General features: G+C 38.9%; 58 protein-coding genes and 1 other annotated feature (2 of these 59 cut by a window edge). Of the genes, 5 read left to right on the top strand and 53 right to left on the bottom strand.

Translation table 11 applies throughout. The annotated features are described in order from the left end of the window. Positions 1 to 1,992, top strand: the 3' portion of a protein-coding gene (locus V4T18_RS06965) for a S8 family serine peptidase (protein ID WP_332648038.1). 1,758 nt of this gene lie to the left of the window's left edge; 1,992 of the gene's 3,750 nt are visible here — the last part of the coding sequence; its start codon lies beyond the left edge, outside the window; its stop codon occupies positions 1,990 to 1,992. Positions 1,993 to 2,291: 299 nt separating this feature from the next. Here V4T18_RS06965 and pyrE read toward each other — a convergent pair whose 3' ends face one another. The 45 genes from pyrE to V4T18_RS06740 form a co-directional block, all read right to left on the bottom strand. After that, positions 2,292 to 2,927, bottom strand: coding sequence for an orotate phosphoribosyltransferase (pyrE, locus tag V4T18_RS06960; protein ID WP_332648036.1), 636 nt, complete (start codon positions 2,925 to 2,927; stop codon positions 2,292 to 2,294). Beyond that, complete coding sequence (pyrF, locus tag V4T18_RS06955; RefSeq protein ID WP_332648034.1) at positions 2,924 to 3,637, bottom strand: orotidine-5'-phosphate decarboxylase; 714 nt, start codon at positions 3,635 to 3,637, stop codon at positions 2,924 to 2,926. Before pyrF ends, pyrE begins: the two co-directional genes overlap by 4 nt. Position 3,638: 1 nt before the next feature. After that, positions 3,639 to 4,550 carry a dihydroorotate dehydrogenase gene (locus V4T18_RS06950; RefSeq protein WP_332648032.1) on the bottom strand — a complete coding sequence of 304 codons (912 nt, stop codon included), beginning with the start codon at positions 4,548 to 4,550 and terminating at the stop codon, positions 3,639 to 3,641. Next, positions 4,547 to 5,320 (bottom strand): dihydroorotate dehydrogenase electron transfer subunit, encoded by a 774-nt coding sequence (locus tag V4T18_RS06945; protein ID WP_332648030.1) that lies wholly within the window; start codon positions 5,318 to 5,320, stop codon positions 4,547 to 4,549. The genes V4T18_RS06950 and V4T18_RS06945 overlap by 4 nt, the downstream gene beginning before the upstream one ends. 1 nt (position 5,321) lies before the next feature. Beyond that, entirely contained in the window at positions 5,322 to 8,519 is a 3,198-nt protein-coding gene (carB, locus tag V4T18_RS06940) for a carbamoyl-phosphate synthase large subunit (protein WP_332648027.1), read from the bottom strand. Then, positions 8,512 to 9,612, bottom strand: coding sequence for a carbamoyl phosphate synthase small subunit (locus V4T18_RS06935; protein ID WP_332648025.1), 1,101 nt, complete (start codon positions 9,610 to 9,612; stop codon positions 8,512 to 8,514). Before V4T18_RS06935 ends, carB begins: the two co-directional genes overlap by 8 nt. Then, positions 9,612 to 10,886: a dihydroorotase gene (locus tag V4T18_RS06930; RefSeq protein ID WP_332648022.1), complete on the bottom strand. Its 1,275-nt coding sequence runs from the start codon at positions 10,884 to 10,886 to the stop codon at positions 9,612 to 9,614. Before V4T18_RS06930 ends, V4T18_RS06935 begins: the two co-directional genes overlap by 1 nt. 1 nt (position 10,887) lies before the next feature. Beyond that, on the bottom strand, positions 10,888 to 11,766 hold the full coding sequence (locus tag V4T18_RS06925) for an aspartate carbamoyltransferase catalytic subunit (RefSeq protein ID WP_332648019.1): 879 nt from the start codon (positions 11,764 to 11,766) through the stop codon (positions 10,888 to 10,890). 221 nt (positions 11,767 to 11,987) lie between these two features. After that, positions 11,988 to 13,328, bottom strand: coding sequence for a solute carrier family 23 protein (locus V4T18_RS06920; RefSeq protein ID WP_332648016.1), 1,341 nt, complete (start codon positions 13,326 to 13,328; stop codon positions 11,988 to 11,990). Between the two features lie 23 nt (positions 13,329 to 13,351). Continuing rightward, positions 13,352 to 13,894: a bifunctional pyr operon transcriptional regulator/uracil phosphoribosyltransferase PyrR gene (gene pyrR, locus V4T18_RS06915; RefSeq protein WP_332648013.1), complete on the bottom strand. Its 543-nt coding sequence runs from the start codon at positions 13,892 to 13,894 to the stop codon at positions 13,352 to 13,354. A gap of 678 nt (positions 13,895 to 14,572) precedes the next feature. Then, entirely contained in the window at positions 14,573 to 15,475 is a 903-nt protein-coding gene (locus V4T18_RS06910) for an RluA family pseudouridine synthase (protein ID WP_332648011.1), read from the bottom strand. After that, on the bottom strand, positions 15,472 to 15,951 hold the full coding sequence (lspA, locus tag V4T18_RS06905) for a signal peptidase II (RefSeq protein ID WP_332648009.1): 480 nt from the start codon (positions 15,949 to 15,951) through the stop codon (positions 15,472 to 15,474). Before lspA ends, V4T18_RS06910 begins: the two co-directional genes overlap by 4 nt. A 119-nt stretch (positions 15,952 to 16,070) precedes the next feature. Further along, positions 16,071 to 18,830, bottom strand: coding sequence for an isoleucine--tRNA ligase (gene ileS, locus V4T18_RS06900; RefSeq protein ID WP_332648006.1), 2,760 nt, complete (start codon positions 18,828 to 18,830; stop codon positions 16,071 to 16,073). A gap of 58 nt (positions 18,831 to 18,888) precedes the next feature. Further along, positions 18,889 to 19,114: a binding site (T-box leader), on the bottom strand. Between the two features lie 64 nt (positions 19,115 to 19,178). After that, complete coding sequence (locus tag V4T18_RS06895) at positions 19,179 to 19,718, bottom strand: DivIVA domain-containing protein (RefSeq protein ID WP_332648005.1); 540 nt, start codon at positions 19,716 to 19,718, stop codon at positions 19,179 to 19,181. 96 nt (positions 19,719 to 19,814) lie between these two features. Beyond that, on the bottom strand, positions 19,815 to 20,600 hold the full coding sequence (locus V4T18_RS06890) for a YlmH family RNA-binding protein (RefSeq protein WP_332648003.1): 786 nt from the start codon (positions 20,598 to 20,600) through the stop codon (positions 19,815 to 19,817). Positions 20,601 to 20,679: 79 nt separating this feature from the next. After that, entirely contained in the window at positions 20,680 to 20,940 is a 261-nt protein-coding gene (locus V4T18_RS06885) for a YggT family protein (protein ID WP_332648000.1), read from the bottom strand. 19 nt (positions 20,941 to 20,959) lie between these two features. Then, positions 20,960 to 21,445 carry a cell division protein SepF gene (locus tag V4T18_RS06880; protein WP_332647997.1) on the bottom strand — a complete coding sequence of 162 codons (486 nt, stop codon included), beginning with the start codon at positions 21,443 to 21,445 and terminating at the stop codon, positions 20,960 to 20,962. Positions 21,446 to 21,462: 17 nt separating this feature from the next. After that, positions 21,463 to 22,134, bottom strand: coding sequence for a YggS family pyridoxal phosphate-dependent enzyme (locus V4T18_RS06875; RefSeq protein ID WP_332647996.1), 672 nt, complete (start codon positions 22,132 to 22,134; stop codon positions 21,463 to 21,465). A gap of 75 nt (positions 22,135 to 22,209) precedes the next feature. Next, positions 22,210 to 22,449: a YlmC/YmxH family sporulation protein gene (locus V4T18_RS06870; RefSeq protein ID WP_332647994.1), complete on the bottom strand. Its 240-nt coding sequence runs from the start codon at positions 22,447 to 22,449 to the stop codon at positions 22,210 to 22,212. A 59-nt stretch (positions 22,450 to 22,508) separates the two neighbouring features. Then, complete coding sequence (sigG, locus tag V4T18_RS06865) at positions 22,509 to 23,288, bottom strand: RNA polymerase sporulation sigma factor SigG (protein WP_332647992.1); 780 nt, start codon at positions 23,286 to 23,288, stop codon at positions 22,509 to 22,511. Positions 23,289 to 23,375: 87 nt separating this feature from the next. After that, the gene (gene sigE / locus V4T18_RS06860) at positions 23,376 to 24,083 is read right to left on the bottom strand and encodes an RNA polymerase sporulation sigma factor SigE (protein ID WP_332647990.1); all 708 of its coding nucleotides are present in this window, start codon (positions 24,081 to 24,083) and stop codon (positions 23,376 to 23,378) included. Between the two features lie 17 nt (positions 24,084 to 24,100). After that, the gene (locus V4T18_RS06855) at positions 24,101 to 24,925 is read right to left on the bottom strand and encodes a sigma-E processing peptidase SpoIIGA (RefSeq protein WP_332647987.1); all 825 of its coding nucleotides are present in this window, start codon (positions 24,923 to 24,925) and stop codon (positions 24,101 to 24,103) included. A 233-nt stretch (positions 24,926 to 25,158) separates the two neighbouring features. After that, positions 25,159 to 26,304 carry a cell division protein FtsZ gene (gene ftsZ / locus V4T18_RS06850; RefSeq protein ID WP_332647985.1) on the bottom strand — a complete coding sequence of 382 codons (1,146 nt, stop codon included), beginning with the start codon at positions 26,302 to 26,304 and terminating at the stop codon, positions 25,159 to 25,161. Between the two features lie 30 nt (positions 26,305 to 26,334). Continuing rightward, positions 26,335 to 27,618, bottom strand: a complete 1,284-nt coding sequence (ftsA, locus tag V4T18_RS06845) for a cell division protein FtsA (RefSeq protein WP_332647982.1) — start codon at positions 27,616 to 27,618, stop codon at positions 26,335 to 26,337. Positions 27,619 to 27,707: 89 nt separating this feature from the next. Beyond that, the gene (locus V4T18_RS06840; RefSeq protein ID WP_332647980.1) at positions 27,708 to 28,085 is read right to left on the bottom strand and encodes a small basic family protein; all 378 of its coding nucleotides are present in this window, start codon (positions 28,083 to 28,085) and stop codon (positions 27,708 to 27,710) included. Positions 28,086 to 28,088: 3 nt separating this feature from the next. Then, positions 28,089 to 28,808, bottom strand: coding sequence for a DUF881 domain-containing protein (locus tag V4T18_RS06835; RefSeq protein WP_332647978.1), 720 nt, complete (start codon positions 28,806 to 28,808; stop codon positions 28,089 to 28,091). A 12-nt stretch (positions 28,809 to 28,820) separates the two neighbouring features. Beyond that, complete coding sequence (locus V4T18_RS06830) at positions 28,821 to 29,552, bottom strand: DUF881 domain-containing protein (RefSeq protein ID WP_332647976.1); 732 nt, start codon at positions 29,550 to 29,552, stop codon at positions 28,821 to 28,823. Beyond that, a complete protein-coding gene (locus V4T18_RS06825; RefSeq protein ID WP_332647974.1) occupies positions 29,542 to 30,354 on the bottom strand; it encodes a cell division protein FtsQ/DivIB in 813 nt (270 codons plus the stop codon). The genes V4T18_RS06830 and V4T18_RS06825 overlap by 11 nt, the downstream gene beginning before the upstream one ends. Beyond that, positions 30,338 to 31,459, bottom strand: a complete 1,122-nt coding sequence (locus V4T18_RS06820) for an FtsW/RodA/SpoVE family cell cycle protein (protein WP_332648138.1) — start codon at positions 31,457 to 31,459, stop codon at positions 30,338 to 30,340. The genes V4T18_RS06825 and V4T18_RS06820 overlap by 17 nt, the downstream gene beginning before the upstream one ends. 15 nt (positions 31,460 to 31,474) lie before the next feature. Continuing rightward, entirely contained in the window at positions 31,475 to 32,827 is a 1,353-nt protein-coding gene (gene murD, locus V4T18_RS06815; RefSeq protein ID WP_332647972.1) for a UDP-N-acetylmuramoyl-L-alanine--D-glutamate ligase, read from the bottom strand. Beyond that, entirely contained in the window at positions 32,827 to 33,798 is a 972-nt protein-coding gene (gene mraY / locus V4T18_RS06810; protein ID WP_332647970.1) for a phospho-N-acetylmuramoyl-pentapeptide-transferase, read from the bottom strand. Before mraY ends, murD begins: the two co-directional genes overlap by 1 nt. A gap of 80 nt (positions 33,799 to 33,878) precedes the next feature. Further along, the gene (locus V4T18_RS06805) at positions 33,879 to 35,795 is read right to left on the bottom strand and encodes a stage V sporulation protein D (protein WP_332647968.1); all 1,917 of its coding nucleotides are present in this window, start codon (positions 35,793 to 35,795) and stop codon (positions 33,879 to 33,881) included. Positions 35,796 to 35,856: 61 nt separating this feature from the next. After that, complete coding sequence (locus V4T18_RS06800; protein WP_442916911.1) at positions 35,857 to 38,004, bottom strand: penicillin-binding protein; 2,148 nt, start codon at positions 38,002 to 38,004, stop codon at positions 35,857 to 35,859. A 65-nt stretch (positions 38,005 to 38,069) separates the two neighbouring features. After that, positions 38,070 to 38,444, bottom strand: coding sequence for a cell division protein FtsL (ftsL, locus tag V4T18_RS06795; RefSeq protein ID WP_332647963.1), 375 nt, complete (start codon positions 38,442 to 38,444; stop codon positions 38,070 to 38,072). Beyond that, positions 38,445 to 39,395 (bottom strand): 16S rRNA (cytosine(1402)-N(4))-methyltransferase RsmH, encoded by a 951-nt coding sequence (gene rsmH / locus V4T18_RS06790; protein ID WP_332647960.1) that lies wholly within the window; start codon positions 39,393 to 39,395, stop codon positions 38,445 to 38,447. Positions 39,396 to 39,419: 24 nt separating this feature from the next. Beyond that, on the bottom strand, positions 39,420 to 39,851 hold the full coding sequence (gene mraZ, locus V4T18_RS06785) for a division/cell wall cluster transcriptional repressor MraZ (protein WP_332648135.1): 432 nt from the start codon (positions 39,849 to 39,851) through the stop codon (positions 39,420 to 39,422). 177 nt (positions 39,852 to 40,028) lie between these two features. Beyond that, positions 40,029 to 41,645: a bacillithiol biosynthesis cysteine-adding enzyme BshC gene (bshC, locus tag V4T18_RS06780; protein WP_332647959.1), complete on the bottom strand. Its 1,617-nt coding sequence runs from the start codon at positions 41,643 to 41,645 to the stop codon at positions 40,029 to 40,031. 141 nt (positions 41,646 to 41,786) lie between these two features. Further along, entirely contained in the window at positions 41,787 to 42,182 is a 396-nt protein-coding gene (locus tag V4T18_RS06775; protein ID WP_332647956.1) for a DUF3397 domain-containing protein, read from the bottom strand. Then, positions 42,179 to 43,075 (bottom strand): 2-dehydropantoate 2-reductase, encoded by an 897-nt coding sequence (locus tag V4T18_RS06770; protein WP_332647953.1) that lies wholly within the window; start codon positions 43,073 to 43,075, stop codon positions 42,179 to 42,181. The genes V4T18_RS06775 and V4T18_RS06770 overlap by 4 nt, the downstream gene beginning before the upstream one ends. Before the next feature lie 153 nt (positions 43,076 to 43,228). Further along, positions 43,229 to 44,770: an acyl-CoA carboxylase subunit beta gene (locus V4T18_RS06765; RefSeq protein ID WP_332647951.1), complete on the bottom strand. Its 1,542-nt coding sequence runs from the start codon at positions 44,768 to 44,770 to the stop codon at positions 43,229 to 43,231. A 10-nt stretch (positions 44,771 to 44,780) separates the two neighbouring features. Beyond that, a complete protein-coding gene (locus tag V4T18_RS06760; protein WP_332647948.1) occupies positions 44,781 to 44,993 on the bottom strand; it encodes a biotin/lipoyl-binding carrier protein in 213 nt (70 codons plus the stop codon). Positions 44,994 to 45,119: 126 nt separating this feature from the next. Further along, positions 45,120 to 45,512, bottom strand: a complete 393-nt coding sequence (locus V4T18_RS06755; protein WP_332647945.1) for a transcriptional regulator — start codon at positions 45,510 to 45,512, stop codon at positions 45,120 to 45,122. A gap of 106 nt (positions 45,513 to 45,618) precedes the next feature. Continuing rightward, on the bottom strand, positions 45,619 to 46,386 hold the full coding sequence (locus V4T18_RS06750; RefSeq protein WP_332647942.1) for an enoyl-CoA hydratase/isomerase family protein: 768 nt from the start codon (positions 46,384 to 46,386) through the stop codon (positions 45,619 to 45,621). Between the two features lie 203 nt (positions 46,387 to 46,589). Continuing rightward, on the bottom strand, positions 46,590 to 46,763 hold the full coding sequence (gene rpmF, locus V4T18_RS06745) for a 50S ribosomal protein L32 (RefSeq protein WP_066543222.1): 174 nt from the start codon (positions 46,761 to 46,763) through the stop codon (positions 46,590 to 46,592). Between the two features lie 24 nt (positions 46,764 to 46,787). Beyond that, positions 46,788 to 47,321: a YceD family protein gene (locus tag V4T18_RS06740; RefSeq protein ID WP_332647937.1), complete on the bottom strand. Its 534-nt coding sequence runs from the start codon at positions 47,319 to 47,321 to the stop codon at positions 46,788 to 46,790. A gap of 221 nt (positions 47,322 to 47,542) precedes the next feature. Between V4T18_RS06740 and V4T18_RS06735 the strand changes: the two genes are divergently transcribed. After that, a complete protein-coding gene (locus tag V4T18_RS06735) occupies positions 47,543 to 48,742 on the top strand; it encodes a nucleotidyltransferase (RefSeq protein WP_332647935.1) in 1,200 nt (399 codons plus the stop codon). On the opposite strand, the gene V4T18_RS06730 is transcribed toward V4T18_RS06735, so the two are convergent. Then, positions 48,739 to 49,797: a SepM family pheromone-processing serine protease gene (locus tag V4T18_RS06730; protein WP_332647933.1), complete on the bottom strand. Its 1,059-nt coding sequence runs from the start codon at positions 49,795 to 49,797 to the stop codon at positions 48,739 to 48,741. The two genes, V4T18_RS06735 and V4T18_RS06730, sit on opposite strands and share 4 nt — an antisense overlap. Before the next feature lie 203 nt (positions 49,798 to 50,000). Here V4T18_RS06730 and V4T18_RS06725 point away from each other — a divergent pair, with 203 nt between their 5' ends. Beyond that, positions 50,001 to 50,777, top strand: a complete 777-nt coding sequence (locus V4T18_RS06725; protein ID WP_332647931.1) for a hypothetical protein — start codon at positions 50,001 to 50,003, stop codon at positions 50,775 to 50,777. Between the two features lie 99 nt (positions 50,778 to 50,876). Here V4T18_RS06725 and coaD read toward each other — a convergent pair whose 3' ends face one another. The 3 genes from coaD to V4T18_RS06710 are packed head-to-tail and all read right to left on the bottom strand — an operon-like array spanning position 50,877 to position 53,384. Beyond that, complete coding sequence (gene coaD, locus V4T18_RS06720) at positions 50,877 to 51,368, bottom strand: pantetheine-phosphate adenylyltransferase (RefSeq protein WP_332647929.1); 492 nt, start codon at positions 51,366 to 51,368, stop codon at positions 50,877 to 50,879. A 2-nt stretch (positions 51,369 to 51,370) separates the two neighbouring features. After that, positions 51,371 to 51,937: a 16S rRNA (guanine(966)-N(2))-methyltransferase RsmD gene (rsmD, locus tag V4T18_RS06715; RefSeq protein WP_332647928.1), complete on the bottom strand. Its 567-nt coding sequence runs from the start codon at positions 51,935 to 51,937 to the stop codon at positions 51,371 to 51,373. Positions 51,938 to 51,959: 22 nt separating this feature from the next. Then, on the bottom strand, positions 51,960 to 53,384 hold the full coding sequence (locus V4T18_RS06710) for an RNA polymerase II (RefSeq protein ID WP_332647927.1): 1,425 nt from the start codon (positions 53,382 to 53,384) through the stop codon (positions 51,960 to 51,962). A gap of 56 nt (positions 53,385 to 53,440) precedes the next feature. Here V4T18_RS06710 and V4T18_RS06705 point away from each other — a divergent pair, with 56 nt between their 5' ends. After that, positions 53,441 to 53,830, top strand: coding sequence for a DUF7147 family protein (locus V4T18_RS06705; protein WP_332647924.1), 390 nt, complete (start codon positions 53,441 to 53,443; stop codon positions 53,828 to 53,830). On the opposite strand, the gene V4T18_RS06700 is transcribed toward V4T18_RS06705, so the two are convergent. Beyond that, positions 53,831 to 54,103, bottom strand: a complete 273-nt coding sequence (locus V4T18_RS06700; RefSeq protein WP_332647921.1) for a YlbG family protein — start codon at positions 54,101 to 54,103, stop codon at positions 53,831 to 53,833. Positions 54,104 to 54,318: 215 nt separating this feature from the next. On the opposite strand from V4T18_RS06700, the gene V4T18_RS06695 reads away from it, so the two are divergent. Next, positions 54,319 to 55,227 (top strand): glycerophosphodiester phosphodiesterase, encoded by a 909-nt coding sequence (locus V4T18_RS06695; protein WP_332647918.1) that lies wholly within the window; start codon positions 54,319 to 54,321, stop codon positions 55,225 to 55,227. Positions 55,228 to 55,297: 70 nt separating this feature from the next. Here the strand turns inward: V4T18_RS06695 and V4T18_RS06690 are convergent, their stop codons facing one another. The 3 genes from V4T18_RS06690 to V4T18_RS06680 form a co-directional block, all read right to left on the bottom strand. After that, on the bottom strand, positions 55,298 to 55,750 hold the full coding sequence (locus tag V4T18_RS06690; RefSeq protein WP_332647915.1) for a YlbF family regulator: 453 nt from the start codon (positions 55,748 to 55,750) through the stop codon (positions 55,298 to 55,300). Positions 55,751 to 55,852: 102 nt separating this feature from the next. Next, positions 55,853 to 57,322 (bottom strand): UDP-N-acetylmuramoyl-L-alanyl-D-glutamate--2,6-diaminopimelate ligase, encoded by a 1,470-nt coding sequence (locus tag V4T18_RS06685; protein ID WP_332647912.1) that lies wholly within the window; start codon positions 57,320 to 57,322, stop codon positions 55,853 to 55,855. Between the two features lie 114 nt (positions 57,323 to 57,436). Then, positions 57,437 to 57,671, bottom strand: the 3' end of a protein-coding gene (locus V4T18_RS06680; protein WP_332647911.1) for a CAP domain-containing protein. Its footprint extends 845 nt past the window's final position; only the last 235 of its 1,080 coding nucleotides appear in the window; its start codon lies off the right edge, out of view; its stop codon occupies positions 57,437 to 57,439.

The following is a 57,671-nucleotide window of genomic DNA, read 5'->3' as shown; positions in this document are numbered from 1 at the left end:
ATGGCAGCTCCGCATGTTGCAGGTGGTACAACACTAGTGCTAGAACGTATTGATCAAGAATTTAATTTATCAGGCTCTGATCGTGTTCAACTAGCGAAAAATCTATTAATGAATACGTCTGCGCCAGTGGAATTAGCCCCTGGTGAATACGTTTCCCCTCGCCGTCAAGGTTCGGGCTTAATGCAATTGGCCAATGCACTTTCAACAGATGTTGTTGTAACAAACGAAAATACAAATGAGCCCAAAGTAGCCTTAAAAGAAATTAAAAACAATACGTTCACTTTTACGTTAAATGCGAAAAACTATTCAGATGAAGAAAAAACTTTCAACGTTCATACACAAATTCAAATGGATGCTCCTGTAAACGCTGGCGATGGACTATTTGTGAACCTACCTAATACGTATGGTCAAATCGTATTAACTGATGAAGATATTGACGTAACAGCACCAGAAACTGTTACAATTCCTGCAAATGGAACTGCACCTATCACAGTTTCGGTTGACACTACGGACATAGCTAGCTTCTTTAGTTCGATTTATACAAATGGCTTCTTCGTGGACGGATTTGTCACATTAACAGATCCAAATGAAGAAGTTACTGGTAATGTACCGTTAACTGTTCCTTTCTTTGGATTTAATGGTGAGTGGGATGATGCACCAATTTTCGACTACTTTGCATGGGATAGTAAAACGTTTTGGGGCTATACTGCACTAGCCGATGAGCAAGGCAGCTTTATTACAGGTGGCGGCAATTTCGATTCTGCTCGCTTTGGCTTCTCTCCAAACGGGGATGGCGTTCGTGATAAGGCGATTCCTGTCTTCTCTCTATTCCGAAATGCAAAGGAATTTAAAGTACAGGTTCTTGATAAAGACGGTAAAGTGTTACGTACACTTCGTACAGCGAACGAATTACGTAAGCATTATACAAATACAACGGCAAACCCTTATACGTATAATTTAAATTACGGCTGGGATGGGAAAATCAATAATAAGCTGGCAGCTGATGGGGATTATGTACTTCAGGTAAGCGGTGTAATTGATTACGAGGGTGCTGAATGGCAGACTCTTCAATATCCAGTAAAAGTTGATACAAAGGCGCCAAGTGCAGATGTCGGATTTGATGTAGCCACAAATGTAGTATCTATTGCTGATTTTACAGACTCTACAGGTGGGACAGGCGTAGAATATTGGCAAGTATTTGTCAATGGTAAGGCGATTTCAGACAAACTAACGGTTCAAACAGCTTCATATATTATTACTGCACCATTAACACCGAAAGACGAGATTACAGTGCAGGTAGTCGATGCTGCACGTAACATAGCCGAGTATCCGTTCAACGTTACTGGTACACCTGAAAAGAATCATCCAGTAATCTATATTGATAGTCCGGAATTCTTTGACGGCTTTAATACTAGTCTAGTAGACGTAGTTGGACGTGTAGAAGACGAATCGAAAATCACTTCTGTTACAGTAAATGAGCAAGAGGCTACATTCGACGGCTTGAACTTCTCTCACACATTAACTCTAAAAGATGGCGTTCAAGATATCCGCGTAAAAGCAATAGATGAATTCAAAAATGAAATGCAAATTGCTCGTAAAGTAATTGTCGATACAACCGCTCCAACTCTGTCGATTAAAAATAATTATGTGAAAAATACAAAAGAGCAAACAGCAACGGTTAATATTACAGTTAAGGATAACTTTGATGAGGTTCGTGTTACAGTAAATGGAGATGAAAGATTCTACAAAGAGCTTTCAGAGCCATATGCAATGAAGGGCTATACAAAGGATCTTGCATTAGAGCTTGCCCTTGTAGATGGAGATAATGAATTTACGATCGAAGTGGAAGATATTGTTGGCAATAAAACAACAAAAACAATTACGATTAAAAAGACAGCTTCAAATAATGGTAAGCCTGACAAACCAGGAAATGGGAATGGAAACAAACCTGGGCATGGAAACGGCAACGGCAAGAAGCCAGTTAAGCCATAAGTAAGCTATGAAAATACAATAGCAGGTGGAGAAAAACTCATTTTCTCCACCTGCTTTTTTGCGTCAAGCAAACACTTATCAATTTTGTAAATTCCCTGCTTTACGTAAAAGAAGCCCGGCTAGTGCCGGGCCTCTTTCCGTTGTGCTCCTGCGGTTGAGATTGTTTCACAACCTCAAGCCTCGTCGCATGGAAAACTTAAAGCTCTCCAGCTTTAAGTTTTCCAGTGTGGCTGTCACTTTGCTTTCGCCACAGCTCTACCTATATAAGTAGCATTTCATTCACTTTAAAATAAATTCAATTATTTTTGTAAATTCCCTGCTTTAAGGTCCGCGTGCCACTCCTTCAAGAATGGGATTTGGTCTGCTTGGATAGTGCCTGATTCGTTTGCTGCTTCTACTAAGTAGTCGAAGTTTGTTAGAGATACGTATTTTACGCCGATTTCGTCGAATGCTTTTTCAGCTTTTGGTAAGTTGTATGTATATACACAAACTACCCCAACTACCTCACAGCCAGCTGCGCGTAATGCTTCTACTGCTGTAATAGCAGAGCCGCCTGTTGATACGATATCTTCAACGACTACCACTTTTTGTCCAGCTGCATATTTACCTTCGATTTGATTGCCACGACCGTGCTCTTTTGCTTTTGAGCGCACATATACCATTGGTAGCTCTAAAATATCAGAAACCCATGCTGCATGCGGGATACCTGCTGTAGCTGTACCTGCAACTATTTCAGTCTCTGGGAAAAATTCTTTAATATTTTGCGCTAAACCGTTCGCAAGTTGTTTACGAATAACAGGATCTGAAATTGTTAAACGTGTATCACAGTAAATAGGTGATTTAATACCTGAAGCCCAAGTAAATAATTCTGTTGGGTTTAATTCTACTGCACCTACTTTTAGCATAGCGTGTGCGATTTCGTTTTGTAATGTCATATTATTTTTTCCTCCCATAATTCACAAACATTTTTATAAGCTGCTACTGGATTAGCTGCACCTGTAATTGCTCTACCGACAACAATTAGTGACGATCCATCCTGGCGCGCTCCGTCTGGTGTTGCAATGCGTTTTTGATCATGTGCTTCGCCACCAGCCATGCGAATACCAGGCGTTACACGAAGAAAATCCTCGCCACAAACCTCTGCAATTGCACGAGCCTCATGTACAGAACAAACAACACCATTTAAACCGGCAGCTTTCGTTAACTGTGCATAATGAAGTACAGATTCATTTAAAGATAGGGCAATCTTTTGCTCATTTTGCATTTGCTCTTCCGTTGTCGATGTTAATTGTGTTACTGCAATTAATGCGGCTCTATTTTTACCAACAGGCGTACCTGCTTCAAGACCTTCAAGCGCACCTTCCATCATATTCTTGCCACCTGCTGCATGAACATTAACTAAATCTACACCTAATCGTGCTAAACCCTTCATTGCAGACTTTACCGTATTCGGAATATCATGAAGCTTTAAATCTAAGAAAATATCATGGCCCTGTTCTTTTACTTTACGTACAATATCTGGACCTTCCTGCATATAAAGCTCCATCCCAATTTTCACGAAAAGCTGCTCGTTAAATTGGTTTAAAAAGTTAAACACTTCTTTCTCCCCTGGAAAGTCTAGTGCAATAATAGGTTTGTTGTTCATATTAACGGTGACTCCTTCCAATTATTTCTGTAATATGCTTTACACCTAGCTCTTCTAACTTCGCTGGTAAATCATCAATAATCGTCGGACATACAAAGTGATCGACAAAGTTTGCTGTACCGACTGCAACTGCAGATGCACCTGCCGACATAAAATCGATAACGTCCTGAGCATTCGTTATGCCTCCCATACCAATTATCGGAATATTGACAGCTTTGTATACTTCATATACCATACGGATAGCTACTGGCTTCACTGCTGGACCAGAAAGACCTCCTGTACCATTAGCAATTACAGGCTTTCCTGTTTTTTCATGAAGGCGCATACCAATTAATGTATTAATCATTGTAATACCGTCTGCCCCGCCTGCTTCAACCGCTTTTGCAATGTCCACGATATTCGTTACATTCGGAGATAATTTTACGTATACTGGTACGCTAGATACAGCCTTAACCGCTTCCACTAATTCACGAGCAGTTTCTGGATCCGTTCCGAACTGAATACCACCACATTTTACGTTTGGACATGAAATATTTAATTCTAATGCATGAACGTTCGGTGCTTTTGAAATTCTCTCGGCCACTTCTACATAATCCGCAACTTCTGTACCAGCAACATTCGCAATAATCGGTACATCGTAGTCCTCTAAGAAAGGAAGCTCCTCTGACATTACTTTATCAATCCCTGGATTTTGTAAGCCGATTGCATTTAACATCCCGGCTGCAGTTTCTGCTACTCGAGGTGTCGGGTTACCACGGCGTGTTTCTACCGTAGTAGCCTTAATCATAATGGCACCTAGCTTTGATAAATCATATAGCTGTGCATATTCACGGCCGAAGCCAAAGCAGCCTGACGCTGGCATAATCGGATTTTTTAAATCTAATCCTGGTAATTTAACGTTAATTCGGCTCATAGTGCCACAACTCCTTTCGGGAATACTGGCCCATCTGAGCACACTTTGACATAATCTTTTTCAGTCGCATCCGTTGTGTTACATACACAAGCGAAGCAAGCCCCAATACCACAAGCCATACGCTCTTCAAATGATAAGTAGCCTGGCTTATTTGGGAATTGTGCTTCAAGTGCCTTTAACATCGGAAGCGGTCCACAAGAATAGAACACATCAAACTCCGGCTGCATTTCATCTAGTAAGTTTGTTACAAAGCCCTTCGTTCCTTTTGTTCCATCCGCTGTGACATAATGTGTATCACCTAAATGGCTAAACTGTTCCTCATAAAAACAAACATTTTCTGATTGGAAGCCTAATACATGAATCGTACGTACACCACGTGCATTTAATTGCTTTGATAATTCATATAGGGGTGGTACACCGATACCCCCTCCTACAAGAAGTGCTGTACCGCCTTTTTGTACTGCATCAACAGGGAAGCCGTTACCAATTGGACCTAAAATATCGATCGCATCGCCTACTTGCTTTAACGATAGAATTTCTGTTCCACGACCTTCTGCACGATAGATCATCGTAAATTCATTTGTTTCTTTATTGATATTTGCAATACTAATTGGACGTCGTAATAGCGGCTCAAACATATCAGCGACACGTACGTGCACGAACTGTCCAGGAGTCATTTCCTGGACAAGTTCGCCTTGTACTGTAAGCTCAAAAATGTTATGCGCGATTTTCGATTGCCCAACGACTGTCATTCGTTCTTGGCGAATCATATTAATGTACTACCTCCGCTTTTGGCATTTCCTCAGCTGTGAATGTCATTGACTCAATTACACGTAGCATCGCCTCTGCAGTATCTAAAGATGTTAAACATGGCACACCATTTTCTACAGACTCGCGACGAATACGGAAGCCATCACGTGCTGGTTGCTTGCCTTTTGTTAAAGTGTTTACTACAAGCTGTGCTTCACCATTTTGGATTACATCAATTAACGTTTTACCTTTAGCACCGATTTTCTCTACAACATCTGTACGTACGCCGTTCTCTTCAAATACTTTTGCAGTACCTTCTGTTGCCATAATACGGTAGCCTACTGTTGAGAAGCGTTTTGCTAAGCTAATCGCTTCTTCTTTATCTTTATCCGATACTGTGAATAGCACTGTACCGTGTGTTTTAATTTCCATACCTGCTGCTACTAAGCCTTTGTATAGTGCTTTTTCTAATGTAGAATCTTTCCCCATCACTTCACCTGTTGATTTCATTTCAGGTCCTAATGTAATGTCTACACGGCGTAATTTTGCGAATGAGAACACTGGCACTTTTACGAATACACCTTGCTGCTCTTTCGCTAAGCCTGTTGGGTAGCCTTGTTCTACGATAGACTGACCAAGAATGGCTTTTGTTGCAATATTCGCCATTGGAATATTTGTAATTTTTGATAGGAATGGTACTGTACGAGATGAACGTGGGTTAACCTCAATTACGAAAATTTCGCCTTGGCTCATTACATACTGAATGTTCATCAGACCTACGATACCTAAACCTTTTGCTAAACGTGTTGTGTAATCTACTAACGTTTCTTTTTGTGCTTCTGTTAATTTTTGTGGTGGGTATACCGAAATTGAGTCACCAGAGTGAACACCTGCACGCTCAATATGCTCCATAATACCTGGGATTAATACATTTTCACCATCACAGATTGCATCCACTTCGATTTCCTGACCTGTTAAGTAACGGTCAACTAGTACTGGGTGATCTGGAGAGGCTTCTACTGCATGCTCCATATAATGTGCTAATTCATCTAAGTTATAAACGATTTCCATTGCGCGACCACCAAGAACGTAAGATGGACGAACTAAGACTGGGAACCCTAATTTTTTACCAATTTCTAATGCTTCTTCCGTAGATGTTGCCGTTTCACCAGCAGGCTGTGGAATTCCTAGCTCTTGTAGTGCCGCTTCGAATTTATCACGGTTTTCTGCACGGTCGATATCCTCAAGTGATGTACCTAAAATTTTCACGCCATTTGCAGCAAGCTTATCTGCTAGATTGATGGCTGTTTGACCACCGAATTGTACAACAACACCAATTGGTTGCTCTAGGTCGATAATATGCATTACGTCCTCGATTGTTAATGGCTCAAAGTATAATTTATCTGAAATCGAGAAGTCAGTCGAAACTGTTTCAGGATTTGAGTTAATTATAATCGCTTCATAGCCTGCCTCTTGGATTGCCCATACAGAGTGAACAGTTGCATAGTCAAACTCTACCCCTTGACCGATACGAATCGGACCAGAGCCTAGTACAACCACTGATGGCTTGTCAGATTTAATCGATTCATTTTCTTCTTCATATGTGCCGTAGAAGTACGGTGTTTGAGATTCAAACTCAGCCGCACATGTATCAACCATTTTGTATACTGGGATAATGCCGTTGTCTTTACGGAATTCGTATACTGCTTCTGGCGTTGTTTCCCAAAGCTCTGCGATTTTACGATCTGCAAAGCCTAAACGTTTTGCTGTACGTAACACGTCTTTGTCGTTTTTATTTTCTGCAAGTGTCGCTTCCATATCGACAATTTTCTTTAATTTGTGTAAGAAGAATAAGTCGATTGCTGACCACTCGTGAATTTGCTCGATTGTTACACCGCGTCGTAATGCTTCACCGATGAAGAATAAACGCTCGTCACCCGCTTTACGAATACGTTTTTCAATCCAAGAATCTGTTAACTCTTCTGGGTGTTTCATTTCAATATGGTAGTGACCTGTTTCAAGTGAACGAACTGCTTTTAACATCGCTTCTTCGAACGTACGGCCAAGTGCCATTACCTCACCCGTTGCCTTCATTTGTGTACCTAGGTTACGTTTCGCTGATTCGAATTTATCGAATGGCCAGCGTGGAATTTTCGCTACGATATAGTCAAGTGCTGGCTCGAAGCAAGCAAAAGTAGAACCTGTTACAGGGTTTTTAATTTCATCTAGTGTTAAACCAACTGCGATTTTTGCCGCTAATTTTGCAATTGGGTAACCCGTTGCTTTTGAAGCAAGCGCTGATGAGCGTGATACACGTGGGTTTACCTCAATTACATAGTACTGGAAGCTGTATGGGTCAAGTGCTAATTGTACGTTACAGCCACCTTCAATTTTTAATGCACGGATAATATCAAGTGAGATATTACGTAGCATTTGGTTTTCACGGTCAGAAAGAGTTTGTGTTGGTGCAACTACGATTGAGTCACCTGTGTGAATACCTACTGGGTCGAAGTTTTCCATGTTACAAACTACGATTGCATTGTCTGCAGCATCACGCATTACTTCATATTCAATTTCCTTGTAGCCAGCGATTGATTTTTCAAGTAAACATTGCGTTACTGGTGAATATTTCAAACCTGATGTTACGATTTCTTCTAAGTCTTGGTCGTTATAACAGATACCGCCACCTGTTCCACCAAGTGTGAATGCTGGACGTACGATTACTGGGTAACCGATGCGTGCTACTAATGCTTTTGCTTCTTCCATGTTGTGGATGATGTCTGACTCAGGTACTGGAGCACCTAATTCGTACATTAAATTACGGAATAAATCACGGTCTTCCGCTTTATGAATCGCATCTAATTTTGTACCAAGGATTTCGATGCCTAGCTCGTCTAAAATACCTGATTCATCCAGTTCGATTGCCATGTTTAAGCCTGTTTGACCACCAAGTGTTGGTAGGATTGCATCTGGGCGTTCTTTGCGTAAAATACGTGATACGAATTCTAAGCTAATTGGCTCGATATAGACTTTGTCAGCGATTTCTGTATCTGTCATAATTGTCGCTGGGTTTGAGTTAATTAAGATTACGCGGTAGCCTTCCTCTTTTAATGAAAGACACGCTTGTGTACCTGCATAGTCAAACTCTGCTGCTTGACCGATAACGATTGGACCTGATCCGATTACTAAAATTGTGTTTATATCTGTACGTTTAGGCATGTTGTTTCTCCTTTGCTGCTTCATTTTCCATCATTTCAATAAACTCATCAAATAAGTGATTTGAATCTTCTGGACCTGGTGAAGCCTCTGGGTGATATTGAACCGTGAAGATTGGATATTTCTTATGACGAACCCCTTCACAAGTACCGTCGTTTAATGCGACATGAGTTAATTCTAAATCTGTATCTTTTAATGAATCGATATCAATTGCATAACCGTGGTTTTGAGATGTTAAATCTGTACGGCCAGTGCGTAAATCCTTTACTGGGTGGTTACCTCCGCGGTGACCGAACGGCAATTTAAATGATTTTGCCCCACATGCTAATGAGAAAATTTGGTGCCCTAAGCAAATACCGAACATTGGCACTTTTCCGATTAAGTTTTTAACCGTTTCGATACCTTCTGTTACGTCCATTGGGTTACCCGGGCCGTTTGAAAGCATAATGCCATCTGGTTGCCACGCTAAAATTTGCTGAGCTGATGTATTGTAAGGTGCTACGATTACATCACAGTCACGTTTATTTAATTCGCGTAGAATACCGTGCTTCATACCGAAATCAATTAGGACAACACGTTTGCCACGACCTGGTGATGGGTAAGCAGCTTTTGGCGATACTTCCTTCACATGATGTGTAATTAGAGGTGTTGCTTGTAATTGTGCTACGATTTCCTCTACATTTACCTCTGCATCCGCTTCAGTTAAAATTGCTCGAACCGCACCCTTTGCACGGATAATACGTGTTAATTTACGTGTATCAATCCCTTCAATACCTGGGATATCCTGTGATTTTAAGTAATCATTTAATGTCATATCACTACGCCAGTTTGATGGATGCTCAGCTAATTCACGTACAACGAATCCACGAATAGCCGGCTGAATAGATTCAAAATCGTCACGGTTAATACCGTAGTTACCGATTAATGGGTATGTTAATGTTACAATTTGACCGTAAAATGATGGATCAGATAATGTTTCTTGGTAGCCTGTCATCCCTGTTGTGAAGACAACTTCCCCTTGAGATGCTTTGTCACTACCGAATGCTGTACCAGAAAATACTGTACCATCTTCTAAAATTAATAAACGTTTTTTCATTATTGCGCCTCCTGATATACGATATTGCCTTCAAAAATTGTTACTACTGGCCAACCTTGAGCCTTCCAGCCATTGAATGGTGTGTTACGACCTTTTGACACAAATCCTTCTGCATCAACTGTCATTTCTTTTTCAAGATCGATAATTGTGAAATCTGCTGAAGCACCTACTTCAATTTTACCGTATGGTAGGTCGAAAATTTCTGCTGGCTTTGTACTCATCCATTGAACTAATTGCTCTAATGTCCATTTTCCTGTTTTTACGAATCTTGTATACAGTAATGGGAACGCTGTTTCAAAACCAACAATACCAAATGGTGCCCCTACCATACCGCAGCATTTTTCTTCCACCGTATGTGGAGCATGGTCTGTTGCAATACAGTCGATTGTGCCATCTAGTAGGGCTGCATGTAATGAATCCTTATCATCTGCAGCACGTAATGGTGGGTTCATTTTCCAGTTTGCATCATCTGAAGGGATATCCATTTCTTCTAGTAATAAATGGTGTGGACATACTTCAGCTGTTACACGAATCCCCGCTGCCTTTGCATCTCGTACTGCACGAACAGATTCTTTCGTCGATACGTGACAAACGTGATAGCGAGCACCTGCTGCTTCGGCTAATAATACGTCACGGGCAATTTGAACGGATTCACAAATGGAAGGAATACCTGGCAAACCTAGTTCTTTATTGCGCTTTCCTTCATGCATAACCCCTTCATAAATTAGCGAGTTATCTTCACAGTGCGCTACCACGATCGCATTAATTCGAGCTGCTTCCTTCATCTGTTCATACATTGTAGAGGCTAATTGAATGCCTACACCGTCATCAGAGAAAGCTACAGCACCGTGTTGCTTTAATTCTTCAACATTTGTACGTACTTCACCAGAAATATCCTTTGTTAACGAGCCATATGGTAATACGCGAACGACCGCACTTTCTTCAATTAATCCATTAATCAGTTTCATATTTTGGACTGAATCGGGTACAGGCTTTGTATTAGGCATTGCACAAATTGTTGTGAACCCGCCCTTTGCTGCTGAAGCTGTTCCAGTCGCAATTGTTTCCTTATGCTCAAAGCCAGGCTCACGTAGATGTACATGGACATCTACAAAACCAGGCGATAAGAAATTCCCGTTACCGTCAATCACCTCGGCGCCCGCTGGCATCTCTCCACCGATTGCTGATACTTTACCATTTTCAACTGTAATGGATGATAAGACTAATTCACCTTGTTCATTTAATAATTGTACATTTTGAATATAAGTAGTCATGTTATTGTCGTCCCTTCAAAATTGTTTCTAGAATTGCCATACGTGCATATACACCATTTCTTACTTGCTGGAAAATACGCGAACGCTCGCATTCAACTAATTCGTCTGAAATTTCTACATCACGGTTTATTGGAGCCGGATGCATAATAATGGCACCTGGCTTCATACGTTTTTCACGCTCTGGTGTTAACCCAAACTCATCGTGATAGCTTTCTTTGGAGAAATTTTTACTTACGGCATGTCGTTCATGTTGAATACGAAGCAGCATTACAACATCGCTATCTTCTAGTACATCATCCCATGAATGCACCGCTTCAAAATCGCCTGCCCATTCCTCCGGGCATAGGAAGCGGACATTTGCCCCCAACCTTGTCAGCGCTACTGCATTCGATTTTGCTACTCGACTATGTGAAATATCACCTACAATGGTAATATTCAAGCCTTCAAAATTGCCAAATTCTTTTTTTATTGTGTAAAGATCAAGTAAACTTTGCGAAGGATGCTGTCCAGCTCCATCCCCTGCATTAATAACAGCACAATCAATACCATGGAGTAACTCGTTGTAGTATTCATCTTCTTTTGCACGGATGACAACAGCATCGATACCAATCATTTCAAGTGTTTTAACAGTGTCATACATCGTTTCACCTTTTAATGCACTTGAAAATCCTGCATCAAACGGAATGACCGTACACCCAACACGACGCTCAGCCATTTCAAAGCTTGTTTTAGTTCGAGTACTTGGCTCAAAGAATAGATTTGCTACATTATAAGGACGATCTAGTTGTGGTTGTTCACCATTTTCAAACGCCTGTGCTCGGTCTAAAATGTGCAAAATTTCTTCATTTGTTAAGTGTTCCATTGATAATAAATTTTTCATATCACTCGCGCCTCCGATTTGATTCGCTACTTATCTTTAAGTATAAATCTATTTCAACCTTACTCATTTGACAGATTGATGACATATTCATAAAAAAAGCCTCACTATACTGAATAGTGAGGCTTTTAAGGGTGCGACAAGCTAAAGCATCATAAAACTATGTGCTAAGAGCCTATCTTTCCCCTTACTGCCTCTCTGGACAATCTTTAAAAGGTACTCTATTATTCATTTTCGTAAATATCGCCAACATTTTTATCGCGACCTGGTAGAATCAGGTTTAAAAGCACACCGATTATCGCAGCTAATGCCATACCCTCGATTTTGAACGCCTCGGTGAACTCGAATGCTGCGCCGCCAATTCCGATGACTAAAATAACAGAAGAAATAACTAAGTTACGATTGTTACCAAAATCAATATTGTTTTCTACTAACATTCGAAGACCACTTGAAGCAATGATCCCGAATAGTAGAATGGAAATTCCACCAAGTACAGCTGTAGGAATCGTTTGGATAAGTGCCATTGCTTTTCCTACGAACGAGAAGATAATCGCGATCACTGCAGCACCCATAATAACGTAAACGGAATACACACGTGTGATGGCTAAGACACCTATGTTCTCACCGTATGTTGTCTTTGGAGGACCACCGATAAAGGCACTAATAAATGTCCCTAAACCGTCTGCAAAAATTGAACGATGTAAGCCTGGGTCTTTAATATAGTTACGACCAACTACTTTTCCTAACACTAATTGGTGACCGATATGTTCGGAAATCGTTACTAGTACGATTGGTACCATTGCTAGTAAAATTGTTGAAGTAATTTTGAATTCATAATCAATACCTGGAATCAGGAACTCCGGCATTGCAAACCAAGATGCTTCCTTTATTGCTGTGAAATCTACTATTCCAATGAAGCATGAGTAAGTGTAACCGATGATTAATCCAAGTAGGATTGGCATCGCACTTAAAATATTTTTAAAATACACTGTGAAAATAATGGCCGAGAACAAAGTCACTAGTGCTGCCGAAAAATGCTTGAAGCTATATTCACTTACAGTAATCGTTTGTTGTGTTGCTTCATCAAACTTTTCTACAGGTATATTCATCGCCATATCAACAGCCGTTCCTGCTAACCCTAGACCGATAACCATAATAACCGGTGCTACTACAATTGGTGGTAGTAGCTTCATTAACCATCTATAGCCTGTTTTCCAAATTATTAATGAGACAATCCCGTATGTTACCCCGACTGCCATTGCACCGATCATGGCATTCCCGGGGTTGACACTCATGTTATCACCGTCTAAACCGCCCGCCGCTACTAATATTGGCGCAATAAATGCAAAGGATGATCCAAGATACGCTGGCACTTTAAATTGAGTAATTAATAAAAATACGATTGTTGCAATCCCACTTGTTAATAGGGCGATTGCTGGACTTAAACCAACTAGCTTCGGCACTAATATAGTTGCACCAAACATGGCAAACATATGCTGGAAGCTTAGTGTAACGAGCTGTAAACTAGAAGGCTTGTCATTTATATCTAATACTGCTTTTGACATTGTCAATTTCCTCACTATTCTTCCTAATCTTCTTTATGGATTGTTACTAAATCCTTGCCATCTACTTCTTCTAAATTCACAACGATTCTTTCATGTCCTGATGTTGGGATGTTTTTCCCAACATAATCTGCTCGAATTGGCAGCTCTCTGTGGCCTCGATCAATTAAGACTGCAAGTTGAATCTGTGAAGGTCTTCCTAGGTCCATTACCGCATCTAATGCAGCACGGACTGTACGTCCTGTGTAAAGTACATCGTCTACTAAAACGATTTTTTGGTTGTCTACTTGATCATCGATATCCACCTGCTGTACTTGTGCTTCATCATTGACTTGCTTGGTTGATAAATCATCTCGGTAAAGCGTAATATCAAGCTCACCTGTCCGAATCGGTTTCCCTTCGATTTGTTCGATTCTTTCTGCTAAGCGCCTAGCTAAATATGCCCCTCGCGTTTTGATGCCTACTAAAATACACTCATCTATCCCTTTATTACGTTCAATTATTTCGTGAGCAATTCGTGTTAATGCACGATTCATTGAAGGTCCATCTAATAGCTCTGTACTGTTCATAATATTTTGCCTCCTTCCTTCTATGTTTCCACCTTTTCTAAATAAAAAACCTCCCAAGCGATTGCCTAGGAGGTTGTCAAATACATGTTTAAATAACGCGACCGAAAATATTGCATCACAAAATTTTCTACGCTTCACAAGTACCTTCTCAGCCTCTCTGGACTGCCATTAAAGGTGAATATTCATTTTTCATAGCGTTAACTGATTCGCTCTCGTCGAATCTTTTGTTTAACTTTAGTTAGTATAGTCTCCAAAACACGATAAGTCAAGGTACTATAAGAAAGTTGACCAATTAAGAATTATCTGTCTATAAAACCTTCACCATTTTTTTAGCTCTTTACCATAACTTAGGGATAAATTCCGATACGCCAGCGTGCTTCCCTAGGGAAGGCCGCTTAGCCGCTTCACTCGCCACGCTGGCTCCACTATTAATCATCAAACGCTTTATTTAAATTCTCATCAACATGTAATTGACAATTAGCAAAATATTTTATCCTGAATTATTTTTAGCACACGTAACGTAGAGCGGCGACTCCTGCGGGAATAGCGTGAGCTGAGGGCCCCGCAGGAGTGAGGTACGAACGACGAGGAGACTGAAGCCATGCCCGCGAAAAGCGTCCGCTCGGAGTGTAGTGTGCAGTATATATAGCAACCTAGACTTTTAGGGATGAACCAACTTTAGCGTAGGGATGCTAGTAATTGGTTAAAATCCTCCGGTAGAGGGACTTCAAATTCTAAATACTCGCCTGTTACTGGATGATCAAAACCTAGAACTCCTGCATGAAGTGCTTGTCCACCAAAATCAATTGTTTTCTTCGGTCCATATTTCGGATCTCCTACTAATGGGAAGCCAATATAATTCATGTGCACACGAATTTGATGTGTACGACCTGTTTCTAGTCGACACTCAACTAATGTGTAGTCACCAAAACGCTCTAGTACTTGGAAATGTGTTACTGCATGCTTTCCACCATCAACAATCGCCTGTTTTTGACGATCCTTAGTATCTCGACCAATCGGTGCATCAATCGTCCCTTTATCATGGGCAATATGACCATGAACAAGTGCTGTATATTTGCGTGTTACTGTTTTCGCCACAAGCTGGTTCACTAGTGATTCGTGGGCTTTATCGTTTTTGGCAACCATCAATAAGCCGGATGTATCCTTATCAATACGATGAACGATACCTGGACGCATGATTCCGTTAATACCAGATAGGTCCTTACAATGGAACATCAACCCGTTCACAAGTGTGCCTGTTACATGACCAGGTGCAGGGTGTACGACCATGCCTTTTGGTTTATTTACGACTAATACGTCGGCATCTTCGTAAACAATTTCTAAACCTAAATCCTCCGCTATTATTTCAAGCGGCTCTGCTTCTGGCACATTTATTTCAATAAGGTCGCCTATCTTTACTTTGTACTTTGCTTTTACAGCCTCACCGTTAACTTTTACGATTCCGTCCGTAACCCAATTCCCAATCTGTGTACGTGACCACTCATTTTGAATTGTCGATAACGCCTTATCAATGCGCTCTCCTGCTTGTGCTGCTTCGATTGTATATGTTACAACTGTCATTTTTTCACCTTTTTCTTTTCTGCTCGCTCTTCCATTAAAATCGTAATTAGTAGCATAATAACAGCAATTGTTAACGCCGCATCTGCAATATTAAAGATTGGGAAGTGATAATTAATAACCGGGATCAGTACATCGACAAAATCGACAACCTCTCCTAAAAATAATCGGTCAATAAAGTTCCCAATTGCACCACCTAACAGTAGCATTAAACTAATTTGGAAAAATGGCTTTCCTTTTGCTTCTTTATGATAAAAATAAATAATCGCAATTATGACACCTATAGTGACAATTATAAATAGCCACATTTGCCCTTCTAGCATACCCCAAGCAGCTCCGCGATTACGATGGGATAATAATCCAAACCACGGATCCCAAATCGAAATCCGCTCATTTAGTTCCATATTGTTAACAACCATCCATTTTGTTGCTTGGTCTAATATAATAACCAAAATTGCTATTCCATAATACTTATACAAAAGTGACGCCTCCGTTTACCCGATATCTTGTCTATTCTAACATAAACCGCTCATATCGAATATTGTTAACATCCACAAAATGAAAAAACTAGGGAGAATGGACTCCCTAGCAAATATTATTAAACGTAATATTTTTCAACAACTTCCCCGCAGCGAGTACATAGTGTAGGATGCGCTTCATTTGCACCTACTGTTTCAGAAATTGTCCAGCAGCGGTCACATTTTTCTCCGTCTGCTTTTTCAACAACGATTGAAGTTTTATCTAATACAAGCGCATTAGCTGGAGCTTCGCCTTTTGCGCCAGCAACAGTAAACTGTGATACGATCGAAAGCTGTGCAAAATTAAGGTTTGAATCATCTAATAATGCAACTACTTCATTATCACCATACACTGAAAGTTTGGCTTCTAGTGATTTACCAATTACTTTTGCATTTCGGGCTTCTTCTAGTGCTTTTAGTACTTCATCACGAACCTCAATTATTTTTTCCCACTTCGTACGAAGCGCTTCGAAGTTTGGCTGCTCATCTACCTCCGGGAAATCTGTTAATTGAACAGACAATTCCTCTGCACCTAAGTACGACCACATTTCATCTGTAGTATGAGGTAAAATTGGTGTTAATACTTTTAACAGTGTCATTAACGTATCATACATCACGGTTTGCATTGCACGACGGGCTTGATTATCCTTACCTTCGATATACACAACATCCTTTGCGATATCTAAGTAGAATGAAGATAGTTCTACGGCTACAAAGTTATTAATTAATGTATATACAGTTGAGAACTCATAGCGGTCATAAGCAGCACGTACAGCTTTTAAAACATCCTGAAGGCGCATGTACATATACTGATCCATTTCACGTAAATCGTTATAGGCTACACGGTCCGTTTTTGCATTGAAGTCTGAAACGTTTCCATGTAAGAAACGAAGCGTGTTACGGATTTTACGGTACGCCTCTGAAACTTGCTTTAACATATCCATCGAAATGCGTACGTCGCCTGTGTAGTCAACAGAAGCTACCCATAGACGTAAAATATCTGCCCCGTATTGATCCATTACTTTTTGAGGGATAATTACATTCCCTAGTGACTTAGACATTTTACGACCTTCACCATCAAGTACAAAACCGTGTGTTAATAAGCCTTTATATGGTGCATAACCATTAATTGCAACGGAAGTAATTAATGATGAGTTAAACCAGCCACGGTGTTGGTCAGAGCCTTCTAAATACAGGTCAGCTGGATATTTCATACCGCGCTCTACAAGTACACCTTGGTGTGATGAACCCGAGTCGAACCAAACGTCCATAATATCGTTTTCTTTCGTAAATTCACCGTTCGGACTACCAGGATGAGAGAAGCCTTCAGGCAATAATTCCTTCGCCTCTTTTTGGAACCAAATATTTGAACCATGCTCACGGAATAGTTTTGAAATATGTGCAATCGTCTCCGGTGTAATAATATGTTCACCGTTTTCAGCATAGAAAATCGGAATTGGAACACCCCATGCACGTTGACGAGAAATTACCCAATCTCCACGATCACGAATCATATTGTACAGACGAGTTTCACCCCATGCTGGTGTAAATTCTGTTGCACGAACCGCTTCTAGTAATTCGTCACGGAACATCGCTACTGATGCAAACCATTGTGGCGTTGCACGGTAAATTACTGGTTTTTTCGTACGCCAGTCATGTGGATATGAGTGCGTGAAGAAGTTTAATTTTTCAAGTGCGTCTACTTCTTTTAATTTCTCAGTCACCATTTTGTTGGCTTCATTGTAGAAAATACCTTCAAAGCCAGGTGCTTCGTCTGTATAGCAGCCACGATTATCTACAGGCGATAACACTGGTAAGCCATAAGCCTTTCCAATATTAAAGTCATCTTCCCCGTGTCCTGGAGCAGTATGAACACATCCTGTACCTGCCTCAGCTGTAACGTGCTCACCAACCATTACTAGTGAATCACGGTCATAGAATGGGTGCTGTGCCACAATACGATCTAGTGCTTCACCCTTTACTTCCTGAATTACTTCATAGTCTTCCCACTCAAGTGTTGTTGCTACAGTCTCCAGAAGCTCTTTTGCAATAATGAATTTTTTAGCACCTACTGCTACAACTACATAAGTAAACTCTGGATTTACTGAAATTCCTAAGTTTGCTGGTAGAGTCCAAGGAGTTGTTGTCCAGATGACGAATTTTGCATCGGCTGGCACGACACCTTTTGTATCTTTAATTGGGAATGATACATAGATGGATGCAGATTTTACATCCTTATATTCAATTTCAGCTTCTGCTAATGCAGATTCAGAAGAAGGTGACCAATAAACTGGCTTTAACCCTTTGTAAATATAGCCCTTCTCCGCCATTTTTCCGAACACTTCAATTTGACGAGCTTCAAATTCTGGTTTTAATGTAATGTAAGGATTTTCCCAATCACCACGAACACCTAAACGACGGAACTGGTTACGTTGGTTGTCGATCTGCTCATACGCATATTCTTCACAAAGCTTACGGAATTCCGCTACGGACATCTCTTTACGTTTTACACCTTTATTTGTTAGTGCTTGCTCGATTGGTAAACCGTGTGTATCCCAGCCTGGAATATATGGAACATGGAAACCTGTCATTGATTTATGGCGATTAATCATGTCTTTAATTACTTTATTCAGTGCATGCCCAATATGGATATCTCCGTTAGCGTACGGAGGGCCATCATGTAATACGAAATGTGGACGGTCTGCTGTACGTTCATTTACTAATTTATTAATGTCCATCTCATTCCATTTTTCTTGCATCTTCGGTTCGTTTGCCGGTAAATTTCCGCGCATCGGGAAATCAGTTTTCGGCATTAATAACGTATCTTTATACTCTACCATTGTAATAATCCTCCTCTAATTATCGTTTAATACAAACAAAAAAGCTTCTTCGCCCCGAACAAGGGACGAGAAGCTTATTACTCGTGGTACCACCCTAATTTGCAAAAAGCATTTACGCTTTTTACCTCTTAGACGCTATAACGTTGCGTGACACGAAATTACTTACTTTTTTCAGTAATTTTGCTCAGGAGTGATATTCTGTCATAATTGTTTCGTTCGAGCTTTCACCATCCTCGAATCGCTAGTCAGCAATTAAAACATACTGTCTCCATCTTAGCCTTATGAGTATAAACGATTTTCTTGTGTATCAGTATATGAAACTGTTGATAAGTCGTCAAGCACAAATGACTAAATCGAGCTTAAGTTCTCATCTTCTGGCTCAAGCTGAAGTCGATTTTGTTCTTGGATATCTGTTAGGCCAACCTCATATTGAAGGAGTTGGTCCCAATCGTCTGTATTCAATAAATCTAATTGTGCCTCGACTAACATTTTGAAGCGATTACGGAAAACCTTTGATTGCTTTTTCAGCTCATCGATCTCAATTGTAATCTTACGAGCCTTCGTTAATGCTTCATTAATAATACGGTCTGCATTTTTTTCGGCTTCCTTCACAATCAATTTCGCTTCCTTTTGAGAGTTACGACGCACTTCCTCTGCTGCCTCTTGTGCAACAACGATTGACTTTTGTAGAGTTTCCTCTAACGTATTGTAGTGGTTCATTTGCTCAGTCATCGTTTTTATTTTATCTTCAAGCTCTTTTTTCTCACGAAGAATAATTTCGTAATCTTTAATGATTTGATCTAAAAATTCATTTACCTCGTCCTCCGCATAACCACGGAATCCACGTGTAAACTCCTTATTATGTATATCAAGAGGGGATAATGGCATATTGTTCAGCTCTCCTTTTTCACAGTACTAAATTACTTTCATTATACTTTGTCTCTCAGTAATTGACACTAGTTATTATCAAATATACGCATTTGATTACATTTTTTGCTCCAAATGTCCTATTTGTAGGCGGATTTTATCCTTTTTTGTACGCCCTTCAGTCATGATCACCTTCAAGCGTCCAAAACCTCTAACAGAAATAATATCCCCCTCCTGTAACTCAAAGGCTACCCCTTCTCGAATGGTCCAGTTTACCTTCACTCGTCCGGCAGTAATTAAGCTTTGAGATTTTTGCCGTGAGATATTTAACACCGTTGAGAGTACAACGTCAAGTCGCATAGAGGATACTGTACATGATTTTTCTAACCACTGATCCTCGCTTTGAATAAGCGGTGCATTGCCCACTTCCTCAATATGCACCTTCACTTTTCCAATGCTGATTAAATTTGCCCGTACATAATCTGCTACTTCTGCCTCAACGGCAAACTGTATAACATTTTCCGCTACACGTATATCTCCATATTTACTACGATCCATGCCCAATGAAAGTAAAGCACCTAGGACATCGGGATGCCTCAGTTGAACAAATTTTGACGGGTATTGCAGCGAAAAAACCGTTACTTGAAATTCATCCTGCTCAGGTTCAAAATAGGAAGGTGCAATCAATGCACGTTTTCTCTCAGGATTATTAAATATACCCTCTGTACTAACATGTAAACCTTCTGATTGACCGATAACGGATGCAACGATAAAACGCTGACGTGGATCAAGAAAATCGGTTAGCTTTGGCGCATACCTATCTTCAACCTCCCGTTGCCAGCCAACAACTTGCTCGATAAATGGTTGCTCATCTTTTCTAAAGTGCTGAATCAAATGTTCCATCAGGATGCCTCACATTCACATTAAACAAAACCCCCTACAATAAACGAATCAATAGCGCCGTTATCGTACGGGGAAAAGGTTAAAAAATCATATAGCTTAATACTTTTAGTAAACCAACTTCGATAAATTGTAAAACAAATAAACCAACAATAGGTGAAATATCAATCATGCCAATCGGTGGTATAAATTTACGGAAGAAGCCTAAATATGGCTCACAAACTGTTGCTAAAAATCGTCCGACAGCTGAACCTTGTGCAGCTGGAATCCAAGATAGCAAAATATAACCAAATAGCATAATCTTATAAATCAAAAATACTTGGGAAATAACATAAAAAATCATCTTGTAACCTCACTAGCTTTTAAATTTCATCAAATAAGTAGTCTGATATTTCCCCAGAAACTTCTACATTTTCCGGTGTGCAAAGGAAAATATCAGTACCTACACGTTGAATATCGCCACCTAAAGCATATACCGTTCCGCTTAAAAAGTCGATAATTCGTACTCCTTGATCGCGTTCGATACGCTGTAAATTGACGATTGTTGCACGTCTATTTTTAAGATTTTCAGCAATATCCTGTGCTTCGGCATAAACCCGTGGCTCTACTAAAACAACCTTTGAATTTTTATTTGTAGCTGCTGTATGCAAACTCACTACATTATTTTGCACAGTACCCTCATTTTTCTGCTGTATTTTCCGCTCTTTTTTCACGCGATTATTAACAACAGGCATTTCTTGTTGTGTAGGCTGCTGCTTAGCAGGCTTCTCGTTTGATTGGGCAGGTGCTACTGTTTCTTCCTCTTCTTCTAAATAAAAGAAATTTTTAATGATATTTTTCATACTCATCCATAGTCCCTTCCTTTTTATCCAACAAGAGCCGTACCAATTCTTACGAAAGTAGCACCTTCTTCTACAGCAATTTCATAATCGTTTGACATACCCATAGAAAGCTCGGTACACGGTGCATACTGTAATTGTAAGCTTACAACTTCCTGCTGCAAATTTTTTAAATCTCGAAATACACGTCGTATCACATTTTCATCGTCTGTATTCGGAGCCATCGTCATTAAGCCAACAACTTCAATTTTTTTATAGTCCTTTAGTTGCTTAATAAAAGAAATCACTTCTTCTTTTGCTAATCCATGCTTGGACTGCTCACCTGATACATTCGCTTGAACAAAACATTTAACCACATGCTTAGCACGTTTTTCGATTTCCTGGGCTAAACTCAATCGATCAAGGGAATGTAAATAATGGATATGATTAATAACTTGTTTTACTTTTCGAGTCTGAAGTGAGCCTATATAATGCCACTGTGCTTGCTGCTCGTCGATAGACTCTAACTTTAACTGTAGACCTTCTGGGCGGTTTTCTCCTAAATGAATAAGCCCCGACTGGAGTGCTTCCTTAGTACGATCTACGGATACTTCCTTTGTAACAGCAATAATATTTACTAGCTGCTTTCCATCTGATTTTTGCTTCGCTCGTTCAATATGCGATTGAATCTGCTCTAAATTATCAACGATTTTCGCCACTTTTTTCCCAACTTTGCTACAATAGTTTCCCTTATTGTACCAAGCTAAGCTCGTTTTATCAATGAATAGCGGGACCTATCCCGAAATCTGTTTCACTAATATTACATCTTTTCCAACTATGAGAATATCACTAATTGCAACTTTTTTTGTAGGCTCTTCTCCTTGGATAATGTGGTAGAATTTCCTAGGTTGCGAGACAATAAAGTTAGTAATTTTTCCACTTTTCTCACAAACCTCTGCATCTACAATATAACCAATAAACTTTCCGCTGCTCGCTTCAATCATTTCCTTCTGCTGCGCAACTGAGAAGCGCATATGTTAACCTCCCTTTACTACAATAAAAGCGCACTATAAATGTGCGCTAAATAAAAGTATTAATCCACTTTATAATCTTTTTGCATAAGCTGTATTGCACTTTTTTCTAAACGCGATATTTGCGCCTGTGAAATCCCTAACGTCTTCGCTATTTCTGTTTGTGTTTCACCATAATAGAAACGTTTAGATACAATCAGCTGCTGCCTTTCATCAAGCTTCTGCATACTTTCCTTCACTGATACATAGGCTACCCACTGTTCTTCACTAACTTCACCCTTCAATTGATCCATCATATAAACAGGATCACCACCATCGGAATAAATCGGCTCTTGCAAGGATACTGGATCTTGTATAGCATCTAGTGCAAAAAGAACATCCTCCTGCTTCATCTCTATGAGTTCTGCAATTTGCGCTAACGTCGGTTCATATAAATGTTCTGCTAAAAAACGTTCCTTTGCTTGCATCGCCTTATACGCGATATCTCGTAATGAACGAGAAACACGCAGTGCATGATGATCACGAAGATGTCTACGAATTTCACCAATAATCATTGGCACTGCATAGGTAGAAAATCGAACATTATGTTTTAAATCAAAATGATCAATTGCTTTTAATAAACCTATACAGCCTACTTGAAACAAATCATCCGCTTGCTCGCCACGATAAGAAAAGCGACCGACTATACTTAATACTAGTCGTAAATTACACATAACAAGCTGTTCTCGAACAGGCTCTTCTCCTGCTTGTAATCGAATAAATAATTCCTTCATTTCTTCATGCTTTAAAATTGGTAGTGACGAAGTATCCACGCCACATAGCTCTACTTTCATACGGACCATCTCTTTTCCTCCGAACTTTTCTCTTTTGTTCAGTTTGTCCGTATACGAAAAGAGTATGCGCTAGAAATTACGCCAATTTCATCCAATCTAGGCGATCGGCTCGTTCAAATATTCACGTAAATCTAATATTATTTTTTTCTCAAGACGAGAAATATACGATTGCGAAATACCTAAATGATCCGCAACCTCCTTTTGCGTCATTTCTTCTTTACCATTTAATCCGAAGCGACATTCCATAATATATTTCTCACGTGGACTTAAACAATTAATCGCACGGAACATATGCTGACGCTGCAATTTACGCTCCACATCATTAGAAATAATATGCTCCTCGGTACCTAAAATATCCGATAAGAGTAATTCATTGCCGTCCGCATCAGAGTTTAGAGGCTCATCTAGTGACACTTCACTTTTCATGCGACTTGTTTTACGTAAGTGCATCAAAATTTCATTTTCAATACAACGAGATGCATACGTAGCTAACTTAATGTTTTTTTCAGTATTGAATGTCTCAATTGCTTTAATTAAACCGATAGAACCAATACTAATTAAATCCTCAATTGGTGTAGCTGTATTATCAAATCTTCTTGCTATATAAACAACTAGTCGTAAATTTCGTTCGATTAATGTATCACGGGCACAAAGGTCACCGTTCATGAATGCTTCAACAACAGATAATTCTTCTTCTCGTGTTAATGGTACTGGCAATGAGTCATGACCTCCTATATAATATGTTCCTTTGCGTGAAAATTTCCGCAAAATATTCTGAATAAAAGCAACGAGCTTTCGTAGCAATGATTGTCCCCCTTTATTTATGAAGTAGGAAGCATGGAAAAATGGAGAATAATATCGGCTTGCTGTGGAAACTTCGCATCATTTTGTGTAAATACAATGTAGTGCCCTTCAAATGTTTTATCGTTAAGTGTTACTGCATCACATCGAAACGCCAATACATACAAGGATTTTTGCTGTACAGTCGTGATCGAAACAAAACGTATAGTACGCAATACCTTTTTAGGAAACATCGAGATATTAAAGGGCTCCTCTTGCTTCCAGTCATTTAATGCGTCCAGGAGTGATGAGGGTAAATACTGACTTGTTGCCTTTAACGATAAAAAATGTACGGGCTGACGACTAATGGGCTCAATACATTCATTTCCTGTGTCAATAAATGCATCTAAGTTTAAACTACAATCGAGGATACGTATGTCACATTTTGTCTTAAACTTTTGTTGTAAGTTATCCTTCCATAGAGAGACCCACCGATTCTTAATTAAGAGTAGGCTCAAGCTAGCTATAACAACAATTATTAAAAAATAACTTCCCTTTAAATTCATTACAGCATATGTTTGAACAACATTTAGTAGACCACCTAATAGAAATGTCGCGCATAATAATACGAAGCCTTGCTTTAAAAAAAAGGCTCGCTTAAACTGAAAGGCAGTACCAATTAGAACAACGAAGCTTAGTATTAATGCTAGCTTGGAAGGATAAAAGCCGATCGCTATCACACTACTCACGAATGCACTTAGAAGCAATCTCCATTTCTTTCCGATTGCTTGTGTAACATCCTGTGTAAAGCGTAATAGCAAATAATTAAATAATGTACTAATAAGGACAAGCCATTCTCCTATCATGCTTAAACCCTCCTAGTTGTAGGTTATCACTGTAACCACGTGGAAAATGTCAAACGCTCGGGATGAAATGAAAAAATCAATTGACAAAATTATGAACTATATTAAAAAATTCGACAAAAAAACCCAAAAATCTCTGAACTCAAGACTACGACTTCACTCATTTTTGGTGTCGAAAGACAAAAAAATCTACAAGACTATGAATAATCTTGTAGATAGAATAGGCTATCAAGTTATTATCGATTACGACGATTACGTAAAAAAGTCGGAATATCTAAAGCTTCTTCTTGCTGATAGCTTTGTTGTGTTTGTTGTGATTGTCTCGGTTGCTCTTGAACAGGCTCTTGACGGATAGGTGCCTGTTGCTGAGTAGCAGCTGTTTGTCGCTGACCAAGCGTTGGACGAACTGGCTGCTGTTGTGGAACAAAATCATCAGAGAAACCTGTTGCAATGACAGTAACAATAATTTCATCATTTAAATTTTCATTAATAACGGAACCGAAAATCATATTTACTTCTTCATCAGAAGCTGAAGCTACAATATCTGCCGCCTCTTGCACCTCATAAAGACTTAAATTAATTCCGCCAGTAATGTTCATAATAACCCCTTTAGCTCCATCAATTGATGTTTCTAATAGCGGACTTGAGATTGCCTTTTTTGCGGCTTCCGTTGCACGATTTTCTCCAGTAGAAATACCGATTCCCATAAGCGCTGACCCTTTATCAGACATAATTGTTTTTACGTCAGCAAAGTCAAGGTTAATTAAACCTGGTGTTGCAATTAAATCGGAAATACCTTGGACACCTTGTCGCAGTACATTATCCGCTTCACGGAATGCCTCAAGCATTGGTGTAGACTTGTCCACGATTTGTAATAACTTATCGTTTGGAATGACAATTAATGTATCAACGGCTTCTTTTAATGAACCAATTCCACCGACTGCTTGAGTTTGACGCTTACGACCTTCGAATGTAAAGGGGCGTGTAACAACACCAACAGTTAATGCGCCTAATTCACGTGCAATTTGAGCGATAACTGGCGCAGCTCCAGTACCCGTTCCACCACCCATACCAGCAGTTACGAACACCATATCGGCACCTCGTAGCACTTCTTCTAGTTGCTCACGGCTTTCTTCAGCAGCTTTTTTTCCTACCTCTGGGTTAGCTCCAGCTCCAAGTCCGCGCGTTAATTTACCACCAATTTGAAGCTTAAATTCTGCTTTAGAATGTTCTAAAGCTTGTGCATCTGTATTTACAGCAATAAAGTCTACACCTTGCACACCATGTTCAATCATTCGGTTTACAGCGTTGTTACCACCGCCACCTACACCGATTACTTTAATGACAGCAAGTTGATCGATACTAGTATCAAATTCTAACATATTGTCTCCTCCTACTATACTTCTTTATTATCATTCGAAAAATTTATTAAAAATTCTTTTTGCCGTGTCAATAACGCCTTTTTTATTTTCGTTATCGACCTTCTCAGTTGCATTAGATTGCTTTTTAGGAGGAGTTGGCTGAGCTGCTACAGAAACAGTATGTGCTTCCGGGCCCCTACCGTAAAATTCATCATCTAGATGCGCATAACGAATTAGTCCAACTGCTGTTGTATATGATGGCTCACGTACTCCAATATAATCCGGTGTATATACCCGAACCCGTGTCTGCATGACTTGACGAGCAAGCTGTGCAATCCCCTCTAATTGTGCTACACCACCTGTTAGTACAATTCCACCAGGTAAATCTCGAATGCCAAGACGAGAAAGTTCGTCTAAAATAAGTTCAAATAACTCTTCTAAACGTACACCAATAATTTCAGAAATATAGCGTTGACTATATTGATCTGTCGAATCTGTACCAACTACCGGCACTTCGAACAATTGATCATCTGAAGCATCATCATAAAAGGCATGTCCAAATTGCTTTTTAATACTTTCCGCCTGTTCAGTTGGAGTCTTTAACACGATGGATAAATCCTTCGTAATATGATCTCCGCCGACAGGTACAACAGATGTATGAGTTAGCAGTCCCTCTTCGAAAACAGCGATTGTTGTTGAACCACCACCTAAATCAATATAGGCAGTCCCTTGATTTTTTTCATCTTCCGTTAAAGCATAATAACCGGCAGCTAATGGTTGTAAATAGATTTCACGAATTTGTAAGCCTGCACGCTCTACACATCGTAAAACATTATGTAGTAACGTTCTTGATGTCGTAATCATCGTGGCATCTACTTCTAAACGAATACCAATCATACCTCTAGGGTCTTTAATTTCATCCAAGTGGTCTACAATAAATTGACGAGGAATTAAATTCACCATTTCACGTTCAGGCGGAATAGACATTACCTGAGCAGAATCTAATACACGTTGTAAGTCGTCGTCAGATATTTCACGATCATCACTATTTACAGCTACAACACCTTTTACTGGTTGTAAGAACGTTTGATTTGCTGGTACACCGAGTACGACTTCTTCTACTTTTATTCCTGTCATTCTTTCAGCTTGTTCTATTGCTTTATTGATAGATTGTACAGTGGCATCTATATCTACAATTGCCCCTTTTCGTATACCGTTAGATTTAGCTTGTCCGACACCAATAACATGCAATTGGTTATCGCTCATTTCACCTATTAAAACTTTAATAGAAGATGAACCAATATCTAGCGAAATATATAAATCTTGATGATTCAACTCGCTGCACCTCCTTTAAATACTCCTACTGTTCATTCTATTGTATAATTCTTGTAATGTCTAAGTAAATTAGCGTTTGTAACTAAATTTTAATGTGTTTCTGATGATTTATCCCGATTTTTCAGCCTTTTTTCATCCCACTTGGCTATCAATATGCGACGAATGACCGCTATGTTTTGGAAAAGCCTTACACCGAATGCGAAAATTGCTGCTAAATACAGGTCTACTCCAATATGTACGCCTAAAAATGCAAGCCCTGCCGCGAGCGCAATATTGAAAAAGAAACCCGAGATAAAAACTTTATCATCATAAACTTGCTGTAGCTGCGCTCGAATACCTCCAAACATTGTATCGAGAGCGGCTAGTACTGCAATTGATAAATAGTTTTCATAAACTGCAGGAATTTGAATATCGGTTAAAATGCCAAGTGCAATACCTAAAATCAATCCTAGTAGAGGTAACCACATACTCTAATCCCCTTTATTATTTTCATTTAAATAGGTGTTCATTAATTTCTTATCCGTAGCGGCAATTTCAAGGTCTGACTGAGGTTCCCCGATTGTGAGTTCAATATTATCGATAAAGAACTCGTCCATAAAGGAAGAAGCTAGCAAATGATTGTATAATTTCTCCGCTTCATCCTGAGCATTCGTAATCACTTTTATTTCAACATTTGATTTGCCAATCGGTACACTATTAACGGTTGTTTTACCATTAATATCTCGGATAGCAGTTGTATGGATTAACCTTTGTCCATCAATTTCGATATACTGACCGTTAAAACGATAAATATCATTCACTAAACGAATTAATAAGGATGGCGGTATTTCATTAATTTCATAGCCGTAAAGAACGGAATCAAATGAAGGCTTTAGCGTTAATACAATGCCTGGTCCGGTCACTTCCTTTAGACCTGCTTGCATCTTTAATTGCTCCAGAGTTTGTCCTAACAACGCCTCAGGATTATTAAATTTCTCATCCTCATACTGACGTACAATTTCATTCGTCTTTTGGATTTCCTCTAACAACTCCGAGTGTCGTTTTTTTTCATCCGATAAATCTTGTCGAATTTCCCAAACATCGAGATTGTTTTGTTCGGTTGGACTTTGCACTGAATTGTATTGAACAGCAAGCATAAATCCGATAATGCAAGATATAATGGTAATATACAGGTTTGATTTTTTCGTCAACGGCGGCACCTCCTATGAATTTCCTTTTCGAATAGAAGGCATCGTTATTTGACTATGTTTTTCTAACGTGATGACAACCTGATCATTTAATAATTGATCCACAGTTCCGCCTGAAATTTCCAGGGATGAGATTAGTGAATCCGGGTTGCCAATTGCCTCAATCACAAAAGGAGCAGGGTATTGTTGCCCATCAATTGTGATGACTGGACCATTACAGCTTATATACGAGTTAGTTTTTAACCTTTGTCCATTAATAGCAATGGCTTCAGCGCCAGAAATCTTTAATTCTTGAATTACTTTAAATATATGACTTTCATGGACGATATAATCGTTTGGATTTGAAGTATTACCATCATACTGTCCATCTTTTAGCGTAACGGAGATGCCCTCCCCAACACTAGGTAGCTCACCTAATAGCAAACGTAGCTGTTCCGCCTGCTCCACTAACTCCTCGTACCTTTCTTCATTTGTTGCATATCGCTTTTCGTATTCTCGAATTTTCTCTTGCAAATCACTTAATTCCTGGGCCAACTCCTTGTTTCGCTCCTGTTGTTGAATCAGCTCCGCACGGTAAGTTTCACCTTGCTGATAATTCAAATTGGACAGTGCACTTTCTTTTCTATCATCTTTCGAGATGTTATAAGAATACCCAATTATAAAGCCGGTAATAATACAGACGACTAACAGAATGAAATATTTTCGCTTAAAGATCGCGCTTTTTTTATGTCGAGGACTATTCTTCATCCTCTATCACTTCCTGTTCTAATTCTAAATCCTTCTGTTCTAAGGCCACATATTCATCAGAGTAAGGTCGATAGTACGAACCTACCTCGATATCAATAATGCCCTTTTCATATGTCTCTTCACTTTCAATTTGTGCAACGATTGAAGGATAATAATTTAGTTTGCTTGCGAGCGATGATATGTCTGCCCGTACTTCATAGCCATCATTCATGAAAAGCGTAATTGCATAAGGGTCAGCCTCTGTCGATGAAGCATTTATTTGTGAAATCAATGCCAATACTTCCGGACGAAGTTTTGCTAGCTCCTTTAATAAACGCTTTCGTAATGCCTCATCATCAAATTGCAAGAAAATCGGTGCATCAATTGGTACTAGCTCATTAGTAGCGTCGTAGATAACACCGTTCTCAAGCATTGGATAGAATGTATTATCCTTTGAAATATACGCTACCTTTTGATATTCCTTTACTCTAATAGTCACCGTAGTTAACCATTTTCGTTTGACGGTAACAGACTGCACCCAGTTCATTTTTTTTAGCTTCTCTTCAATGTCCTTCGGCTTAAAGCTCCACATCGAATCACCCTTTTGCAGTTCAGTTGCTTCTTCATAAAAGGTGTTATCAACAAGAACATCACCAGAAATACTGATCTTCTTTATTTCACTATAAGGTGATTGGAAATAAAGGAGTAAAAATAAAATTAGAACAAATAAGGTTGTTATAAAAATAAACTTAAAATTTGTACGTTTACGTCGATTTTCTCGTAAGGTTGGTATTCGATCTTCTATATCAATGACTTTTTCCATTTTTACTCCTCCCTTCCGTTGTTTGATCATTTGCAAATAAATAGATAATGCCCACTGTTAGCCATAGTATCATTAATGAAGTACCGCCATAGCTAATAAACGGTAATGTCACACCTGTAACAGGTAATAAACCAATTACTACACCTATATTCAAAGCAGCTTGTACGGCTATCATAGATGTTAAAGCACAAATAATATAGAAATGCTTTACATAAAGTGCACTTGCTGCAAGCTTATAGCCACTATATAAAAAGCACGCAAAAATACATACTAGAATGATTCCCCCGATAAAGCCCATTTCCTCCAAAATAATAGAGAAAATAAAGTCGTTTTGTGGCTCTGGTAAATATAAGTATTTTTGTCTACTTTTTAAAAAACCATGTCCAAATATACCCGCCGGTCCGATAGCTAACAGCGATTGTACTGCCTGAAAGCCACTCCCTAATGGATCTTCCCAAGGATCTAAAAATGCATTGATTCGCTTTAATCGGTACGGAGCAGATATGATTAGTGCTGTTAGACCGCCAATTCCCGCCATAATACAAATGGCATAAAACTTCATTGGATAATTTGCAATAAAGAGTAGTAAGAATGCCGTCACGATTAAAATAAACGCTGAACCAAAATCAGGCTGAAGCATAATTAGCGCTACAGGTAACAGTAAAATAATAAAATGCCTTAGCTGAATAATTCGTTCGCCGCGTTTCCATTTCGCTAGTATAATGCTCAAATAGACGAGCGTTGAAATTTTTACGAGCTCTGCTGGCTGGAAGGTAAATGGCCCGATGCCGATCCAGCTTCTCGAACCATTTCTCCATATTCCAATACCCGGAATTAACACAGCGATTAATAACAAAATCGTCACAATATATAGCAGGAGCCACCATTTGTCCTGAACAAAGCCTTTACTTTTTGAGATAACTAAAAATACTAGTAAGGCAAGGACAAAATAAATCACTTGCTTTATATAAAATGGCGTTTGTCCTTCATACCGAACGGAACTCCAATAAGCACTTGCAGAATAGATAAACACAATTCCAATGCCCGTTAAAAGTAATGCACTACCAATAAATAAACGTTTATAAATATGCGTCAGTGCAAAAATCCTTTCACTACGTAATTATGAAAGCTTCATTACACAATCGATAAAGACGTCACCACGAATTTCAAAGCTATCGTATTGATCCCAGCTAGCACAAGCAGGAGATAATAAAATAATATCGCCGTCCTCTGAAAGGTTTGCTGCATATACGACAGCGTCCTCTACATTCGTAGCTGCAACCGTTTCCGTTACCCCACAGGATTTAGCAAACTCGATGAAGCGCATGCCTGTTTCACCAAAAGCGACAACAGCCCTTACATTGCTCATTGCCTCACGAAGCTCCTCAAAAGAATGTCCACGATCTAATCCACCAGCTAGCAATACAATCGGTTTAGAGAACGCCTCAAGAGCACTTTTGGTTGCAAGGCAGTTTGTTGCCTTCGAATCGTTATACACTTTACGGCCTTTCCATTCACGCACAAATTGTGAGCGGTGACGTACACCAGCAAATGTTGCTAATACTTCTTTTATAGAGGATAGCGAACAGCCATGTATAAGGCATGCAGCAACAGCACATAAAATATTTTCTAAGTTATGCTTCCCAGGTAATGCAATTTCATCACGGTTTAGAATGTGCTCGCCGTTCCAATAAATTGCCTTATCATCTGCACTTATCCCCTCATCCGACCTACCGTTTGTAGTAAACGGAATTTTCTTAGCATTAGATCCTTCAGCATACTTTTTAACGATTTCTTGATCCTTATTGTAAATAAAGTAATCTTCCTCTGTCTGATTACGTGTAACACCAAACTTCGCATCGGCATAAGCCTCGAACGTTCCATGGTAATCTAAATGTGCATCATAAAGATTTGTTAGAATCGCAATACGAGGCTTGAATGTACGAGTTCCCATCAGCTGAAATGAAGATAATTCCGTTACAATAACATTATCCGAGGTTGCTTCCGCTGCTACACCACATGCTACTGTTCCAATATTCCCGGCTATAAGCGGTTTCCTATTTCCCTTTTCAAGCATTTCGTAAATTAGTGTAGTTGTCGTCGTTTTCCCATTGGTACCAGTAATACCGATGAACGGTGCTTCACTAACTAAATATGCTAATTCCATCTCGGTAATAACTGGTAATTCACGCTTTAAAGCATCAGCGATAATCGGGTTACTGTAGGGAATCCCTGGATTTTTAACAACCAATTCAAACCCTTCATCTAATAAATCCTCAGGGTGTCGTCCGCAAATTACAGTAATACCCTTTGTTAACAAATCTTGCGCTTCTGGATTTGCATCGAAAGGCTTTGCATCATTTACTGTTACGAAAGCACCTAACTCATGTAAAAGCTCTGCTGCAGCCACACCACTTTTCGCTAAACCTAGCACTAAAACTTTTTTATGCTGTAATGACCTATACTCCAACATTATAACGCCTCCGATACAACTGCAATTAATGCGACAACTAATGCCGTAGACCAAAATACTAGTACGACCTTCCATTCAGACCAGCCCGATAATTCAAAATGATGATGAATTGGGCTCATTTTGAAAATACGTTTTTTACGTAATTTGTAGCTACCAACTTGTAGGATAACTGATAAGGTTTCAATAACAAATACTAATCCAATTAGCAGTAACAATAGCTCTGCCTTTACTAATACTGAAAGCATAGCTAATGCGCCCCCTAAGGCTAGCGATCCTGTATCACCCATAAAGACTTTCGCTGGGTTTGCATTAAAAATTAAAAATCCGAGCAAGGCACCTGTTACGGTAAATGCAAATAAAGCAATATCCGCCTGCTTATTGAATAAAGCAATCACACCAAATGCGGCAAAAGCAATGGAAGCCGTTCCAGCAACTAAGCCGTCTAAGCCGTCTGTTAGATTAACAGCATTTGAAAAGCCTACAAGCCAGAATATTAAAAAGGCTACATAAAAAATACCTAAATCAATTTTTAAATCTGTAAGCGGTATTGCAATGGCAGTATCAAACGTCCCGAGACGTAAAAGTAAAAATGCTGCGATAGCAATAATAATTTGGCCAATTAATTTCTGAAGCGATGTTAAACCTAAGTTCCGCTTAAAAATAACTTTAATCCCATCGTCTAAAAAGCCGATAATACCGAACCCTACTAAAACAAGTAATAAAACAACTGTTTGTGTCGTGAATACTTCAAATAGTATACCTGTAGCGATCGACGTAATAATAATCGACATTAAAAAAATGATTCCACCCATTGTAGGTGTGCCAGCTTTTTTACGATGTGACTCTGGGCCTTCCTCACGAATACTTTGACCGAACTTTAACCGACGCAAAAGCGGAATGCAAATCGGTGCTAAAATGACAGTCAATAGAAATGAAGTAGCTAAAATAGTCATCGTTGTTGCAAGTGTCATAAGAAATCTCCTTTAAATCTTCTACTAATTGAATGAACATCCTTCACTATAATAGTTGTTTTATTGCCATTTTAAAAGAACTAGTTTCCTAAATATAAATGGAGTGTTCCATTTTCCTCGATTAGTTCACCGTGGGCTGGTAACTGCTCTTTAACAATTTTCCCACTACCATGCCACTGTATTTTATAAGGATAGTATTGAAGGGTAACTTCATCAACTGTTAAGCCCACAAAATTATCAATACGAGTTGTGATTGGATCTGTCCAATCTTTTTTCTTTTCTAACTGCCCTTCGGCATTTTTTATATTTAGTATTGGCGCAATTTCCTCTAAAATTTGGCCAACAATTGGGGCAGCAATGACTCCACCAAATTGCGTTGAAGCTTGTGGATGATCAATGGCAACATAAATGACAATTTGAGGATCATTAGCCGGTGCAAAGCCTATGAAGGAAACGATATAGTCCCCTTCCTTGTAACGACCGTTTTCTACTTTTTGTGCTGTTCCTGTTTTTCCACCAATTCGAAGTCCATCACGATATGCCTTTTTACCAGAGCCTTTTGCTACAACGGACTCTAATGCTGAACGTACTTGCGAGGATGTTTTTTCGCTAACCACTTTTCGTTTCGCTTCTGGCTTATATTCAACAAGTGTTTTGTCCGTTTTACTATCGACTATTTTAGATACGACATATGGTTTATATAGTGTTCCACCATTTATAGCTGCTGATACTGCCTGAACCTGCTGAATTGGTGTAACGGATATCCCTTGCCCGAATGAGGTTGTAGCCATTTCAACAGGACCAAATGCATCCTTCGAAAACAATATCCCGCTTGCTTCACCAGCAATTTTTGAGCCTGTTTTTTCTCCGAACCCAAATTTATGAATATAGTCTAGCAGCTTTTCAGAACCTACACGCTGTCCTAATTCTACAAATCCAGGGTTACATGAATTTTCAACAACCTCTAAAAAATTTTGATGGCCATGCCCTGTTCGTTTCCAGCAGCGTAGTTTAGAATCCTCCACTAACACGTAGCCAGGGTCATGAAAATCATCTTTTTCAAGATCGACAACACCTTCTTCTAATGCAGCGCTTAGTGTTACAATTTTAAAGGTTGATCCTGGTTCATAGGACATAAAAACAGGAAGATTCCGATTATATATCGTACTATCTACCCCTTTGTAATCTGTAGGATCATAGGTTGGATATGAAGCTAAGCCCAGAATCTCTCCGGTATTGGGATTCATTGCAATAGCTAATGCTTGATCCGCTTGCTCTCTTATCATCGCCTGCGAAAGTTCGCGCTCAATCACTTGCTGGATATTAATATCTATCGTTAATTCTATTTTTGCTCCAGCCGCTCCCTCACGCCATTCATCAGCAGTTTGACTCATTGTTTTCCCCGTTGCATCTGTAAATAAACGAATAGCCGAATCCTGTCCTGTTAGCACATCATTGTATTCATATTCAATTCCAGCTAAACCTTGGTTATCATAGCCCGTAAAACCTAAAAATCTTGATAGCAAATTTTTATAAGGATAATACCTTATGTAATCGACACCATTATAGAGTCCATTAATTTGCAAGCTTTGAATGTCATTTGCCTGCTCAACTGTAATATTTTTACCTTCAGGAGCAAGCTTCGTTAAATAAGCACGCTGTGATAACTTTTCCAGTAACTTCTTTTCATCCGTCTCGAGGATAGGGGCTAATTGTTTCGCGACCCCTTCGACATTATCATTTTGTGCTCGCATAAAATAAAGGGTTGGGGCAAGTTTATTGGTAACAATAACCTCCCCATTACGGTCCACAATTTCTCCACGTTCTTCTTGAAAGGGAATTTCACGGTCCCAGTTCCCCTTGGCAAGCTCCGTTAAACGGTCATGATCAATGATTTGTACATAGGCTAATCGACAAACAACGAGAAAACTATAGCCGATTAAAAAGTAAACGATTATTCGTAATCGCTTTTTAGAATTATTTAAAATCCACTTCATTCGACAACACACCTCGTTTTTTACAACGTATGTTACGAAGAATGGGCTTATTCAATAATGCTTAATCTTGAGGTAATTGCTCTTCTTGCTCTTCCTCTGCTGCCTGTGGTGATGTTAAAAAATCCTTTGGTGTTTTTAGCTTTACAACAATCGGTGACGAATCTGTAATAACCGTATTTTCTGAAACACTCTGACTTTCAACAAAGCCCTCACCAACAATTTCAATTGGCAATTGGGACAGCGCTTTATAGACGAGCATATTTCGTAATGACCATCCTTTAAAAGACGGCAATAGACTAGGTCCATCCGTTTTTAAAAATACAATACTATCTTTCATAATGGACAAATTGGCTTTAGGATATTGTTCCTTAATTTCTCCACCTTCACCAATTATGACCGGCTTTACACCCTTATTCGTCAACTCTAATGCAATATCCTCAGCGCTTTTACCTACAACATTTGGAATTTTATCCATCGCTACTTGAGCTGTATCTTCTGGATCAATATTTAAGTATTTTAAACTGTTTTGCATAACAGAATTGAATATTTTTGAGACTGGCTCTGAACCTGGAATCGAATTACTCATTTGCGGTTTTTTTACAGCAACATACATGATTAGCTGTGGGTCATCAGCAGGAGCCATCCCTAAAAAGGAATAAATATAATTATGACCGCCCTTTAAATATCCCGTTCCTGTTTTTCTTGGTATTTGAGCTGTGCCCGTTTTACCTGAAACTTCATAACCATCCATTTGGAATGGCTTTGCAGTACCTTTTTCAGCCGTAACAGTAGTTGCTAATATTTCACGAACTCTCTTTGCAGTTTCTGCCGAAATTGGATTTCCTTTTACTTTAGGCTCTGTATTTTGTACAGTCTTCCCTGTATTAGGATCGACAATTTTATCAATAACGTAAGGCTGCATCATTTCTCCATCATTCGCGATGGCTGTCATCGCCTGGATGAGCTGGATTGGTGTTACAGTAGAGTTCTGTCCAAATGCCGAAGTAAGACGGTCAAACGGCTGCTTCGATACAATTGTCCCTGATGCTTCATTTGGTAAATTGATGCCTGTTTTATGACCAAATCCAAATTTATCGAAATATTCAATAACTGTATCGCCACCCATTATTTCTAACAGGTTGGCGATCATCGTATTGGATGAACGCTGAATGCCTTGTAGGAAGGTGATTGTTCCCCAGCCTCTTCCCTCATTATAATCACTTACTACATTGTCATATAATTTGTATCGCCCTGATTGATACGGTGTATTGGGATCCCAGTTGCCCGTTTCAATCGCGGCAGCTAATGTAAAGGTTTTCATAGTTGAGCCTGGCTCTAATACATTTTCAACAACATCATTGTACCAATTCGTCTCTAAACCAATCCGATCATCAGGGTCAAATGTAGGGCGCTGTGACATCGCTAATATTTCACCTGTTTTAGGATCTGCAACAACGGCAACCATTGATTCAGCTCCATATTCCTTATCGACACGAGTCATCGCTTCATCTAGAAAATTTTGAATCGTTTTATCTATTGTTAAATAAATATCATTGCCATCCTGAGCTGGTTGAATCATTTTTTCACTATTTGATAGTAAATACCCAAACCTATCACTCTCATATTCTACCTTCCCATTTTTGCCGGTTAGTTCTTTATTGTAGGTTAATTCTAATCCCATCTTCCCTACTGTTTTATACGAACCGTCCTTTTGTTCATCCTTCGTTGCATAGCCGATTAAATGTGATGCAAATGAGCCGTTAGGATAATAACGTTTCTTTTCACTAGCAAAATTGATTCCAGGTAGGTCATGTTCTTCAATGGCTGCCTTTACTTCGTGGCTAATACTTCGACCCGCTACTCCAAATTCAACCTGATAGCGGTCTTTCTCCACACCCACCATTAACTGTTCATAAATTTTTTCTTCATCCAGTTCTATATATTGTGAGAGTACTTTAGCCGTTTCCGCAGGATCTACTACATGCCGAGGATTTTCTTTATCCTTCGTGGCCTCTTCGCTCATAACTGCGATAAGACGATAGCTTAATGTATCCTCTACAATGACATTACTGTTACGGTCTAAAATACGACCACGATCTGCAGCTAGCACTGTTTCACGTGCATATTTATTTGCTGCTTCCGCTTGCAATGAATAGCCCTTAACTTCTCCTGTTGATTGAATATAAAAGAAGCGACAAAACAATACCAAAAAGAGCCCTCCATATACTAACAACATGAGAAAGGCTCCTAATTGGAAACGAAATTTAAGTTTTTTCATTCTCCCGGCACTACCTTTACATTTTTCTCATTTAGTGTTAAACCGAGTTCTTTTGCTTTTACCCAAATCCGTTCATATGTCGATAGCTCACTGACACTCACTTTTAAATCGACATTTTGCTTCGTCACTTCTTGAACTTCTGCTTCAATTTTTTGGATTTCCATACTTGCCGTTTGGATTTCACCTTGCGTATGTAAAATCGAAACGGCAAACAATGCGACGATACCTATAAAAACCACATATAAAAATTTTTCTCTAGTTGATAGTAGTTTATGTTTCTTTTTGTACACCTTTTTAGATGGTTGCTGCTGTGGTTGTTCGGGCATTGAAGGTTGTTGAATATAAGGTTGTTGTCTTACTCGAACTGCCATTTACCCACGTCCTTTATCGTTAATTTTTTCAGCGACTCTTAGTTTTGCTGATCGTGAACGATTATTCGCTGCTAACTCCTCTTCCGACGGTAAGATCGGTTTTCTTGAAATCAACTTTAATACTGGCTTCATATCTTCAGGAATTACTGGCAAGCCTGGTGGTAGTTCTGGTAAGGAAGAAGCTTCCTTAAATAACGTTTTACATAATCGATCCTCTAATGAATGGAACGTAATAACGCTAATTCGCCCACCGATTTTCAGTAATTCAATAGCATCAACTAAGGAATCCTCTGCAGCACCTAATTCATCATTTACTGCAATTCGAATAGCCTGAAAAATACGTTTTGCAGGGTGTCCGCCTTTTCTACGTGCTGCTGCGGGTATACCTTCTTTAATTAGCTCTACTAATCGACCTGTCGTTTCAACAGGTTGTTTTTTCCTTGCCTCTTCAATTTTTCGCGCTACTTGCTTTGAGAATTTTTCCTCTCCATAACGGAAAAAAATACGGACTAAATCTTCATAGGCCCATTCATTTACTACATGAAATGCCGATAGTGGAGCTGTTTGATCCATTCGCATATCAAGTGGTGCATCATGATGGTAGCTAAAGCCGCGCTCTGGTGTATCTAATTGAGGGGAAGAAACGCCGAGGTCATATAAAATCCCATCTACCCTTTTAATATTTAATTTATATAATTCATCCTTCAAATATCGGAAATTTGAATGGACAAACGTGACACGATCTAAGTAATCCGCTAAACGAACCTTCGCATTTTCTATAGCTGTTGTATCTTGGTCAAAACATATTAATCGACCTTGTGGTGATAGTTGCTTTACTAAGTATTCACTATGTCCTGCACCACCTAATGTACAGTCTACATAGACACCATCAGGTTTGATGTTCAACCCATCAACAGTTTCCTTTAATAACACGGTTGTATGATCGAACATATCTTATTTCTCCTTTAGGCTTGTTTAAAAGTCAAAGCCAATCATATTTTCTGCAATTTCATTAAAGGATTCTTCTGATTCCTTGAAGTAGTCTTCCCAAGCATCCCTTGCCCAAATCTCAATTCGATTGGACACACCTAACACGATGCATTCTTTCGCAATATTTGCATGTTGAATAAGAGTTGCTGGAATATTTATTCGGCCTTGCTTATCTATTTCTACTTCAGTTGCACCTGAAAAGAAGAAACGCGCAAAGGCACGAGTATCCTTTTTAGTCATCGGAAGTCCTTTTAATTTTTCTTCGAGCTTTCGCCATTCGTCCATAGGGTACCCAAAAAGACAGTTATCCAATCCACGTGTAATTACGAAGCTATCATTTAATGCTTCACGAAATTTGGATGGAATTATTAATCGTCCCTTTGTATCAACGGAATGCTGATATTCTCCCATGAACATACTACTCACCCCACTTTAGATATTAATGTACCACATCCCCCCACTTTCTACCACTTATTTTAAGTGTTTTGGTGATAGGATATGGTAATTACGAAAATAGACCGTATTGCAAATTCATCATCTACTCAAAAGGTCATAAAAAAAGAGTTACCTCATCTTGAGATAACTCCTTTTTTGTTAATATTTTACTACATAATGTGTGGGCGATACTTTTAACGGCAACTCTAATAGGTCCTCTATTAAATTCTTTCCGAACCTATTTAAATATTGATAAGGATTAAAAGTACGTTCTTGGAAACCTTCATTTGGCGCAATCTCAGCAGAGATTAGATCAAACTGCGAAATAATAGTCTCATGCTTTAAAGTGACGCTCTGCTGGATTTTACTTTTTAAATAGGTAAATTGCATTTCATGATACACCTTATTTTTGTCGATTGTTTTATCGATACTTACTCCTGCCTGCTGTAGATGAGCATGTAATGTTTCGTACTGTTGCTGCAGCAGCTCATTCATTTTATCCACTTGCTGTAATGCCTGTTCATCCTGAATGCTATTAATAAATTCTTTTTTTACTCTTTCAACCTTATTCTTCATAGCATCTTCCACTGTTAATTGATGTTGCTTTAACAAGGTCTCGACTTGCCTTGTAACAATGGAAATATTTAATCGCGGAGCAAAGATCGGCATTTGTAAGCCGATAGCCTCAAATGCTGGCTTTAAAGTTGCCCAGTATGCAAGTTCGCCAGGACCACCAACAAATGCAAGCACCGGAATCGTCATTTCCTGCATTAGAGGTCTTGTAACAACATTATTACTTAATTTCATAGGCGCTTCTTTGGCTACTTGAAGCAGCTCTTCCTTCGTAAACTTTACATAGCCTAAACCATTCGTGTAGAGGTCACCTTTGCGCTCAAGTAAAAAACGCTCTCCTTCTTTTACGAAAAATAAGTTGGCATTTGATACTTCTGCTCCAATTGGTGTGCCATAACCCGCTTGAGCTAATGCCTGCTCCTGCCTCACTACACCTTCTGAGATTTCTTCATTATGCTGTATTAAAATTTGAAAAAATTCACTTTCGTATTGTCGGAAAGGCTCATATGCTGCGTCAATCATTAATAATCCATGCCGAGAAAACAAATCATTCATTAGCGCCGCAAAAAACTCCGAGAATGTTTCACTCACTTCTAAATGTTCTAACACATTCTGATAAAGGCTAGCCGTATGCTCTGTTTCGCCATAATCCTTGAACACCGTCCTGATAAATTGCTCCATCGCTACTTTATTCAGCTCGGTTGTGGAAGCCATTGTTTTCCGCTTCGATCGTTCACTATAACCTCGCTTTTTTACCGAATTATCAACAATCGTATACGTATGATTAACCTCTTCTATATCGTGATCCTCTCCAGCTACCCAGAAAAGTGGCACGACTTGTATATTTAACTTTTCTTGTTGCTCTTTCGCTAGTAAAATAACCGTGATCGCTTTATAGACAGAATAGAGGGGACCTGTTAAGACACCGGCCTGCTGACCTCCAACTACTGCTACTGCACCTTCCTGTAATTGTTGTAAATGCTGTTCTACTTGCGGTGACATTCCGTAACGCTTCATATATGAGCGAATTACCTCTGCCAATCTTTCACGATTATATTTCTTCTGGTTTAAATAACGTGCTCGCTCTTCAAACGATCTCTCATTAAATTTATAAGAAAAAAAAGAATGGATGCTAGCTTGTTCTGACCAATAATCATCTAACAACGTATTACTCACTGGTAATGAAATTTGCTCCAGCTTCATGAAAAAACTCCTCTACTTTCTAACTCGACTAGGTTGCCTTTATCCTATAACAGTTTCGTTTACTATGCTAATATATTTTTCGCCTTACGATATCTATGTATTATCTTATCCCTTTTCCTCGAATTCGAAAAATATTTTGCTCTATACACCTGTTACGTATTCCATTATATTCTTTGTTAAGCCCGCTATCCAAACCCCGAAATATAAAGTACTTAGTAGAATAAAATAGATTCTCCAAATTTTTTTAAATAAAAACGGGACATGAATCTCCTTTTTCGTACGCCAATCTACATATGTAATAAAAATCGCAATCATCATCGAAATAATGATGATGGGAATAAATAAGGATAGATCCCATATACTTTTTATCGCTATCGGGACAGAGAAAAATAATAATAAAGTCGTAATATCTGCCGCAAAGCCAAATGACTGAGCACGGGTTAGACGTAATTTATTACAAATGAAGTAGGTTAAAACAAGTGCAATAAGCGGAAAAACTAAAAGTATCGCACCTGTCACTTGAAATATTTCTTTCAACTACTTTCACCGCTTTCTTCCATTGCTTTTATAAGTCCATATAAAGTTTCTAATGTTGGGATTGCATGCCCTTTTTTGCCCGCTTTTTTTAGCACGGCCCCTACAATTGTTTCAATTTCAGTTTTCCTTCCAGCCAAACGATCAGCGAGCATGGATGATGTATTTTCTGCCGTTTGAACACAGAGCCGTTCAACCTCTTCAAACGGAAAAATCTTTTGCATATATGGAAATGCATGCATTAACTCATTATATAAAGCATGCAATAACTTTAATGCATTTGGATTTGATACAAGCTCTCCGTTTTTCACCTTTAAAATAGCAGTTAAAGGATTAATAAAGCAATTTAACAGAACTTTTTCAAATAAAATTTGCTCTGCATTCCCCTCAAACGTAACAGGGAAATTCTTTTGATTCATCTCTTTTAAGATAGAAAACCTTCCTTCGTCGCCTCGTTCTATCGCCGTTTTTAATACTCCTATCCCACGGTGGCTCACCGTATTATCATTTTCCTTTAGAGCCCCAAATTGCGCACTACAAAATGCGATATGTCGCTGAGGTAATAGCAGCGCCTCCTCGTAATGGGCTAAGCCATTTTGTAAAAATAGTAACGGTACATCCGGGGAAAGTTTTTTCAGCATCGGATAGATAGCATGTAACTCTGTATACTTTGTTGCAATTATAACAAGGGACGCTTGTGACACCGGCGCTGTACTGGCAACAACTTCAACATTTATTGTTGAGCCATCAATATTATTTCTATATAAACCACCTTCATTTAAGCTGGAGGCTTGTTCCTCTCGTCTTGTTATAATGGTTACGCTAACATTCTGTTCCGCTAAGAAACTAGCAACGAGTAAACCAACTGCTCCGCCACCAATAATTTGCACACTCATTAAACTTCCCACCTTTATACATCATTCATCTACTCTTTACGAGCAAAATTTACAAATAGCCTATCCTACTATCTATATAGAATAACCTTTTCTTCTCTATTTGTAATTCAAGAAATTTAGAAAGGCCTGCCCAATTGGCAGACCTTTCTAATATTATACCGGATAAACCGGATGTTTTCGATACGGTAAAGGCATTTGTTTTGAGCTATAATAGTGGAACCTTTTAATTAGCGCATGCCGCAGATCATCTGGTGAAACAATTTCGTCAATAACCATTTCAGACGCAAGCTTATATAAATCGATTTCTCGCTTATATTCATCGATTTTCTTTTTTACGAATGCCATACGTTCTTTAGGGTCTTCAATTGCTTCAATTTTATTTGAATATACGGCATTAACAGCTGCCTCCGGACCCATTACAGCAATTTGAGCAGTTGGTAAAGCGATACAAACATCAGGTTCAAATGCAGGACCACACATTGCATATAAACCCGCGCCATATGCTTTTCGAACGATCACAGAGATTTTCGGCACAGTTGCCGAACTCATCGCAGCAATAAATTTTGCACCATGACGTATAATACCAGCTCGCTCAACTTTTGTCCCAATCATAAAGCCAGGGACATCTGCTAGGAATAATAATGGAATTGAAAAGGCATCACATAATGTAATGAATTTTGCTGCTTTGTCTGCAGAATCCACAAATAATACGCCACCCTTTACTTTCGGCTGGTTCGCAATAATGCCTATAACTTGTCCATCTATACGTGCAAGACCCGTAATTAATTCCGCTGCAAAAAGCTTTTTAATTTCCAAAAAGCTATCTTCATCTACTAGCCGATCGATACAATCATACATATTAAACGGAGCATTTTGATTTTCTGGAATAATTTCCTCTAATGATAATCCATCTAGCGGTTCCTTACCCTGCTTAGTCGGAGGTAAAGCACCATAATTACCTGGGAAATAGCTTATATAGCGCTGAGCGAACGCTATAGCCTCTTGTTCAGTTGCAGCGAGCACATCACCACAGCCACTAATAGTACAATGCATTTTTGCACCGCCCATTTCCTCAAGGGTTACACGTTCCCCAATTACTTTCTCCGCCATTCGAGGAGAGCCTAAATACATAGAGGCATTCTCGTCGACCATAATGACAATATCACAAAAGGCCGGAATATAGGCTCCACCTGCAGCAGAAGGACCAAATAAAATACACACTTGAGGAATCATACCACTAAGTCGGACTTGGTTATGAAAAATGCGTCCAGCTCCTCTTCGGCCCGGAAACATTTCAAGCTGATCTGTTATTCGAGCACCTGCAGAATCTACTAAATAAAGGAGTGGTACTTGCATTTTTTCAGCCGTTTCCTGTATTCGGATAATTTTTTCTACGGTTCTAAATCCCCAGGAGCCAGCTTTTACTGTTGAATCGTTTGCCATTACACAAACAGTTGCTCCACCAATTTTCCCAATGGCTGTAACAACACCATCGGCCGGCAAATTTTCCGCCTTACAATTGGCAAAGCGACCATCTTCCTCATATTCTCCATTATCAAATAATAGTTGCAGCCGATCTCGAACAAATAGTTTCTCGGTTTCTTGTAATTTATCATGATATTTTTTAGGACCACCAGCAAGAATAGAGTCTATTTTTTGCTGCAGTTGCTCATTATAATTTGTCATCGATTTCATCCCCTTATCCTTAATCGATTCTGACTAATAATGATTCTTCGTCAACAAAATCGCCTTCTACTACATAAATTTTTGTGATTCTACCTGCCCTTTCAGCTTCAACCGGAATTTCCATTTTCATAGATTCTAAAATGATGACCGTTTGCCCGACTGTAACTTCTTCTCCCTCTTTCACACTGACCTCGAAAACCGTTCCTGCCATTTGCGCTTTCAATTCCGTCATTGTAAATCCCCCTTACGCCGTCATTTGACGAACAATTCACTCTGTTCTCTTCTATTGTAAGCGACAGGGGAAATTGTTTTCAAATATTATCACTATTTTTTCTATTAATATCACATTTCTTCTGCTTTAAGAATAATTTCTTTCTTTCGAAACAAAATTTACACCTTGTTGCAGCCATTTTAGTAGTTTTTCGTGCTCTGTTTGAAGCTCTCTATATTTCAAGTCTAAGTCATTATATGCTTCTGTTAACTCTTCAAAGCTCGTTAAAGCTAGCTTTAAGTGGCTTCTCATTAATTGCTTTGGTCGTTTGCGAACATTATCTAAGACATGTCCGTATTGAAGTCTTAACGTTTTATTCCATCGAAAGCCACATGCCTGCTTTGTACGATTAAGTTGTTGTGCTGCATGTGAAAATGCTTCTAATTGTGTTTGGCCGTTTTGCACAAAACCTATTACGATCTCAGCTAGTTTCTCATCATCAGCCGCTGTCCACTGATCTTTTCTTCTTTTTTCTCCCATTAAGTTCACCTCTCATTTTTTACTACTATATGCAAGGCAGGATAAATTAGAATAAAAAAATGGATTGTTCTCTATGTAAATTAGAGACAATCCATATATTTTTAGTTTATTTTTTTGATTTTGTTAAGAAGCTATTAACCGCTGCGTGATGTGCCTCACTTTCCCAAAGCTTAGCACACGTACGCACTTCCTCCATCACACGCTCATACATATTACGTTCGCGCCATTTACGAAGCTCAATTTCTTTATAAGCTTGGTGCACAGACGGATGAATTTTACTCATATGCTCGATAAAGTCGGCAAGTGCATCTTCCTTAGTACCCTCTGCATACACACGCATTGCCCAACCAATTTCATATAATTGTTGTGCCTCGTACGGCCTCGCATCTACTAGCATTTTTAATGCACGGTCATGGCGTAATCCACGCTCAAATAAGTAAGTACCGCCACCCCAGCCACTTGTGATAGCTAGTGTACCTTGGATAAAGCCAGCCTTGGCGTGACTTGCCATTAATCGAAAATCACAGGCTGTAGCAATTTCACAGCCACCACCTACTGCCGTACCGTTTATTAGTGCAATTGTCGGTACACGTAATGTAGCAAGCTCGTATAGAATTTTTGCCATTTTACTTAGCATCCCAAATGCTTGTTCCTCTGTTTCAAGCTCGTGAAAAACAGATAAGTCTCCACCCGAACAAAATGATTTTTCTCCAGCTCCTGTGACAACTAAAAAACGTACATCGTCATGCTCTTTAATATATGTAATAACTTCATTTAAACCATCCATCACTTCATCATTAACCGCGTTACGTTTTTCCTCACGATTAATTGTAAATGTTAAAATACCCTCTTTTTTATCAATTAAGTATGCCAAACCATTCATCCCCTTTAAATTATCGCACTATAATTCGCGCATACTTTTATAGTAGCGAAGCGAAAAGGTTTTGGCAATATTACTTTTAGAAAATTCGTTCTATTAATCTCTTTTAGTCTACGAAAAATATACGCTAAACAAAAATAAAGGCGATGAAAGAGCCATGGCCTCTTTCATCGCCTTTATGTAGTACAAATACTGAATTATTTGCTTACTACTTCTTTACCTTTGTATTGTCCGCAAGCTTTGCAAATACGGTGAGCTAATTTTGCTTCACCACAGTTTGGGCAAGCTACCATACCAGGTACAGATAATTTGAAATGCGTACGACGCTTTCTTTTTGCAGTTTTAGACGTTCTTCTAAATGGTACAGCCATTCTTGGCACCTCCTTACAGATTATCTATTCATCTGTTTGATCAAAATACTTAGCTAAAGCAGCCAGTCTTGGATCCAATTTTGGTTCGTCATTTTTACGAGCAATTTCTACATCTTCATCTGTTGAATAGGACCAATTTTTCCCACCTTGCATTTGTCCTTCGGTATTCTGTTTGAATACTTGCATCGGTACTTCAAGCAGCACAAGCTCCTCTAAAACTGGCTTCATGTCGATCACGTCTCCATCAATATAATGGATATCGCCATCTTCATCTCCACGCTTCTCTTCATCAATCCAGCTGAATATTTCAACTGTATCAATTTCGATTGGGTATTCAACATCTTCCCACGTGCGGGCACATGGAAGTGTTAATGTAGCACTTAACGTAAATTGACAAGTCATTTGCGATGCACCAAAAGTACACAGCCCTTTTACATGAACGGGTGAAATAGCTCGAATATCTTGGTTGCGATTCATTACTTCATCCAATTGAACTTGTGTATCAATCGGCATCCCGTTTTGTCGATATTTCGATAATTGATGAATTGACCATTTCATTCGTTTATCACCTCAAGACAACAATGTTGATTATATAGCTTAGAAAAATAGATGTCAAGATAATTTCTTGTCACTACTTAAAAACACCTTTATAATCAGTATAAAATGATGTTTTTATCATTATTCACCTAAATGAGTGCAAAATATGCACGATTACATGACGAACAAAAATCTCAAAATCTTAAAGCATAAAAATCAATTCTAATGCGAGGTGATAGAATTTGCAAGCAGTTGGACTTGTTGTTGAATATAATCCATTTCATAATGGGCATTTACATCATGTGCTAGAGGCAAAATGTGCAACGCAATCTGATGTTGCTATTGCCGTTATGAGTGGGCAGTTTCTACAGCGTGGGGAGCCTGCCCTGGTAGATAAATGGACACGTACAAAAATGGCTTTAGAGAACGGCGTTGATCTTGTCATTGAGCTTCCGTATGTTTATAGTACAGCGCCAGCAAATGACTTTGCTAGAGGGGCAATTTCTTTGTTATCTAGTATAGGATGCTCTAATTTTGCATTTGGTAGCGAAGAGGGGCGTATTCTGCCATTTTTAAACGCTTTTACGTTAATAGACACACATCGCACAAGCTATAATGAACTAATAAAAAGCGCTATAGCAACTGGTGTTAGCTATCCTCAAGCGCTTCAATTTGCTTATACCTCATTGCAGGAGCAATACCCGGATGACTATATTGATTTAGCCAAGCCGAACAATATTTTAGGTTTTCATTATATTGAAGCTGCTCATCACATAGACAGCGATATTCAACCTATTACAATTCAACGCATCGGAGCTGGCTATCATGATGAAATACGTTCTACGAGTGAAATTGCAAGTGCAACAGGTATTCGAAAAGCACTATTTTCCGACCAGCCAATAAATTCCTTTATGCCACAAGGAAGCTTAGAGCAATTAAACGCCTGGCATCATAAGCATGGTCAATTTGTACACTGGGAAAAATTTTGGCCGCTGTTACAATTCGCTATCCTACGTCATGCACCGAATGAGCTAACTGCATACCCAGACGTGCAGGAAGGCATTGAGAATGCACTTTGGAAGCATGCACAAACAAGCAAGAGCTATACGGAATTCATGACACTTTTAAAATCTAAACGATATACTTGGACAAGACTACAACGGATACTAACACACATCTTTACCGGTGTTACGAAGGATCGACTACATAGTTTTCAAGAGCCTTCATATATTCGTCTTTTAGGTATGACGAAAAACGGACAGAGCTATTTATCCTTGAACAAAAAAAGCTTCAGGCTACCACTAATTAGTCGAGTTGCAGCAGTGAAGGATGATATGCTAGCACTTGATATACATGCTACAACGATGTATGGACTCGGTGTTCAATCCTTTAGCAGACAAAAAATAGATGGGGATTTTCAAACCCCACCTATCCGAATTTAATTTTTCGGTTGTAATTGCGCCAAATAATCTAGTGCATCATCAATTGTTTTTACCGGTACGATTTTCATTTTCGTACCGATTTTTTTTGCCGTAAGAACTGCTGCCTCATAATTTGATAGGATGTTCGGATTCATTTTTAGCATCGCATCCGTTATTTCATCATCCGGAGCAAAAAAGATTTCCATACCATCCTCATGCGCAGCAACTACCTTCTTCTCGACGCCACCTATTCGTCCGACAGTTCCATTTTCATACATTTCCCCAGTCCCAGCAACAGTGTAGCCTTTTGTTAAATCTTCATCCACTAGCTGATTTAATATTTCTAGCGTAAACATAAGTCCCGCTGATGGACCGCCAATATCCTCTGTATCCATATTCACTTTTGGGTCTGTTTTTATTGTTTTGCTTTCATTAAAGGTAATACCTAAACCTTTTTTACCTTGGGATCCTGGAATTTCCTTTAACGCGATGGTTTTTGTTAGTAGTTTATCGTCACGATTAATGACTAGCGAAATTTTATCCTCGCTTTGTCTATTCCCTATTTCATCGATTAGCATTTGCTGATTTTGTATTCGAGCCCCATCAATTTCAACAATTTCATCTCCCGGCTTTAAAATACCGTCAGCTGCTCCGCCAGAAATAATATTTAGCACATATACTCCTTTATAAGTTACGTGATAATCTAAATTGGCTCTTGAAAACGCTACATATAGAGCATTAAATTTTGAATCGCTCATGAGCTTTAATTGACGAATATTATATTCCTCGTCATCCTCTTCCTCTTGACGCACATCATTCATATCTAAAATATCCTGATAATCTCGAAACTTCGCTACTATATACTTAAATGGCGTTGCACGAGACATTGACACTGTCATTAAATTCAACGACCCTGTATCATCCCGATCACCCTGTTGAACCGTAACAAACTCTTCGACATTATAAGCACTCCCTGGCTTCATAATATAATAATCCATTGGGTATAACAGAAGGAATGCCACCATGATAAGCGTCAAAAGAGAAGTTAAAGCATACGTCCAATTAATTTTTTTCATGTCGTAGAGCACCTCCTGCAAATACATACGATTAAACGCTTCTGTTCATGCATATATTAGTGTAGCACTTCATTATTGGAATGACAAAATATTGAAAAGAGCGGATTCAAATTATTGCTATCATTCAATTAATCCTTTGTATTTTACTACTTATTTTGTTGTTACTGTTTCCCGGTATTGCACATAAAGGAGCAGATCTGGGTGTGGCATTATTTATGGAGGCCCTATTTCCATATTTACTCGCCTACTTAATACTAACAAGCTGGCTTTTAAAGCTAACCTCTACCTACAATGGCAGTACAAGCTTTTATTATTTAAAAATTTATCTACTTAGTGCGCTTGGGGGGTTTCCTACTGGTGCCGCTATCATTGCCCAGCTAAAGCAAAGTGGCGAGCTTCACAGTAAGGATGCTGCGCGATTATTAGGTATTTGCCATAGTCCAAGCCCCCTGTTTGTCCTTGGCTTCGTCGGACAAGATCTATTAGGCGATGTGTCCATTGCTTGGCGTTATTTATTATTGCTATATGCCTTTTCATTAATACTACTCCTATTCATCATACTTAAAAGTACACCTCACACCATAAAGCAGCCTTTAAAATTAACAGCTAATCCATTTACAACAAGTATTAAAGAAAGTGTTCCTACTGTTTTAATTGTTGGTTCCACGATTATTTTTTTTACAACGATTTATACCGTAATCGATCATTTAATCAGTAGTTATCTCCCTTCATATGCACAAATACTAATGGCTGCCGTGCTAGAAATGACAAATGGACTGCACTTAGCACATATTAGTTTGGACGGTAATCTACTCATTCTTGCAACTGTTTTATTTTTAACAACACAAAGCTTAAGCATTCATTTACAAGTTGTAGTTATTGCAAAAGGGGCTCATTTGTCACTTAAGCCATATATGCTTGTTCGTCTAATATTCATTTTCTGTATCCCAACTCTTTATTATTTATTATTTTTGTTATAGTTTCGAAAAAAATGTCCACCAGTGGCAGGCTATGGTGGACATATAAATTTACGAAAAGCGAAGAGGTATCCAGAAGGAAAAGCCTCTGGATACCTCATTTCACAAAATTGTATGAAATTTTTCTTTTAACGCTTGGGCTACAGGAGCTGGTACAAGCTCGCTTACATTGCCTCCGTATTTAGCTACCTCTTTAACAATACTTGAGCTTAAAAAAGAATATTGATTTTTCGTCATAATGAAAAAGGTTTCAATATTTTCATCAAGCACCCGGTTCATCGATGTAATTTGCATTTCATACTCAAAGTCCGAAACGGCACGTAAACCACGTACGATTGCTTTTGCATTCTTTTCTTTCGCATAGTCAATTAAAAGACCCGATGAGCTTTCAATCCGTATATTAGGTAAACTTTTTGTTACTTCTGCAATCAGCTCTATCCGCTCTTCTGTTGTAAAAAGCGGGTTTTTAGATGAATTATTTAATACAGCTACATAAACTGAATCAAATACATCCGCTGCACGCTTAATAATGTCTAAATGCCCGTTTGTAATTGGATCAAAACTTCCTGGTACTACTGCAATTTTCTCTGACACCGTTATTCTCCCTCTTCCCCATTAGCACGATAAATCGAAACAATTGTACTGCCATATGTTTCTTGTCTTGTTAGCTTAAACTTCCCATAGCTATCAGGAAGCGCAATTTCTACACCATGCTCACAGACAATGATTGCATTTTTCGCTAACCGTTCCCCTTGTTCTAACGCTTGGACTAAATCATAATATTCCTTTTTATGATAAGGTGGATCGACAAATAAATAGTCAATTGAGATATCACGCTTTAATAGGCCTTTTACTGCCCGCGAAGCATCCGTTCGAAAAAGCTCTACATAATCCTCATAACGACATTTTTTTATATTGTCCTGAAGTACACAGAAGGCCTTTGCGTCTTTCTCAACGAAAATTGCTTTTTCAGCTCCGCGACTTAGCGCCTCAATGCCTAAGCCGCCACTTCCTGCGAACAAATCCAGTGCAGTTCCACCATCAAAAAATGGGCCAATCATATTGAAAATCGATTCTTTTACTTTATCTGTTGTCGGTCTTGTTGTTGTACCGGCAATAGCTTTTAATGGCATCCCTTTACGTTCGCCCGCTACAACGCGCATATACTATCACCAATCTTTCATTTTACTCCTGTGTTGCTAGGGATGTAATGTTTACACTATCCTCAGTCTTATTCATTTCCACTAAAAATAATCGTTGTAGCCATGATTCTTCGATGTAATATTTACCAGCAATCTTAACGATTGGCTGTGAAACTGTGTTAAAGCGCTGTTGATTATAAACGTAGAAGCCGTGTTCTTTATCTGGGAATCTAAACTTACGTGCCTCACTCGTGACATAGTAGCCGTTTGGACCTTCAGATGTTGTATATCCTAACTCCTTAAATAAAGCATCTGCCGAGTAGAAAATCTTATTATCAGTATAGATAATATGGACATTTTTAAGCTTGTCCCGATTTAGAGCAATCTCTCGTTTATCATTGAAAACAAATGGATATACTTGCTCAGATGTCTCATTTAGCGATAAGTATTTTGTATAGTTCCCAAATACCTCGGATAATGTGTTATCTAAAATCGCAGGTGAAATCTTTTCTCCCTGTAATTTTTTAAGTCTGTCTGTCCAATCCGCTAATTGCTGCTCGCTCATTTGATTTGTCAAAGTTTCAACAATTTTTATCGCTCGGTCACTACCAAATGTATCGCCTGTTAAATTCATAGCTACTACTTCCTTTAACCACGCTGGACTATCACCAAAACGATACATCGATTTAACGTGAGACATGACGATAGCCTTTTGCATACTATCAATCGTTAAATCCTGTAAAAATAAAATACGGTTTCCTTGTACGCCTGCTAAATTCGTTCCATGTACAATAGCAATATGCTCATCGCTTATCAAGTTAAGCCCATCTAAAGCTTTATTAAAATCTGGTGAAGTTGCATAATTCGAATAAATCGAAACAACTTCTGAATTTTTTTGTAAAGCAAAATCTCCTGCCTGCCAATATAAGTCACTTACCTGTCCCGTACCACTAAACATCGTATAATTAACTAAAGCTAATGATTGCTGACCGATAACTGGCAATCCAGTTACCCACTGTCCGGCAATCGTATTTTCTGTTGAAATATGTACCGTTGAAAATTTTACATTTCCGTTTTCAAGCGTTACAAAAATATCCTTTAATAGTTGTTTGGATGTTAAACCGTCCTTTAACGGAATAATATAAGAAATGGATTGCGCGCGATTTTCGCCACTAGCAAACGCTTTCTTATCCTCACTCAAACGAGCACAACTATATTCTGTTTCTAAAAAGCAATCAGCTTCGACAGCTTGGTCTGGCCATTGTATCGAAATCGATTCATTCGATAAATTTTTAAAATGATGTCGAATATCTAAGCTCTTTTCACGATAAACTATTTCTATTTCTTGTGAGTATTGAAACTCATCCTCGTTCGCTATCGATTGGTCTGAATACACCCGATATTGTACGATTAACATTGCGCTCACTAAAACGACTAGTACTGTAAATACACTCATTGCAAATTTCATGTGCCCGTTCCTCCTGCATCATGATACTATATGGGATGGAAAGGATGTGACGAATAATGATTCAACAATTTATAGAGCTTGGACAAGGCTACGGAGATGTTTATGAGCTTTGCGAACTGATTAAAACGAATGAAGCGCGCTTTCATCACGCCTTCATCTTCACTTCAAGTAAAAATGATCATACTTATGCCTCTCTTGCTGTAGCCCTTAAGCCTGTAGGAGAAAGCAAATTCATGCCAATTTATATTTGTCGTGAAGGTATTCCTTATAACATCGAAAAACGTGCAAAACGAATAGAGCTTTTTGAAGAAGCCGTAACTGCTCTAGGACGAAAGGCTAATATCCTAGAGATTAAGCACTCATCTATTTTTTCGGAAGAAAAGCTATTTTATCAATACTTAATTGGTATTTTAAGACTGAATCACTATATTCCACCGATGTATTGATTAAAGCCCTACTTTATAATCATATTCCTTCGCCTTATCTGGTTTGGCATTTTCAAACTCAGTTTTTAAAAATGGGCGGTATGATTCTACAACGTCTTTCACAAATGGAAGGCGTTGTAGTTTAGTTTTCACTAATTCTAGTTCATCACGGTTGCAGTACATCACAACATATTTTAATTTACGCGAAATAAAATGAACATGTCCGTATTTCCGTAATGACTTCGCGTGCTTTAATTGATGCACATAGACAATAATTCCTTGCCGATCTGTCATATTAAATCCTCCATTTCTTGATAAGAGCATACCATATAGACAAATTTTATCGCAACAGAGTTTAGCTGACAGAAGGTAGTATTTTCCGTTATAATAGGTGAGTATAGAGTGTTTCCTCATAGAGTTCATAAACTATTACGCTCTATTTGCGTCTTACAAGTACAATTTTAGATGGCTTCACCAAAGATAAATGTAAAGTAAGAGGAGGACGAGATATGGGAAAGAAAACAAAAATCGCACTTGCAATTGCAGCAGCTAGTGCAGCAGCATGGGCAGGTACGAAAGCCATTTCAAAACCACAAAAACGCGAGGATCAGCCAGCATTAAAATTTGACCGTCCAATCGTTTTAGCACACCATGGAGGTAGTCATTTGGCTCCTGAACATTCTATGCTAGCGTTTGAAAAAGCTGCTGAGTATGGGGCAGACGGCTTTAAAGTGGATGTTCGCTTAACAAAGGATGAAGAGATCGTTTTATTCCACGATGCTTCTGTGGAGCGTACAACAGGGGAAACAGGCTTCGTAAAAGATTTTACCCTAGCGCAGTTAAGAGAATTAAATATTGGTGAAAACTTTATATGCTTAGAAGGCAACTACCCTTATAAAGGGGAACACGTTGAAGTTGTTACATTAAGAGAATTATTACAGGCGTTTCCAAATAGTCTTGTTTTCATTGACATTAAAGATGGACCTGATACTTATGAAGGAAGCTTGATGCCATCAAAGCTATGGCGACTTATTGAAGAACTCGAAGCGGCAAATCGTATTATCGTTACTAGTAGCTATAGTGAGCAAATCGACCGCTTCAATTTATATGCTCAAAACCGAGTAGCATTAGGTGCAGGCGATGCGGATATTACGAAAGCCTATACATCCTTTACAAGTCAATTTGGTCATCTTTATAATCCAAAAGTTGATGTATTCCAGCTACCATTAAAATCAAATATTATGTCATTTGATTCTCCGAAGTTTGTAAAGTTTTTAAGCGACTTGAATATCCCAGTACTTTATGCAGATATTAATGACTTAGTCACAATGTCTCGCTTAATTCGAACTGGTGCACAGGGCATCATTACAGACCGACCAGACATCGCTGAAACTCTACTTAAAAAATTGACACAATAAAAAAAGCGGGCGATGCTCAAGCATTATTGAGCATCACTCGCTTTATTTGTGTGAGAAAGCTGACATTAGATTAAGCAGAGCAAGAACAGCCGCCACCCGTACCGCACCCGCCCGTACTACAACCACCCGCACTATTAGCAAAAAATGGGTTGCTTACAGGTACTTTAACCGCTTGGGACACTGAGTGGCTGATTAATAGACTTACTTGGTCTAATAAGTCTTGAAAATCATTTTCAGCAAGCTTTAATGCTGCGACAAACTCATTAAAATCAAGCATCCGCTTTTGCTCACGAATTTTTTTCATTATTGTATGATAATCCGGATGATATTTTCCGAATCGCTGTACATCCTCATATTGTTCTTTCATACGCCCAAACGCATTAATTTGCGCAACAAGCTCCTTATCACTATAAACAGCGTCATATGCTTTTCGTAAACTATGAGCCTGCTCAGAAGAAAGAATCATCTCACTTAAGTGATCAGCTTCATCTAAAATAAAAGCCCATTCTGAAGTCATCAACATCGAAAATTCCTCCTATCTGTTACTATCATAACAGAAACGATATGAATTTTGATATACATATGAACTCAAAAGAAGCTTTTAACAATTGGTACAACGAATGGATTATTTCTTATTAGTAAGTTGTAACAGTAGTCTTTCTACGCATTCAATATCCGAAAACGGTAGCACTCTATCGCCAATCGTTTGAGTACGCTCATGACCTTTACCAGCAATCACGACGACTTCCCCATCCATTGATTGCTCTACAGCCTTTGTAATGGCTGCTGCTCTGTCTAATACAATGTCATACTTTTGAGTGGAAAAAAAGCCTTCCTTAATTTGCTCATTAATTTTTTGTGGATCCTCACTTCTGCAGTTATCTGTCGTTAATATAATGTAATCTGCATACTTAGAGGCAACTGTACCCATTTCCCTACGTTTAGCTACATCTCTCTCCCCACCACAGCTAAAAACGACCGAAAGCTTTTTCGGCTGTAATTTTTTTAATGTTTGTAACACTACCTTTAAAGCGTCAGCCGTGTGTGCATAATCAATAATAACCGTACCGTGATTCGGTATAGAAATACTTTGCATACGTCCTATAGGGAGCGTAATCGTTTGTAGTGCTTCTGCTATTGAAGAGAGCGGGAACTTTAGCATATCCATCGTGGCAATGGCCGCTGCGACATTGGATCGTTGATAATCTCCCACGACAGGCAATGTAACAACATGTTCTCCATGCTGGGTTTGAATACAGCAGGTGCTAGCGTTTTGTCCCTCCGCTAGTAGCTGTATTTGAATATCTACCCGATTGCCAACGCCAAAATATCGTTTTTCTAGCTTTGACAACAAGCCTACCGATCGACAAAATGTGTCATCACCATTTAATACAAGTTTTTTGCTTAGCTGTGCCAATCGCTGCTTTGCTAATTTATACTGTTCAAACGAACCATGATCCTGTAAATGATCCTCGCTTAAATTTAAGTACACGCCAATATCGATATCACAATAATCTAAACGGTTCGTTGCTAGCCCCATTGAAGAGGCTTCCATCACAACATATTCTACATCGTGTCTTAGCGCCTCATAAAATAATTTATGCAAATGCTTCGGCTGTAACGTTGTTAATAGCTCAATATCCGAATAGAAGGGCTCACCATTTAAAAATAAACCATTCGTTCCAATAACTAATGTTCGTTTATTAACATGTTGTAATAGCTGACTAATAAAATGACTAACTGTTGTTTTACCATTCGTTCCTGTGATCGCAATAATCTTTAATGCTTCGGAAGGGAAGCCATATATTTTAGCACTAGCAAAGGCGATAAATTGCAAACAGTTCGGCACCCATATAATAGGAACATGCAATTTCAACGCATCAAATATCATCTCATCATCAATTACCACTGCGATTGCACCACGCTCAATGGCTTCCTCTATATATGCCTTCCCGTCATATCTTTTTCCTTTCCGTGCAACAAATATATCTCCATTTTTCACTTCGGCTACACTATCCTCTACTCTACTAACATCTACACGAATAGAGCCTTTAACAGTACAAGGCCAATCTTTTAAAAGTTCTGCAAGCTGCAAGTAAATACCCCTTCTTTACAATATGTAAAATGGGCGTTTTTGCTACTGAACTAAAAAACGACATAAATCTGCACAGATTAGTGAGATAGATGTCATTTTTAATAATCCCATATTTTATTGTAATGAACTATCCTCAAAAGGGTCTATTTGTTCTTGCTTAATAAAAATTTGAGTATAATAATCGTAATAAACGCCAGACCCAACACTTGTAAATTTTTCATCTAATAAGACAGTTCGATGGTCTGAAGAATTAATCCAGCCATGAACGGCCTCGATTGCATCATAATAAGAGGTCGCAATATTTTCACCGGATTCTTCATAGGTGATTTCTTTTTCGTTTAATCGATCA

The organism is Lysinibacillus sp. 54212, assembly GCF_036662795.1.
GTDB lineage: Bacteria > Bacillota > Bacilli > Bacillales_A > Planococcaceae > Lysinibacillus_B.
Note: the sequence above shows the minus strand (reverse complement) of the source record. Positions and strands in the feature narration are given on the sequence as shown.

What these genes read in the sequence shown, in the direction of transcription:
- V4T18_RS06710 (WP_332647927.1), bottom strand. Translation starts at nt 53,384, where the DNA reads ATGAAATTTGCAATGAGTGTATTTACAGTACTAGTCGTTTTAGTGAGC.
- V4T18_RS06855 (WP_332647987.1), bottom strand. Translation starts at nt 24,925, where the DNA reads ATGATAGGAGAATGGCTTGTCCTTATTAGTACATTATTTAATTATTTG.
- sigG (WP_332647992.1), bottom strand. Translation starts at nt 23,288, where the DNA reads ATGGTCCGTATGAAAGTAGAGCTATGTGGCGTGGATACTTCGTCACTA.
- V4T18_RS06760 (WP_332647948.1), bottom strand. Translation starts at nt 44,993, where the DNA reads ATGACGGAATTGAAAGCGCAAATGGCAGGAACGGTTTTCGAGGTCAGT.
- V4T18_RS06830 (WP_332647976.1), bottom strand. Translation starts at nt 29,552, where the DNA reads ATGAAGAATAGTCCTCGACATAAAAAAAGCGCGATCTTTAAGCGAAAA.
- murD (WP_332647972.1), bottom strand. Translation starts at nt 32,827, where the DNA reads ATGTTGGAGTATAGGTCATTACAGCATAAAAAAGTTTTAGTGCTAGGT.
- V4T18_RS06840 (WP_332647980.1), bottom strand. Translation starts at nt 28,085, where the DNA reads ATGTGGTTACCTCTACTAGGATTGATTTTAGGTATTGCACTTGGCATT.
- V4T18_RS06925 (WP_332648019.1), bottom strand. Translation starts at nt 11,766, where the DNA reads ATGAAAAATTTATTATCAATGGAACACTTAACAAATGAAGAAATTTTG.
- V4T18_RS06950 (WP_332648032.1), bottom strand. Translation starts at nt 4,550, where the DNA reads ATGAGCCGAATTAACGTTAAATTACCAGGATTAGATTTAAAAAATCCG.
- carB (WP_332648027.1), bottom strand. Translation starts at nt 8,519, where the DNA reads ATGCCTAAACGTACAGATATAAACACAATTTTAGTAATCGGATCAGGT.
- V4T18_RS06910 (WP_332648011.1), bottom strand. Translation starts at nt 15,475, where the DNA reads ATGACAGTTGTAACATATACAATCGAAGCAGCACAAGCAGGAGAGCGC.
- pyrE (WP_332648036.1), bottom strand. Translation starts at nt 2,927, where the DNA reads ATGACATTACAAAACGAAATCGCACACGCTATGCTAAAAGTAGGTGCA.
- V4T18_RS06695 (WP_332647918.1), top strand. Translation starts at nt 54,319, where the DNA reads ATGGGAAAGAAAACAAAAATCGCACTTGCAATTGCAGCAGCTAGTGCA.
- V4T18_RS06825 (WP_332647974.1), bottom strand. Translation starts at nt 30,354, where the DNA reads ATGGAAAAAGTCATTGATATAGAAGATCGAATACCAACCTTACGAGAA.
- V4T18_RS06870 (WP_332647994.1), bottom strand. Translation starts at nt 22,449, where the DNA reads ATGCGCTTCTCAGTTGCGCAGCAGAAGGAAATGATTGAAGCGAGCAGC.
- V4T18_RS06930 (WP_332648022.1), bottom strand. Translation starts at nt 10,886, where the DNA reads ATGACTACTTATATTCAAAATGTACAATTATTAAATGAACAAGGTGAA.
- pyrF (WP_332648034.1), bottom strand. Translation starts at nt 3,637, where the DNA reads ATGAACAACAAACCTATTATTGCACTAGACTTTCCAGGGGAGAAAGAA.
- V4T18_RS06700 (WP_332647921.1), bottom strand. Translation starts at nt 54,103, where the DNA reads ATGACAGATCGGCAAGGAATTATTGTCTATGTGCATCAATTAAAGCAC.
- mraY (WP_332647970.1), bottom strand. Translation starts at nt 33,798, where the DNA reads ATGACACTTGCAACAACGATGACTATTTTAGCTACTTCATTTCTATTG.
- V4T18_RS06730 (WP_332647933.1), bottom strand. Translation starts at nt 49,797, where the DNA reads ATGAAAAAAATTAATTGGACGTATGCTTTAACTTCTCTTTTGACGCTT.
- ileS (WP_332648006.1), bottom strand. Translation starts at nt 18,830, where the DNA reads ATGGTAGAGTATAAAGATACGTTATTAATGCCGAAAACTGATTTCCCG.
- rsmD (WP_332647928.1), bottom strand. Translation starts at nt 51,937, where the DNA reads ATGCGCGTTGTAGCGGGCGAACGTAAAGGGATGCCATTAAAAGCTATT.
- pyrR (WP_332648013.1), bottom strand. Translation starts at nt 13,894, where the DNA reads ATGAACAGTACAGAGCTATTAGATGGACCTTCAATGAATCGTGCATTA.
- V4T18_RS06880 (WP_332647997.1), bottom strand. Translation starts at nt 21,445, where the DNA reads ATGAGTATGAAAAATATCATTAAAAATTTCTTTTATTTAGAAGAAGAG.
- V4T18_RS06805 (WP_332647968.1), bottom strand. Translation starts at nt 35,795, where the DNA reads ATGAAGTGGATTTTAAATAATTCTAAAAAGCGATTACGAATAATCGTT.
- V4T18_RS06895 (WP_332648005.1), bottom strand. Translation starts at nt 19,718, where the DNA reads ATGCCATTATCCCCTCTTGATATACATAATAAGGAGTTTACACGTGGA.
- V4T18_RS06935 (WP_332648025.1), bottom strand. Translation starts at nt 9,612, where the DNA reads ATGAAAAAACGTTTATTAATTTTAGAAGATGGTACAGTATTTTCTGGT.
- rsmH (WP_332647960.1), bottom strand. Translation starts at nt 39,395, where the DNA reads ATGTTCGATCATACAACCGTGTTATTAAAGGAAACTGTTGATGGGTTG.
- V4T18_RS06705 (WP_332647924.1), top strand. Translation starts at nt 53,441, where the DNA reads ATGATTCAACAATTTATAGAGCTTGGACAAGGCTACGGAGATGTTTAT.
- ftsL (WP_332647963.1), bottom strand. Translation starts at nt 38,444, where the DNA reads ATGGCAGTTCGAGTAAGACAACAACCTTATATTCAACAACCTTCAATG.
- V4T18_RS06740 (WP_332647937.1), bottom strand. Translation starts at nt 47,321, where the DNA reads ATGAAATGGTCAATTCATCAATTATCGAAATATCGACAAAACGGGATG.
- mraZ (WP_332648135.1), bottom strand. Translation starts at nt 39,851, where the DNA reads ATGTTCATGGGAGAATATCAGCATTCCGTTGATACAAAGGGACGATTA.
- V4T18_RS06945 (WP_332648030.1), bottom strand. Translation starts at nt 5,320, where the DNA reads ATGATTCGCCAAGAACGAATGACAGTCGTTGGGCAATCGAAAATCGCG.
- rpmF (WP_066543222.1), bottom strand. Translation starts at nt 46,763, where the DNA reads ATGGCTGTACCATTTAGAAGAACGTCTAAAACTGCAAAAAGAAAGCGT.
- V4T18_RS06770 (WP_332647953.1), bottom strand. Translation starts at nt 43,075, where the DNA reads ATGAGTGTGCAAATTATTGGTGGCGGAGCAGTTGGTTTACTCGTTGCT.
- V4T18_RS06690 (WP_332647915.1), bottom strand. Translation starts at nt 55,750, where the DNA reads ATGTTGATGACTTCAGAATGGGCTTTTATTTTAGATGAAGCTGATCAC.
- V4T18_RS06755 (WP_332647945.1), bottom strand. Translation starts at nt 45,512, where the DNA reads ATGGGAGAAAAAAGAAGAAAAGATCAGTGGACAGCGGCTGATGATGAG.
- V4T18_RS06920 (WP_332648016.1), bottom strand. Translation starts at nt 13,328, where the DNA reads ATGTCAAAAGCAGTATTAGATATAAATGACAAGCCTTCTAGTTTACAG.
- V4T18_RS06890 (WP_332648003.1), bottom strand. Translation starts at nt 20,600, where the DNA reads ATGGAACATTTGATTCAGCACTTTAGAAAAGATGAGCAACCATTTATC.
- V4T18_RS06885 (WP_332648000.1), bottom strand. Translation starts at nt 20,940, where the DNA reads ATGATTTTTTATGTTATTTCCCAAGTATTTTTGATTTATAAGATTATG.
- bshC (WP_332647959.1), bottom strand. Translation starts at nt 41,645, where the DNA reads ATGAAGCTGGAGCAAATTTCATTACCAGTGAGTAATACGTTGTTAGAT.
- ftsZ (WP_332647985.1), bottom strand. Translation starts at nt 26,304, where the DNA reads ATGTTAGAATTTGATACTAGTATCGATCAACTTGCTGTCATTAAAGTA.
- V4T18_RS06765 (WP_332647951.1), bottom strand. Translation starts at nt 44,770, where the DNA reads ATGAAATCGATGACAAATTATAATGAGCAACTGCAGCAAAAAATAGAC.